This is a genomic window from Variovorax sp. 160MFSha2.1, from assembly GCF_048305075.1.
Taxonomy (GTDB): domain Bacteria; phylum Pseudomonadota; class Gammaproteobacteria; order Burkholderiales; family Burkholderiaceae_C; genus Variovorax; species Variovorax guangxiensis.
The window spans coordinates 2,725,398-2,780,280 of record NZ_CP157624.1; the positions used below are offsets into that span (position 1 = coordinate 2,725,398).

Here is a 54,883-nt window from a genome sequence, read left to right on the forward strand (position 1 = left end):
TCTATCCCGACGGCCCTGGCGGCCCGCGTGTACTCGCGCAGATTTCCGAGGAAACGCTGCACGACGAATTCGGCGTTCGCGTAATGGGCGAGCACCTGCTCGACGCGTGCCAGGAGCACTTCTACGCCATAGAGCCCGCGGCCATCGCGCGCTACAGGGCGACCCCGGGCAGCGCCATCACGCTCACCATCAGGGATTTCGGGCTCCACGCCTGAAATCGCCTCGCCGGCCTTCAGCCGGCGCACGGGCACCTTGGCGACAGGGCGAGGCGGCTCAGGCCGTACCCCGGGGCATCCGGCGCCCCGGCAGATGGGCGCCAGGCCAGAACAGAACTGAACAAAAGAGCGCCGCTCCGGCGTAAGCCGGACGCGGCTGCGCACTCAGGTTGCGCTTGCCCCGTGCGGTGCGCGGTGCCGGATTTCGCTTTGCAAGGCGCGCTGGCCCGAGGAAAGAGCCAGCTCGTAGCTCTCCGCGGGCTCGAAGGCCTTGCGCAGCACGCGCGGGCGCTTTCCCTGATCGTCGGTTTCGAGCAGCTGCCAGACAAATGCACCCGGCAGCGGCTCCTCGATGGTGAGTTCGATGGGATGTGTCATGGCGCCACCTTGGCGCGGCGCGGGTGTTCTGTCTGTAGGCCTGGAACGACGTTCGGGCTGCGCATGCACCGCGCCCTTTTTCTCCTGGAAAGACAAGCATCGAAAGAAGAAAGGACTCAGCCATGCAACAAGCCACACCGCCAGCCTTCGAGGAACGCCTCGTCACCTTCAGCTACCGCGGCCGGCTCTTCCTATGCCGCGCCGAGCGGCTCGACGACCAGACCTACCGGCCCGTCGTGATATGCCGTGCGCCCTCCGTGGGCGAGGACGACATCGAGCTGCCTGCCGATACCGACAACGCTTCCTACGGCACCGAGGCCGAGGCGCTGCGCCATGCGGAGCAGCAGGCCATGCGATGGGTGCACGACCGCACGGAAGGAGCGCAGGGGCAGGCTTGATCAGCCGTGCACCAGCCGCTCGAAAACGTCCAGCGTGCCCATCTGCCCGCCCTTGAGCATGACTTCCATGCCGTCGAGCGACGCGTCGTCGCTGTGCACCCGGCACAGCGATGCGCCGGCGCCCATGTCGGCGGCATAGGACAGCCCCCAGACGTCCAGCGCCTGTATGCCGTGGCTGGATGTGTCACCGCCGGCCACGCCGATGCGCCCGAGCGGCTGCTTCGCCAGCACGGCAGCCAGCAGGTCGCCGCCCGCGCGGGCGAGGGCTTGCGCGTCCAGGTCCGCGCCCGCAGGCATGCCGGAGGCGCCGTTCGAGTGCGGCGCGCGCGTGCAGGCCAGCACGTTGCGCCCCTGCGCGAGGCCGCGGGCGATCGCGTCCGCCTGGTCTTCCAGTGTTCCCGCGTTGCGCCGGGCCATCTGCTGCGCATCGAGCCACACGACGTCGAATGACTTCGCGGCCGCGACCTGCGACGCGGTCACGGGCGACAGGCTTCCCGCGAGGACCAGCACCGGGCCCCTCGCCGGCGCCAGCTTCGGCTGCCCGCCCGGCGCGCGGCCGGAAGAGGGCATGGCCGTGGCGAGCGCATCGACCACGCTGCTCGGGCCGACGGCGAGCATGGTCGCACCCCGCGCGCGTGTCCACAGCACCTCGCCGATGGCCGCGAGCTGTCCGGCATCCGCGACATCGAACAGCACTGCGTCCGCGGGCGGCGCGTTGAGCGCCTGCCGCAGCGCGGTGTCGAGTGCATCGCTGCCTCGGGAGGCTGCGGTGAAGGGCACGCAGTGCACCTCGGCCAGGCCCTGCCTTGCGAGGTGCAGCCGCAGGTCGGCCTCGTCCATGGGTGTCACGGGGTGCCGGCTCATCGTGGGATGGCGGTCGATGCGGAACACTTCGCCGCCACTTCCCGCCGCGGCGAAGAGGTTGCCGAAGAGACAGTAGCGGCCCAGGCCGGGCTGGCCGCCGACGATCGCGGTCCACGGCTGCTGCACCGCCGAGCGCAGCAGCCGCACGGCCGCGCCGATGGAGCCGATGTGCGGCGCGCTGTCGAAGGTCGAGCAGGTCTTGTAGTGCAGCACGCGCGCGCCCACCGAGCGGAACAGCGCCGCCACCGGGCGGAGCTCGGCCTGCATCTCCTCGGGCGTCATGGCCCGCGCCGCGCCGGCGATGCCCAGCACGTCGAGCGGCCCGGCGCGCTCGAGCTGCGCTGCGTCGGGCGTCTTCAGGAAGAGCAGCGTGCGCAGGCCCGCGCGCGCCGCGGTGCCCAGGGTGTCGGTCGCGCCGGTGAAGTCGTCGCCGTAATAGACGATGGCCGGCGCCGGTGCCTCGCCGGGCGTCATGGCTTGCCGAAGAAGGCGAGGGCGCTCGCCAGCTCGGGCTGCTCCCTGGCGGCGTCGGCCAGCGCGATGCCCGCGCGCGCGGCCGACCAGGCCTGGCGGATGCTCGCCACGCCAGCCGCCGCGCCGTCGGGGTGGGCGAGGATGCCGCCGCCGGCCATGAAGAGCAGGTCGTCGCTGCCGACGGCCGCCCAGGTGGCGGGCACCGTGCCGGCCCACTGGCCCGACGAGAAGGCCGGCATCACGCGGTCGTCCGCCGCTTCGGTCAGCGGGGTGAAGCAGTCGCGGGCCGATTCGACCACCTCGCTGTCGGGCTGCGAGAACTTGCCCTGCAGCCCGTGCACGTGCATGTGGTCCACGCCGGCCAGCCGCCATAGCGTCTGGTAGGCCTGGAAGGAGATGCCCAGCAGCGGATGCCGCGACAGCGCGCCGTAGCCGTTGCGGTGCCCGTGCAGCGCCAGGCCGGTGTGCCGGCGCAGCGTCTGGATGCCCGAGTGCCCGCACCAGTTCAGGCTGGCCATCACGCAGGAGCCGCCTTCGCGCTCGACCAGGTCGGCGTGGCGCTTCATCGCGTCGGTCTCGTCGGTGATGTTGAAGGCCACCATCACGTGCTTGCCGGTGCGCTCCCGGTGCGCGCGCACCACGGCCATCACGGCAGGAACGCGCTCGGCCAGCGGGGCATGCGCGGGATCGGCGCAGACCTCGTCGTCCTTGATGAAGTCGACGCCCGCGGCGCACAGCCGGCCCACCAGCTCGGCGGTTTCCGAGGCCCGCAGCCCGACGTTGGGCTTGATGATGGTGCCGACCAGCGCGCCGCTTTCCACGCCGGTGGCGCGCCGCGTTCCGGCGATGCCCGCGCGCGGCATCTCGAAGCGCGCGCGGTAGTCGGCCGGCAGCTGCAGCGATTCGAGCCGCAGCCCCGTCACCTCACCCAGGTCGTAGAGGTTGCCCGAGACCGTGGCCGCGAGCGTCGGCAGGTTGGCGCCGATGTTCGCCACCGGAAACGCGATGTCGACATGCGCGCGCCGCCACGGCCCCTTCGCGCCCTTGCGTTCGAGCAGCGCGTTGGGCAGCGAGGGCGCATCGGCCGCTTCGAGTTCGGTGATCGCCTCGACCGTGGCGCGAGCCCGCTCGCGCAGCGCGTCGGTCTCGCCCTCCACGCGCGTGAAGGTGCCGCAGGACTGCTCGCCCGCCATCACCTCGGCCACGGCGGCCGGCTCGAGCGGCGTCTCGATCAGGTAGCGCGCGCGGATGAATCCAGGTGCTGTTGCGCTCACAGCTTGTCCAGCTCGGGGAAGGGGCGCACCGGGTCGCTGCCGTCCCAGCCTTGCGATGCGCTGCGGATCAGGTCGAACATGCGGCCCTTGGGGCCGGCCACTTCCGACAGCTCGATGACGGTGCCGGGGTGGTATTCGGTGTCGAAGTAGATGAAGCGCCCGCGCTCGCCCACTTCGCCGCTCATCACCGGCTTGAAACCCTGCGCGGTGAGGCGCGCGAGGTCGGCGTCGTAGTCGGCGGTCCAGTAGGCCACGTGCTGCAGCCCGGTGCGCCCGGCGCGGAGGAAGTCGCGGTACATCGAGGGCACGTCGTTGCGCGTCTGGATGAGCTCGACCTGCACGTAGCCCGAATTGGCCAGCGCGACCGAGTTGTGGGGCTCGTGCGCCTCGCCGTTGTAGCGGTAGTTCCTGATGGGCACCCTGGGGTTGTAGAACCAGGGGCCCACGCCGAGCGTGGTGCTCCAGTAGTCCATGGCGGCTTCGATGTCGTGCACGACATAGCCAAGCTGGCGGATCTCGCCGAGGAATCGACTCATTGCGGGTGGCTCCGTGAATGTGAGTTTGTTGTGTGTTGTGTTTATTGGGGACTGCCCGTGGAGCGGCAGGGCCGCCTCAGGACTTCAGGAAGCCCGTCGAGAACCACGGGAAGGCGGCCACGATCAGCAGGCCGATCAGCATCGCGGCGATGTAGCCCCAGATGTGCCTGATGCCCTCGTCGGGATTGACCTTGCTCACCGCGCAGGCACCGTAGTAGCCCACGCCGAAGGGCGGCGCGAACAGGCCGATGCCCATCGCGAAGATCACCACCATGGCGTAGTGCACCTCGTGCACGCCGGCGGCCTTGGCGATCGGAAAGAGCAGCGGCCCGAACAGCACGATGGCCGGGATGCCCTCCAGCACGCTGCCCAGCACGATGAAGGCGACGATCGACACCGCCAGGAAGCCGTAGGCACCGCCGGGCAGCGCGCCCATGAGCCGCGCCAGGTCCTGCGAGAAGCCCGACTGCGTGAGCCCCCAGGCCATGGCGGTGGCGCAGCCGACGATGAAGATGATGGCGCCCGAGAGCGAGGCGGTGTCCACCAGCATCGGCTTGATGCGCTTCCAGTCGAACTGCCGGTACACCACCAGGCCCACGATGGCCGAGTAGACGATGCCGATGGTCGACACCTCGGTGGCCGTGGCCACGCCCTCGACCACCGCCGCGCGGATCACGAAGGGCAGCAGCACGGCCGGCAGCGCCACCAGCAGCAGCCGGCCGATCTCGCGCCTGCTGTGGCGCTGCACCGCGCTCAGGTCTTCGCGCCGATAGCGCCACCACACCACCACGCACAGCGCCGCGCCCAGCACCACGGCCGGAAGCAGCCCGCCCGTGAACAGCGCGGCAATCGAGATGCCGGTGACCGAGCCGATGGTGATGAGCACGATCGACGGCGGAATGGTCTCGGTCTGCGCGCCGGTGGCCGACAGCAGCGCCACCAGGTCGCCGGGCTTGGCGCCGCGCTTGGTCATCTCGGGGAAGAGCACCGGCGCGATGGCCGCCATGTCGGCGATCTTCGAGCCCGAGATGCCCGACACCAGGTACATGGCGCCGATCAGCACGTACGAGAGGCCGCCGCGCACGTGGCCGAGCAGGCTGGCCAGGAACTGGATCATGGCGCGCGCCATGCCCGTCATCTCGATCAGCGCGCCGAGGAAGATGAACAGCGGCACCGCCAGCAGGATCAGGTGCGACATGCCCTCGTCGAGCCGCCCGACCATCACCAGCAGCGGCGTGCGCGTGGTCAGCGCCAGGTAGCCGAAGGTGGCCAGCGCGAAGGAGAACGCGATGGGCACGCCCGAGAGCACCGTGGCCGCCACGAGCACCACGAAGAAGATCACCAGGTTGAACTTGCCCAGCGTGGCGAAGAGCGGCGCGGCCAGCCAGAAGGCGCCGACCAGCGCCGCCATGCCGAGCAGGGCCACGGCGATCTGCCGGCCCGAGCACACGCGCAGCAGCCGCAGCAGCGCCATCGCCAGCATGATGCCGATGCCCGCCGGAATGGCCGCGGCGCGCCACGCGTTGCTGACCTCCAGCGCAGGCGTGACGATGAACGACTCCTCGTGCGCGTAGTCGATCGACGGCCAGATGATGAGCGCGAGGAAGGCGACCGAGGCCGCGATGGCGAAGGCGTCGAGCATGGCGCGCGCCTGCGGGTGCACCTTCTGCACCAGCGCCGTCATGCGCATGTGCTCGCCGCGCCGCAGCGCCACCACGGCGCCAAGCATCGACAGCCACAGGAAGAGGATGGACGCGAGCTCGTCAGACCACACCAGCGGCGCGTGGAACACGTAGCGCGACACCACGCCCGCGAACAGCACGCAGATCTCGGCCAGCACCAGCAGCGCGGCCACCGCCTCGACAGCGCCGCCGAGCACGCGGTCGGCGCGCGCGGCGAAGCGGACGAGCGGGTTGGCCGGGGAGCCGGCGGCCGAGCCTGAAAGGGCTGCCGCCTCGAAGGTCGATTCGTGCACCATCGGTCCTCAGGCCAGCTTGCCGACCGCGCCTTCGAGCAGCGCCCAGGCCTCGGGGCCGAAGCGGCCCTTCCATTCGCCGTAGAAGCCGGAGTCGCGCAGCTTGGCGCGGAAGCTGTCGGCCGCGGGCCGGTTGATGGCGAGGCCCTTGGCCTGCAGGTCGCCGACGACCGATTCGTTGAGCTTTCTGATGTCTTCGCGCTGCTGCATGCCGGCGTCGTTGATGGCGCGCGCCACGATGGTCTTCAGGTCATCGGGCAGGGCGTCCCAGGCGCGGCCGTTGGCGATGAACCAGTAGCCGTCCCAGATGTGGTTGGTGAGCGAGCAGAACTTCTGCACCTCGAAGAGCTTCGCCACCTGGATGATGGGCAGCGGGTTCTCCTGCGCGTCGACGATCCTGGTCTGCAGCGCCGAATACACCTCGCTGAACTGCAGGCTGGCCGGCGCGGCGCCCAGGCCCTTGAACATGGAGATCGACAGCGGGCTCACCGGCACGCGGATCTTCAGGCCGTCCATGTCCTTCGCGGTGGCCACCGCCGCCTTGCTGCTGGTGGTCTGGCGAAAGCCGTTGTCCCACATCTTCTCGAAGGCATACAGGCGCGACTTGGCGATGGCGCCGCGCACGTGCGCGCCGAGCTTGCCGTCCATGGCGGCCCACACCTGGGCGTAGTCGTTGAAGGCGAAGCCCACCGCGTTGATGGCGGCCACGGGCACCAGCGTGGCGATGACGAGCGCCGAGGGCGTGAAGAACTCGATGCCGCCGGAGCGCACCTGCGCCAGCATGTCGGTGTCGCCGCCGAGCTGGTTGTTGGGAAATATCTTGATCTCGACGCGGCCCTTCGTTTCCTTGGCGATGCGGTCGGCGGCCTCCTGCGCGCGGATGTTCAGCGGGTGCGTCAGCGGCAGGTTGTTGCCGTACTTGTACGAGAACTCCGCGGCGCGCGCGATGCGCGGCACCGCCGCCACGATGCCGGCGGCGGGCAGGGCGGAGAAAGTGCGCAGGGCATCCCTGCGGGTCAGGCGGGTGGCTGAGGTCATGTCTCGTTGTCTCCGTGATCTTCTGAAGGGGCGCTGAACGGCAGGTGGGCCGGGCAGCCGATTGAGCGGGGCTCGCCGTTGATGCAATCTGATGCATCGCCGGATTCGAACCACAGCGAAGATAAAAGCCTGCATCATTCGGGTCAAACTTCAATCTGATGGTTTTTGATGTATGCGGGAAAACCCTTCACAAACATCGCGGCCCGACTCTCGACCCGACTCTCGACCCGATTCGCAGCGTGAGGCGCGCCGCGCCCGCGTGGTCGACATCGCGCGCTCGGCGCAGGTATCGACCGCCACCGTCGACCGCGTGCTGAACCGCCGCCCCGGCGTGCGCGACGCCACGGTGCAGCGGGTGCTCAAGGCGGCGGGCGAGCTCGACTACCTGCCGGGGCCGGCGCTCTATGCGGCGCTCACGCCGCCGCCGTTGCGGCTGGTGTTCCTGCTGCCGGCCGGCACCAACCGCTTCATCCGGATGCTGGGCGACATGGTGGGCTACTCGCAGGAGCACTGGGCGCCGTTCAACGTGCAGTGCCGCACGGTGTTCATCGAGAGCTTCAACCCCCACGAACTGGCCGACGCGCTGCGCAGCCACGGCCAGCGCTGCGACGGCATCGCGATGATGGCGCTGGAGCATCCGGCCGTGCGCGAGGCGGTGGCCGCGCTGGCGGCGCGCGGGCTGCCGGTGGTCACGCTGATCTCCGACCTGTCGAACTCGGAGCGCGCGGCCTTCGTCGGGCTGGACAACCGCGCGGCCGGGCGCACCGCGGGCTATCTCATCGGCCGCTTCATCGGCGCGCGGGCCGCCAAGGTCGCGCTCATCGCGGGCAGCCTGAGCTACAAGGCGCACGAGGAGCGCGAGGCCGGCTTCCTGCACGTCATCGACGAGATGTTCCCGCGGCTGGAGGTGGTGGGCCTGCGCGAAGGGCAGGACGACGCGGACAAGAACCACCGCCAGACGCGCGCGCTGCTGGAGCAGCATCCGGACATGGGCGGCATCTACAACATCGGCGGTGCCTCCGACGGCGTGGCGCGGGCGCTTAAGGAGGCGGGGCGCGAACAGAAGGTGGTCTTCATCGGCCACGGGCTCACGCCCGATACGCGCGCGCTGCTGATCGACGGCAGCATGGACGCGGTGATCACGCAGAGCCCGCACACCACGCTGATGAACTGCGTGCGCATCTTCACCAACCTGCGCGACCGGCGCGAGGCGCTCAGCGGCGTCGAGACGACGCGCAGCCAGGTGATCTTCAGGGAGAACCTGCCGTAGTCCTCTTCAGGCCTGCGCGCCGGCCGGCACGGCCATGCGCTGCAGCAGCGGCTGCCTCGCCAGCACCTCCTCGCATGGCCCGTGGTCGAGCACATGCCCGGCTTCCATCAGTACCACCGTGTCGAAGCGATCGAGCAGGCTCAGCCGGTGGACCGAGGCGATCAGGCAGGCGTCGGGGAACGCACCGGCGATGCGTTCCAGCACCCGGGCTTCGGTGCTCGCGTCGAGCGCGCTGGTCGGCTCGTCGAGCAGCAGCAGCGAGCTGCCCTGCGCAGCGAGCACGCCGCGCGCGAGGCACAGCCGCTGGCGCTGGCCGCCCGAGAGATTGAAGCCGCGTTCCGACACGGCCGTGCCGAGGTCGCCGTGGGTGGCCCGCAGCACTTCGTCGAAAGTGCTGACGTGCAGGGCGGCTTCGAGCAGCGCGTCGTCGCTCGGCTGGCCGAAGGCGAGGTTCTCGCGCACGCTGGCCTCGAAGAGCTCGGTTTCCTGCGGGATCAGCGTGGCGAAGCGGCGCAGCCGGGGCCAATCGGCGGGCTGGCCGTCGAGCAGCAGCGTGCCGCTGTCCGGCGGATAGAGCCCGGCCAGCACGCGCAGCAGCGTGCTCTTGCCGCCGCCGCTCGGGCCGACGAGGGCGATGCGCTCGCCGCGGCGCAGCGTGAGCGCCACGTCGTGCAGGCCGCTGCGTGGCGGGCCGGTGGCTTCGACTTCCGCCGGAGCATTGCGCGGCGCATAGCGCCATTGCAGCGCCTGTATTTCCAGCTGCCGCCATGGCGCATCGGCCTCGATGCGCTCCGTGCCGGGCACCTGCTCGGGCGGCGTGTCCAGCGCCTCCTTGCTCGAAGGCGCCCGCCAGATCGGCTCCGCGCTGCCGTAGTCGGTGTGCATGCGCGCGAAGAAACTGAAGTTGGCCGCGACCGAGCTGACGACGCCGGCCGCCTGCTGCGCGTATTGGTGGATCATGAACACCGCGCCCAGCATCACGGCCTGCCCGGGCGTGCGCGATTGCCACACGTAAAGCACCACCAGCCCCCATGTCAGCGCCAGCCCCATCAGGTCGACCGCGAACCACTTGCCTTCGTTCAGCACCACGGTGCGCTTCAGCGGCAGCGAAATGGCGGCCATGCGCCGGCGCAGCAGCAGCCGCGAGGCGCCCTGCAGGCGCAGGCCGATCACGGTCGAGGCGTTGCCCAGGAAGTCGAGCAGCGCGGCCACGTAGCGCCGGTCGGCGTCGTTCTCGGCGCGCGCCAGTTTCATGAGCGCGCGGTCGATGCGCACGATGACGAGACCGATCAGCACGTAGCCCGCGAGCGCCGTCATGCCGCTGGTGCGCGACAGCAGCGCCAGCGCCACGAGCGGCCCGACGAAGTTGACGGCGTTGGTCAGCCAGATGAACTGGTTCTGCGCGAAATCCGACAGCGCCCGGCTCGCCTGGTGCACGCGGTGCTGCAGTTCGCCGGAGTGGTGCCCGTCGTGCCACGCCAGCGGCGCGGCGGCGATGCGCGCATAGAGCTGGTCGGCCAGCGTCTCGCGCACCTTCAGGCCCACGTTGCGTTCCAGGATGCGGCCCGGCCCGTGCAGCATCCACGCGCCCAGGTACACGCCGGCCAGTCCGCCGATCCAGCGCCCGGCGGTGCCAAGCTCGCCGCGCTGCAGCGCGTTGATGGCCTGGCCCGCGAGGTAGGGCGCCGTGAGCCGTATCAGCTGCGAGCCCGCGAGCAGGGCGGTGGCCGCCAGCAGCTGCGTCCGCGCGCCGGCCGCGAAGTGCCACAGCGCGGCGTACAGCTCGCGCATCGCGCCCACGGGGCTGGTCTTGCGTGCCTTCCTTGTTTCTTCGCTCGCCTGCATGCGCTCAGCCCGCCTTGCGGAAGGTGAGGTTGATGCGGATGGCGCCGAGCAGCGGATGCGGCTCGTCCTTCAGCGGCAGCACGCCGTGGTAGCGCAGCCGGTCCTCGCCGCCCCAGACCACCACGTCGCCGTGCGCGAGCGGCACCCGCGCCGCCTTGTCGCCGCGCGCATGGCCGCCGAAGAGGAACACGGCCGGCATGCCCAGCGACACCGAGACGATGGGCGCGCCGTAGTCGCGCTCGTCCTTGTCCTGGTGCAGCGACAGGCGCGCGCCGGGCGCGTAGCGGTTGACGAGGCAGGCGTCGGGCGCGAAGCCGTCGAAACCGGCCGCCGATGCGGCCTCGCGCGCCAGCCGGGCGAGGGGCCCGGGCATGGCGGGCCAGGGCCTGCCGCTGTCGGGATCGGTCGCGCTGTAGCGGTAGCCGCGCCGGTCGCTGGTCCAGCCCAGCACGCCGCAGTTGGTCAGCGCCACCGACATGGTGAAGCCGCCGGGCGTGACGAGGTGGCGGAAGGGCGCGTCCGCCTCCACGGCGCGGATCGCGGGCAGCAGTTCGTCGACGAAGGGCAGGGCGAAGCCGGGCAGCACGAAGGCGCCGGTGCCCAGCGCCTCGCGCGCCGGCCGGGGCGGATCGTCGAAGAGGGCGAGGGTGGCCGCGCTGGCGGCCCTGGATTTCATCGTCGTCGTCATCGGATTCATGCTCCCCGATCTTTGCCCAAAAGCCGCCGGCGCCTCCCATGTTCAGGCGATGCCGTTTACAGCCGCAGCCGGTAGCCTCGGCTCCCCCGCACTCGGAGGTAGTGCTTAGGGTTTAAATTCATGGAAGTACGTTAATAAATGGGTTATGGTGAATCCATCATGGACGGCGCTCGGCTTGCTCTCAGCGTACCGGACGGCTGGACGGGCTGGCTCGAACTCATGCGTACGCCCAGCGGTACCTACGCGGGTATCGCCGAACTGAGCTTCAGCGGAGTTCCCCGCTGCGCGCTCGTCATCACACAGCAGCTCTCGTGGGACGCGGCGGTCGAAAGGGCCACGCTGCGGGCCGAGCATTTCGTCAGGCAGTGGGGGCCTGCGCGCAGCTCCTGAGCGGGACCCCTTGAAACTGCTGCGGCGGCGCGGCACATGAGTCGGGCTCGTGGTAGAAACCGCGAGCTTTTTCGGGCCTTGCCCCGATCCACGATTCACGCTCCAACCCACGCGCCGCCATCCATGCCGAAACTCCACCGCCGGACTGCCGATCAACCGCACGTCCGATGGCTGGCCTGGCTGCTGCTGGGCATCGCGGCGCTTTTCATGGCGGGCTGCGCCGGCCTGCCGTCGGAGGTGCAGCGCAAGCCCTCCACGGCCATCTCCGATGGGGCGGACACCAGGCTCGGCCGCCTCGTGAAGGCCTCGGCGCCGCCGGGCGAACCGCTCAGCGGCTTCCGCCTGCTGCCGATGCCGCAGTTCTCGCTGCATGCGCGCATCGAGCTCGCGCGCCGCGCGCAGCGCTCCATCGACGTGCAGTACTACCTCGTGCAGAACGACGAGACCGGCCGCTACCTGCTGCGCGCCCTGCGCGATGCGGCCGACCGGGGCGTGCGGGTGCGGCTGCTGGTGGACGACCTCTACACGGCCGGCGCCGATCCGCTCTTCTCGAGCTTCGCCTCGCATCCGAACGTGGAGGTGCGCTTCTTCAACCCCTTTCCCGCCGGGCGGGAGCGCTTCGGCACGCGCTGGGCATGGTCGATCCTCGACTTCGACCGCGTGCACCGCCGCATGCACAACAAGCTCTACGTGGTGGACAACACCATCGGCGTGATGGGCGGTCGCAACATGGCCAACGAGTACTTCCTGCGCGACGGGGGCTCGAACTTCATCGACATCGACACGCTGGTGGCCGGCGAGGTGGTGCCCAGGCTGTCGTCGCTGTTCGACATGTACTGGAACAGCCCCTACGTCTACCCCATCGAGTCGCTGGTGCCGCCCACCGGCGAGACGCGGCAGCAGCTGCGCGAGCGCTTCGACCGCCTCACGACCGGGCCCGAGGAGCTGCACCCCGAGGTGCCCGGCTCCACCGACCTGCTGGGCAACAACCCGCTGGCCAAGGACCTGGACGCGGGCGAGCTGAAGCTGGTCTGGGCCCGCGCCGAGGCTTATGCCGATCCGCCCGCCAAGGCGCTGGGCCAGACCGACGAGGCGCGCGGCCTGCCGGCCGACGAGTCGAAGGACAGCGTGCTCTACAACGTGCGGCGCTACCTGCGCGGCGCCGAGAACGAGATCATGCAGACCACGCCCTACCTGATCCCGGGGCGCGGCGGCATGGAGACGATCCGCCTCGTGCGCGGCAACGGCGTGAGCTACACCATCGTCACCAATTCGCTGGCGGCCACCGACGAGTCGCTGGTGCACATCGGCTACCGCCGCTACCGCGCCGAGATGCTGCGCCTGGGCGTGGAGCTCTACGAGCTGAGCCCCAAGCGGGTGGAGCAGACCAGGCGCTTCGGCATGTACGGCTCGGCCAGCGGCCGGCTGCACGGCAAGTCGGCGGTGGTCGACCGCAAGATCGTCTTCATCGGCTCGATGAACTTCGACCCGCGCTCGATGCTGCACAACACCGAGGTCGGCATCTTCATCTTCAGCCCGCAGATCGCCCAGCAGCTCACCAGCCTGATCGGCTTCATACGGCTGGACGGCGCATACCAGCTGCAACTGGGGCCGAAGGGTGCCATCGAGTGGGTGAGCCCGGCCTCTGGCGACGCGGCCGACACCATCCTGCACCAGGAGCCGGAGACGGACTTCTGGTCGCGCTGGAAGCTGGAACTGCTGGCGCCGCTGGTACCCGAGAGCCTGCTTTAGGCACGCCCGGCCCGCATCCTCAAAACAGAGGATGGTCTACGGAAGGGGCCTCCAGAAGAATCGCATCGCTCGTGTTACGAGTTGATTCTTTTGTTTGCCCTTCACCTGACAAGACCATCCATGAAAACAAACTTCGCGACCCCCGCGGCCTCCGGCCAGTCCTTCTTCAAGACGACGCGCTGCGCATGCGCAGTGGCGCTGCTGATCTCGCTCGGTGCCTGCGGCGGAGGCGGGGGTGGCGGAGGCGGCGGCTTCGCCGGCTTCCCGGCTGCGGGTGGCAGCAGCAATCCGCCGGCCAGCGAGCCGCCGGCAAGCTCTGCGCCTGTTACGTTCTCGGGCACGGCGGCCTCCGGCCTGCCGCTGGTGGGTACCGTCACCGTCAAGGATGCCAAGGGCGCGAGCAAGACCGTGCCGCTGGTCGATGGCAAGTACACCATCGACGTGAGCGGCATGACCGCGCCCTTCGTCTTCCGTGCGGAGGGCACGGTGGCTGGCGAGCGCACGGTGATCCACTCGGCCGCCACCGCGGCCGACGTCAACGGCAACATCAACATCACGCCGCTGACCGACCTGGTGGTGTCCAACATCGCCGGCCGCCTGGCTTCGCAGTACTTCGACGGCGGCGAGTTCGCCTCGCTCTCCGCCGACGAGCTCAAGGCCGAGAGCGATGCGCTGAAGGCCAAGCTGCTGCCGGTGCTGCAGGCCATGGGCGTGGACGCCAGCATCGACCTGCTGCGCACGGCCTTCACGCCGCTTTCGAGCGCGCTCGACAAGGCGCTGGACGTGCTGCGCGTGAGCGTCGATCCGGCCACCAACGTGGCGACCATCACCAACATCGTCACCCAGCAGCAGATCGCCGACGACCTGGCGGTGAAGGCGGCGGCCGAGCCCGCCACCACGCCGATGAGCGGCTCCGGCATGGACACCGCGGCCGACGACATCGTGGCGATCCGCAAGGTGCTCTCGGACTTCGTGGGCAAGTTCGCCACCGGGCTGCCCGCGCCCTCGCAGCTGCTGTCGCTGATGACCGATGGCACCAATCCCGTCACCGGCACCTACGGCTTCAGGTTCTCCGACCTCTCGGCCATGCAGTTCGCCAACGAGACGGCGACCGACACCAGCCTCATCGGCGCCAGCTTCACCGACGTGGTGATCCAGCGCATCAACTACACCATCGACGCGAACAACACGAGCCCGCGTGCCTTCGTCGAATTCACCCACAAGGACAAGGACGGCATCGCCTTCAGCAACACGCAGGGCATGCAGATCGTGAAGGGCACGGACGGCGCCTGGCGCCTGCGCGGCGACGGGCGCGTGCTGGACATCAATCCGCACATGCATGCCACCAAGGAGAAGTCGACCGGTTGCGTGAGCAGCTCGCTGCAGTTCGAGATCCAGGACACGAACACCAGCAACAGCGGCACCGTCGCCTCGGTGGTCGTCACCGGGCCGGGCCTGCCTCCCGGCGGCCTGCGCCACGTGCGTCCTTCGGGCGGCGGCGCATGGCCGATCGACGGCGGCTCGAGCTTCAACTACTACTACCTGACCTCGAACTGCAGCGGCCGGCCGACCGCCGGCCTGAGCGACAGCGCGATCGCGGCGCTTCCCGCCACGCCCGAGTACACCTTCACCGCCTACGAGAGCGACGGCACGACGGTGGCCAAGTTCAACGGCTTCGACATCATCTACAGGCACCGCTTCCACGGCCGTCCGCTGACGCTGGCCGAAACCGCCGCCGTGAGCTACCCGGCCTTCTCGACCACGCCGGCCCTGTCGTCCTACCTGGGCGGCAGCGACTTCGCCGTCAGCGCCACCGGCCTGAACCCGGCCTTCGCCGCGCAGTTCTTCCTGAACCTGATCGCGGGCCCCTCGGCCGGCGCGGAAGACCGGGCCGACGTCGCGCCCTCGGCCACCGGCACGGCATCGAAGACCTTCAACCTGCCGGCGCAGGGCTCGGTGTCCTTCCGCAACATGTTCGTCAGCACCTACGACAGCAGCTGGCGCGAGATCGTGCTGCGCGATACCACCACGTCCGAGTGACGCGACTGGACAGGGAGAGGGCGCCCGTTCTTTCGGGTGCCCGTAAAAACGAAAAAGCCCCCGAAAGGGGGCTTTTTCCTGGTGAGCGCCGCGGCGCTTACTGCATCAGCCGGCCGCTGAGATACGGCTCGGGATCGACCGGGTTGCCGTTCTTGCGGATCTCGAAGCGCAGCTTCACGCGGTCGGCGTTGCTGCGGCCCATCTCGGCGATCTTGTCGCCCTGGCGGACGACGGCGTTTTCCTTCACCAGGATGGTCTGCACGTGCGCATAGGCGGTGAGGAAGGTTTCGTTGTGCTTCACGATGACCATGTTGCCGTAGGCCGGCAGTTCGCCGCCCACGTACACCACGCGGCCGTCGGCCGAGGCGACGACCGGGTCGCCGAGGTTGCCGGCGATGTCGATGCCCTTGACGCGGTCGCCGTCGAAGCGGGCGATGGTCGGGCCGTTCGCCGGCCTGATGAACAGGGCCGCCGGGCGCTGCTGCACCGGTGGCTTGGCCGCCGGGGGCGCCGGCCAGGGCGTGTTGAGGTCGACCGTGGAGCAGGCTGCGAGGCCTGCGGCGAGCAGCGCCATGGCGCCGGCGCGTAAAACGAAAGTCTGAAGGTGCATGGGCTCTGTTCGAACGGGTTCGTTGCGGAGGGTTCCTGCAAACCGGCGCGCCGTGGGGGCGCGCCACGCGGGCGATGCTAGCAAACCGCCGCGCCGGCGCCGCGCGAAAGAGCAACCGGCTGTGAAGAGGACATAGTCCGCCGGCTATTTGAGCGGGATCGGCGTGCCCCGGTCGATGGGCACCGCCGTCACGCTGTTCTTGGGCGAGCCGTCGATCAGCAGGTCGGAGTAGGTCAGGTAGACCAGCGTGTTGCGCCTGGCGTCGACCATCCGAACCACGCGCAGGCGCTTGAAGAGCACCGACAGCCGCTCGCTATAGACCTCCTCGCGCTTGGGCAGCGGCTGCGTGATGCTCACCGGGCCGACCTGGCGGCAGGCGATGGAGGCTTCGGCCTTGTCCTCGGCCACGCCGAAGGCGCCGGCCAGCCCGCCGGTCTTGGCGCGCGAGACGTAGCAGGTCACGCCGTTGACCTTGGGGTCGTCGTAGGCCTCGATCACGATCTTGTGGTCGGGGCCGATGAGCTTGAAGGCGGTGTCGACGTCGCCCACGGTTTCCGCCCTGGCCGCCGCTGCCGCCAGCGCGAAGCCGAGGCTGGCGCCGCAGAAGAGGGTAGTGCGCAGTGTCTTGTTCATGGATCTGGTCAGACGATGCTGAGTTCGTGCACGCGGTCGAAGCTGCCGCGCTTGCGGTCCGCGAAGTAGTGCTCGAGCGTCTCGCGCACCGTACGGAAGGCGATCTCGTCCCAGGGAATCTCTTCCTCGGTGAACAGGCGCGCCTCGATGGTCTCGTGGCCCGGGTCGAACTTGTCGTCGAGCAGGCGGGCGCGGTAGAACAGGTGCACCTGGCCCACGCGCACCACGCTGATCACCGAGAACAGGCCCTCGAGTTCGAAGTTCGCGCCGGCCTCCTCGTCGGTCTCGCGCGCGGCGCCCTGGGCGGTGGTCTCTTCGAGTTCCATGAAGCCGGCCGGCAGCGTCCACTTGCCCCAGCGCGGTTCGATGTTGCGCTTGCACAGCAGCACCTTGTCGCCCAGCACGGGGATGGTGCCGACCACGTTCAGCGGGTTCTCGTAGTGGATGGTGTGGCAGGCCGGGCAGACGGCGCGCTGCTTGGTGTCGCCGTCGTCCGGCACGCGGTAGACCACCGCGGTGCCACAGTTCTTGCAATGCTTGATGGGTACGCGCAGAAGCATGAAACCGGCCGCCGTCTTCAGACGACCTTGACGGTCAGCTTCGGCAGGCCCGCGACCTCGCCCACGAGCGTGTCGCCGGCCACCACGGCGGCCACGCCTTCGGGCGTGCCGGTGTAGATCAGGTCGCCGGGCTGCAACTCCCAGGCCGCCGACAGGTGCTCGATGGTCTCGGCCACGTTCCAGATCAGCTTGCTCACGTTGCTGCGCTGGCGGTCGGTGCCATTGACCTGCAGCGAGATCTCGGCCTTCTCGGCGTCGCCGGCCTGCGCCACGGGAACGATGGGGCCGATGGGCGCGCTCTGCTCGAAGCCCTTGCCGATGTCCCAGGGGCGGCCCTGCTTCTTCATGTCGTTCTGCAGGTCGCGGCGCGTCATGTCGAGGCCGACCGCGTAGCCGTAGATGTGCTTGTGGGCGTCGGCCGCGGCGATGTTCCTGCCGCCGGTGCCGATGGCGACCACGAGCTCGATCTCGTGGTGCAGGTTCTTGGTGAGGGAGGGGTAGGCCATGGTGCCGGTCTGGCCCGCATCGACCACCACCAGCGCATCGGCGGGCTTCATGAAGAAGAAGGGCGGCTCGCGGCCGGTGAAGCCCATTTCCTTGGCGTGATCTTCGTAGTTGCGGCCCACGCAGTAGATGCGGTGCACCGGAAAGCGGGCTGACTGGCCGGCCACCGGCACCGAAACGGCGGCGGGCGGGGCGAAGACGAACTCGGAAGCCATTGCGACGTGTCCTTTTTTCAGGGAAGCCAAGCGGGAAACCGGCAGTGTGCCAGAGGCGGCAGGCTCACAATAGGCGGCCCGCCCGGCGTATTCCCTCTCCATTCCCCTCGAATCCCACCATGCCCATCCGAATCGGCAAGGCCGGCAAGGCCAACGCGCTCAACGAACTAGGCCGCCGGCTCGACGAGAAGGGCGACCAGGACGGCGCGCTGCAAGCCTATGCGCAGGCCGGCGCCGTGCTGCCGAACTGGTCGGCCCCCTGGTACAACATCGGCCTCATCCACAAGTACCGCGGCGATTGGGCCGCTTCGCTGCAGGCCAACGCCCGCGCGGTGCAGTGCGACCCGCGCAACGAGGGCGCGATCTGGAATCTCGGCATCGCGGCCACCGCCCTGGGCGACTGGACCACGGCCCGCAGTGCATGGCGGCAGTACGGCATCGAGGTGCCCGAGGGCGACGGGCCGGTCGATCTCTTCATCGGGCTCACGCCCATCCGCGTGCATGGCTTCGAGGCCAGCGAGGTGGTGTGGGCCGACCGCATCGACCCGGCGCGCGCCATCCTGCGCAACGTGCCCACGCCCGACTGCGGCCACCGCTACGGCGACCTCGTGCTGCACGACGGCGCGGCCAATGGCTACCGCCTGCATGGCGAGCGCGAGGTGCCGGTGTTCGATGCCCTGGAGCTGATCGCACCTTCGGACTATTCGACGTACGAAGTCACCATCGAGGAGGCGACCAGGCAAGACATCGACGCGCTGATCAAGCGCTTCGAGGCCGCCGACGCCAGCGCCGAGAACTGGACCGCCAGCATGCAGATGCTCTGCCGCGCCTGTTCCGAGGGCCGCCCCTACGGCGAGGGCCAGCACAACCACGGCGAGGGCGAGGAGCCTGGTGCGCTGGGGCCCTGGCGCATCGGAATCGCCGCGCGGGAGGAGGAGGCCGCGCGCCGCATCCTCGGCGAATGGCGCGAAGGGATCGCAGCCACCTCGCCGAAGGCGGCTCTGCAGGACTTCCGCTGCGTGCTGGCCGCCATGCCCCGTTCCTGAACTTGCTCCCTGGGGAGCGCTATCCTTGCGAAACCATGAAGCTGCATAACTACTTCCGCTCCTCCGCCTCGTTTCGCGTGCGCATCGCCCTCAACCTGAAGGGCCTCGACTTCGACTACGTTCCCGTGCATATCGCGCGCGGCGACCACCGCACCGGCCCCTTCGCATCCATCTCCGCCGACCGACTGGTGCCGCTGCTCGAAGACGAGGGCGAGCGCTTCTCGCAATCGATGGCCATCATCGAGTACCTCGACGAAACCCACCCCGAGCCCGCGCTGCTGCCGCGCGACCCGGCGGGCCGTGCCCATGTGCGCGCGCTGGCCCAGTCCATCGCCTGCGAGATCCATCCGCTGAACAACCTGCGTGTGCTGAAGTACCTCGTGAAGGACCTGAAGCTCGACGAGGAAGCCAAGAACGCCTGGTACCGCCACTGGGTGCGCGACGGCCTGCTGGCCTTCGAGCGCCAGCTCGCGCAGTACCCCGCCGGCACCTACTGCTGGGGCGACACGCCCACCCTGGCCGACTGCTGCCTGGTGCCGCAGATCTTCAACGGCCGCCGCTTCGACTGCGACTTCAGCGGCCTGCCGCGCACCATGGCCGCCTTCGAGGCCTGCATGGAGCTCGACGCCTTCCAGCGTGCCCAGCCTTCGCAGGCCCCCGACGCGGAAGCCTGAAGCCGATGGATGCGAGCTGGCTCGTGCCCGACTGGCCCGCGCCGCCGAACGTGCGGGCCGTGTGCACCACGCGCGAGGGTGGCGTCTCGCTGGGGCGCTACGAGAGCCTGAACCTCGGCGACCACGTGGGCGACGAGCCGGCGCACGTGGCACAGAACCGCAACCGTTTGCGCGCTGCCGTCGGGGCTCGTCCGGTCTTTCTCCAGCAGGTGCACGGCACGGGCGTCGTCGAGCTCGATGCCGCCGCTGGTGCGGTGAACGACGGCACGGCCGCTGACGGCTGTACCGCCACCGAGGCCGGCCTGGCCTGCACGATCATGGTGGCCGATTGCCTGCCGGTGCTCTTCACCGACGAAACCGGTCACCGCGTGGCCGCCGCACATGCCGGCTGGCGCGGTCTGGCGGGCGGCGTGCTGGAGCAGACGGCGAAGTCTTTCGATGGCGCTTCGAAGGTCATCGCCTGGCTGGGGCCGTGCATCGGCCCCAAGGCCTTCGAGGTGGGACCGGAGGTCAAGGCCGCGTTCGAGGCGCATGCGCCAGCGGCGGCGTCCTGCTTCCGGCCTGCGCCTGCTGCAGGCAAATGGCTTGCCGACCTGCCCGGGCTGGCGCGCCAGCGGTTGCGCGCGGCGGGCATCGAGTCGATCCATGGCAACGACGGCAGCGACCCGTGGTGCACCGTCGGCAACGCTTCAAGGTTCTTTTCGCACCGGCGCGACGGCATCAGCGGCCGTTTCGCCGCCCTGGTCTGGAAGGCCTGAGCCTGCAGCAGCCTCGGCAGCCGCCCGCCGGGCGGCTTCCTGCGCCTCGAGTTCGCGCTGCCTGATCGCGCGTCGCCTCGCGGGAGTGCCCATCAGGTAAACCACCAGTGCGACCGGCGCCAAACCGTACAAAAGAAATGTGAAGATGGCGCCCAGCACCGTTCCGGTGGTGTTGGTGGCTTCGGCCACGGCCATCATCAAGGCGACATACAACCAACCGATGACGATCAGATGGACAAACACGGAAAGTTTCAGTTGGTAAGTGGTGGAGGTAGCGTTGTGAGCGCTCTTTGAATGCAGCATACTCAAAAGACGCAAGCCATCCGTACCGTTTCAGGCGAGGACCAGGAGAGATGATGAAGCAACAAGCAACGGGTGCCGATGCGTTCGCGCCCTTCCAGCAGGCTCTTTCAGAGGGATGGAGCAAGGCGCTGGAATCGTTCCAGCAGTCCGCCGCGCAAGGGGCTTCGGCCTTCAACGTCGGCGGCACGCCGCTATGGGAGTTGCCGCAGGGCATGAAGATGCCCGAGCTGCCGCGTTTCTCCATCGATCCCGAAAAACTCCAGTCCATCCAGCAGCAATACCTCGCCGAGGCCACCGAACTCTGGCGCCAGGGCTTCGGTGCCAAGCCCGAGGGCGACAAGCGCTTCGCGGGCGACGCCTGGGGCCGCAATCCGCTGTCGGCTTTTTCGGCGGCCGTGTACCTGCTCAACGGCCGCACCATGCTGAGCATGGCCGAGGCCATCGATGCCGACCAGAAGACCAAGGCGCGGCTGCGCTTCGCGGTCGAGCAATGGATGGCCGCCTCGGCCCCCAGCAACTCGCTGGCCTTCAATGCCGAGGCGCAGAAGAAGGCCATCGATACCCAGGGCGAGAGCATCGCCAAGGGCATCCAGAACCTGCTGCATGACGTCAGGCAGGGCCACCTCAGCATGACCGACGAGAGCGCCTTCGAAGTGGGGCGCAACGTGGCCACCACCGAGGGTGCCGTGGTGTTCGAGAACGAGTTCTTCCAGCTGCTCGAATACAAGCCCCTCACGCCCAAGGTGTACGAGCGGCCCTTCCTGCTGGTGCCGCCTTGCATCAACAAGTTCTACATCCTCGACCTGCAGCCCGAGAACTCGCTGATCCGCTATGCGAACGAGCAGGGCCACCGCGTGTTCGTGGTGAGCTGGCGCAACCCCGACGAGTCGATGGGCAAGGCCACCTGGGACGACTACATCGAGAACGCCGCCATCAAGGCGATCCACACGGTGCAGGAGATCAGCGGGAGCAAGCAGATCAATGCGCTGGGGTTCTGCGTGGGCGGCACCATCCTGAGCACCGCGCTGGCCGTGCTCGCGGCGCGCGGCGAGAAGCCGGCCGCCTCGGTCACGCTTCTCACTACCTTCCTCGACTTCAGCGACACAGGCATCCTCGACATCTTCGTGGACGAGCAGATGGTGCAGTACCGCGAGATGCAGCTGGGCAACGGCGGCCTGCTGCCCGGTGGCGACCTGGCCTCGACCTTCAGCTTCCTGCGGCCCAACGACCTTGTGTGGAACTACGTGGTCGGCAACTACCTCAAGGGCGAGACCCCGCCGCCTTTCGACCTGCTGTACTGGAACAGCGACGCCACCAATCTGCCGGGCCCGTTCTACGCCTGGTACCTGCGCAACACGTACCACGAGAACAAGCTGGCCAAGCCCAACGCGCTCACGGTGTGCGGCGAGAAGATCGACCTGGGCCGCATCGACATCCCGGCCTACATCTACGGCTCGCGCGAGGACCACATCGTGCCGATCGGCGGTGCGTATGCATCCACGCAGCTGCTGCCCGGCAAGAAGCGCTTCGTGATGGGCGCCTCGGGCCACATCGCCGGGGTGATCAACCCGCCCGCCAAGAAGAAGCGCAGCCACTGGATCCGCGAGGACGGCAAGTTTCCCAAGACCCAGGCCGAATGGCTGGCCGGCGCGCAGGAGCACCCGGGCAGCTGGTGGACCGACTGGGCACAATGGCTCAAGGGGCATGCGGGCAAACAGGTTCCCGCGCCCAAGGCGTACGGCAACGGCAAGGCCTACAAGGCCATCGAGCCGGCACCCGGACGCTACGTCAAGGCCAAGGCCTGACGGAGTTCGGCACGGCAAGGCCGTAGCAGCAGAGTTTCAAATCACTTCAACGGAGAACCTCATGGAAGACATCGTCATCGTTTCGGCAGCCCGCACGGCAGTCGGCAAGTTCGGCGGCTCGCTCGCCGGCATTCCGGCCACCGAGCTCGGCGCAGCCGTCATCAAGGAAGTGATTGCGCGCGCCAACCTCACGGCCGACCAGATCGGCGAGGCCATCATGGGCCAGGTGCTGGCGGCCGGCGCGGGCCAGAACCCCGCGCGCCAGGCGTGGCTGAAGAGCGGCGGCGCCAAGGAAACGCCGGCGCTCACCATCAACGCCGTGTGCGGCTCGGGCCTGAAGGCCGTGATGCTGGCGGCCCAGGCCGTGGCCACGGGCGACAGCGAGATCGTCATTGCCGGCGGCCAGGAGAACATGAGCGCCGCGCCGCACGTGCTGCCCAACTCGCGCAACGGCCAGCGCATGGGCGACTGGAAGATGGTCGACACCATGATCGTCGACGGCCTGTGGGACGTCTACAACCAGTACCACATGGGCATCACCGCCGAGAACGTGGCCAAGAAGTACGGCATCGACCGCTCCGCTCAAGATGAGCTGGCGCTGGGCAGCCAGACCAAGGCCGCCGCCGCGCAGGACGCCGGCAAGTTCAAGGACGAGATCGTCGGCGTGAGCATTCCGCAGAAGAAGGGCGACCCGGTCGTCTTCGACACCGACGAGTTCATCAACCGCAAGACCAGCGCCGAAGGCTTGGCCGGCCTGCGTCCCGCCTTCGACAAGGCCGGCGGCGTGACGGCGGGCAACGCCTCGGGCCTGAACGACGGCGCGGCAGCCGTGATGGTCATGACGGCGAAGAAGGCCGCTGCCCTCGGCCTGAAGCCGCTGGGCCGCATCGCCAGCTACGCCACCGCCGGCCTCGACCCGGCCATCATGGGCATGGGCCCCGTGCCCGCGTCGACCAAGGCGCTGCAGCGCGCCGGCTGGAAGGCCGCCGACCTCGACCTGCTCGAGATCAACGAAGCCTTCGCTGCCCAGGCCTGTGCCGTGAACAAGGAAATGGGCTGGGACATCAACAAGGTGAACGTCAACGGCGGCGCCATCGCCATCGGCCACCCCATCGGCGCATCGGGCTGCCGCATCCTGGTGACGCTGCTGCACGAAATGCAGCGCCGCAACGCCAAGAAGGGCATCGCCTCGCTGTGCATCGGAGGGGGCATGGGCGTGGCGCTGACCATCGAACGCTGATCGGCGTGCAGGGGACGTGCTTGCCGAAAGGTGGGCGCGTCCCATTCGATCTTTCATCGTAACCACTCATGTGGGTCGGCCTTTCCAGGGAGCCAACGCGCGAGGTCATTGGGCAGGCGCTTGCACGTCATGCACCTGGTGCACGAGTGTGGTGGGGCGATCTTGCCGATCCCACGTTCGATGCCGAGATTGCACTCAGCATCGACCCGAATCCCAGCGAGTTCCCTTTTGTCATCAACGGATGGGTTGTTGGCGGTCAGGAGTCGCAGCAGTACGAGTTGGGGCTTCGGTTGGCAGGGGAGCTTTGCGTGAAGCTCGACTGTTCAACCATCTGCGATGGAAGTCATCACGGCCCGACCAAGAGCCCGTACTGGAGCATCATCTGGCAGCGCGGCGTCCCGTTCCTGGCCGATGATTGCGGCACGCTCTTTGCCGACTACTCGGAGGATCTATCGCTCGAGGAGCGGCGGCAGCCTGGTCCGGTCAAGATATTGCACCCCATCCAGATAGACCCTTGGCCCTTCGACTTCAGCGCGCCATCGCCATCGACGGCCGCTGTGCCATAGCCGCACGCCAGCGCAGCAGCTCGGGGTGCTGCTCCCCGGGTTTGACCCGCACCACGCGGGCGAAGTCCACCGCCACCACGGCGGTGATGTCGGCAATGCTGAAGCGGTCGGTGGCGATGAAATCGCGGCCGGCCAGCCGTTCGTTCAGCGTGTCGAAGAAATGCTGGACGCGTGCGAGCCCGCGTTGGGCGAGTTCGGGAATCTGCGCGTAGTTGACCGGGCCGGGCAGTGCGCGGTCGGCCATCGCGGGTGAGCTGTTGCGCAGCGTCTCGGCGATGGCGAGCAGGCCTTCGAATTCGATGCGCCAATTCCAGCTGGCGATCTCGGCTTTTTCCCGTGGGGTGATGCCCATCAGCGGCGGCTGCGGGTATCGGGCTTCCACCCAGGCCGCGATGGCGGCGTTGTCGGTCAGCAGCAGGCCGTCTTCGTCGTCGGTGCGCAGGGCAGGCACGGTGCACTGCGGATTGATCGCGCGGTAGGCCTCGCCCATCTGCTCACCACGGACCAGGTCGACCTGCACGGTCTCGTGCGCAATGCCCTTCTCGGCAAGCAGGATGCGCGCGCGCCGCGGGCTGGGGGCGGTGGCGCAGTCGTAGAGAATGATCATCGTCGGTTCAACTCCAGGAACTCATCGCATGAATGGCACGACAGCCTACACGCCGCCCACCGTCTGGTCATGGAACAAGGAAAGCGGCGGCCGCTTCGCGAACATCAATCGTCCCATCGCGGGCGCGACGCACGAGAAGGAGCTGCCCGTAGGCAAGCATCCGCTGCAACTCTATTCGCTCGCCACGCCCAACGGCGTGAAAGTGACGGTGATGCTCGAGGAACTGCTGGCGCTGGGCCATGCGGGCGCCGAGTACGACGCCTGGCTGATCCGCATCAACGACGGCGACCAGTTCGGCAGCGGCTTCGTGGCGGTGAACCCGAATTCGAAGATTCCCGCGCTCATGGACCGCAGCGGCGACAAGCCGATCCGCGTGTTCGAGTCGGGCGCGATCCTGCAGTACCTGGCCGAGAAGTTCGGCAACGCCTTCCTGCCGACCGAGCGGGCGGCGCGGGCCGAGTGCCTGTCGTGGCTCTTCTGGCAGATGGGCAGCGCGCCGTACCTGGGCGGTGGCTTCGGGCATTTCTTTGCCTACGCGCCCACGAAGATCGAATACGCCATCGACCGCTTCGCGATGGAGACCAAGCGCCAGCTCGACGTGCTCGACCGCCGCCTGGCTGAAAGCCGCTATCTCGCGGGCGACGAATACACCATTGCAGACATGGCCGTCTGGCCCTGGTACGGCACGCTGGCCAAGGGGCAGCTCTACGAGGCGGGCGAGTTCCTGCAGGTGAGCGGATACAAAAATGTGCTGCGCTGGACCGACGAGATCGCCCAGCGCCCGGCGGTGCAGCGCGGCCGCATAGTCAACCGCACCTGGGGCCAGCCGACGAGCCAGCTGCACGAGCGGCACGACGCGGCAGACTTCGACACCCGCACGCAGGACAAGCTGCAGGCTCCGACCTGAGCGAGCCACTGCACACCGACGCAAAGGAGCACAGACGATGAGCGACAAGATCCTGGTGTTCTACGGCTCCTACCGCTCCGACCGCATGGGCGTGCGCCTGGCCGACTTCATCGTCGCCGGCCTGCGCGAGCGCGGCGCCGACGCGGAGCTGATCGACGCGAAGGCGGTCGACCTGCCCATGCTCGACCGCATGTACAAGGAATATCCGAAGGGCAGCGCGCCCGCCGCGATGGAGGCGCTGGCCGAGAAGATCCGCACGGCTGACGCCTTCATCTTCGTCACCGGCGAATACAACTGGGGCCCGCAACCGGGCCTGAAGAACCTCACGGACCATTTCCTGGAAGAGTGGTTCTGGCGCCCCGCGGCCATCGCGAGCTATTCGGCGGGGCGCTTCTCCGGCGTGCGCTCGGGCACGGTGTGGCATTCGATCCTCTCGGAGATGGGCATGGTCGTGGTGTCGAGCACCCTCGCCGTCGGGCCGATCTCGCAGACGCTGGATGCCGCCGGCAAGCCGACGGGGCCCGCGGGCGAGTCGCTGCAGCGCTCATTCGGCCGGTTTGCGGACGACCTCGCGTGGTGGACCGAGGCGGCACGCGCGCAGCGGGCGCGCAAGGCGCCGCCTTACTGATCGCCGGCAGGGCTCGCGGCGAGTCCCGAAGGACATCTTGTTCACCGCCCAAATTTTGGGCAGATTAACTAATCCCTTTGCAAAACAACAACTTACGTTGCTTTTACAACGCTCCTCATCAGTTATCCCCAAAGTTGTGCACTGAAAGTGGGGAAGAAGCTGGCTTTTCCACATTCCGGCTGCAAGTGGCTGATCCGATAGCGTTTTTCGCTCACGGAAAACCGTGAAAAACAGGAGTCGGAGGCGCTTCGAGGGCTTGGCGACGCGGTTTTGGCGACCAAGGTTGTTCACCGCCCAAAATTTGAGCAAACTAAGGAATACCCTTGTAAAACAATGACTTGCATTCGTTTTACAAGGCTCCTCATGAGTTACCCCCAAAGTTGCCCACAGAAAATGGGGACGGGAGCGAGTTGCTCAGCAATCGCGCGCAAGTTGCTGTTTTTTCGATGCCGTCGTCAGCTTTCAGGCGCTGCCTGCTGTTCTGCGTAATGCCGGCATAGCGTGTCGACCAGCGCCTGCGCGTAGATCGGCAGCGCCGCGCGGTCGCGCACGAGCAGGTAGCGCTCCCGCACGCACCAGGCGTCGTCGAGGTCGATCAGCGCGAGCTGCATGCTTTCCTGGTTGCGCCGGGCGGCCGACTCGGGCACGACGCCGATGCCCACGCCGTTGCCGATCATCCGGCACATGGCGTCGAAGCTGCCGAGCTGGATGCGCAGCTTCTGCCGCTTGCCCAGGTTGTCGGTGATCTGCGAGAGGAAAGTCTGCAGCGTGCTGCCTTGCTGCATGCCGATGGCGTCTTCGTCGAGCGTCTCGGCGAAGGAGATCTTCTTGCGCCTGGCGAAGCGGTGCTTGCGCGAGGTGGCGAGCACCAGCCGGTCGGTGCTGAAGTGGATGGCTTCCAGCCCCAGCGTGTCGACGCGGCCCGCGACGATGCCGATGTCGGCGCGGCCGTCGAGCACGCCGCGAGGGATCTGAGCATTCGGTTTTTCCTGAAGGTCGACGTTGATGCGCGGGTTGCGCGCCAGAAAGCCCGGCAGGATCTCGGGCAGGAAGTCCGTCACCGCCGTGGTGTTGGCGAACACGCGCAGGTGGCCGCGCAGGCCGCCGCCGTATTCGAGCAGGTCGGCGCGCAGCTGCTCCGTCTGGTGCAGCACGAGTCGGGCGTGATGCAGAAAGGCTTCCCCTGGCGGCAGCAGCCGCACGCCCCGGGCCTCGCGCTGCAGCAGTTGCAGGCCGGCCTGGGTTTCCAGCGCCTTGATGCGAGCGCTGGCCGCCGCCAGCGACAGGTGCTGGCGCTCGGCCGCTCGCGTCAGGTTGCCGAGCTCGGCCGTGGCGACGAAGAGCCGGAGGTCGGTGAGGTCGAAAAGCATGCAGTGATGGTAGGCGCCGGCATGCCACCAGCCTTCGGCATTGCAGAAGGCTGGGTTCCGAAATCGCAGATTGCGCACGAGGGTGGGGCGGCCGACGATGCGGGCCATGGAGACGACAAGACACACGAAATTCCGCACATGGGCGCTGCTGTCGCTGGCAGCCGCGTTCGTGCTTCCGGCGGGCCCCGCGCTCGCGCAAAGCTATCCCTCGCGCCCCGTCACGCTGGTCGTGCCGCAGGCCGCCGGCGGCACCAACGACATCGTCGGCCGCCTCGTGGGCCAGAAGCTCGGCGAGGTGATGAACAACGCCAGCGTGGTGGTCGACAACCGTCCCGGTGCGGGCGGCAACATCGGCACGCAGTTGGTGGCCAAGGGTCCGAAGGACGGCTACACGCTGCTCATGACCATCAGCAGCAGCCAGGCCATCAACCCGGCGCTCTACAAGAACCCGGGCTTCGATCCCGAGAAGGATTTCAAGCCCGTGGGCCTCGTCGGCGCGGTGCCCAACGTGCTGCTGGTCAACCCCTCGTTTCCGGCGAAAAACCTCGCCGAGCTCCTGAAGCTCGCGCGGGCGAAGGGCGCGAACTACCAGTACGCCTCGGCCGGCAACGGCACGCTCAACCACCTGCTGGGCGAAATGCTCAACAGCATGGCCGGCATCTCGATGCAGCACGTGCCCTACAAGGGCGTGGCGCCGGCGCTCAACGACGTGCTGGGCGGCCAGTTGCCCATCGTGTTCGCGAGCCTGCCTTCGGCGCTGCCGCACATCAAGGCCGGCAAGCTGCGCGCGCTGGCCGTGAGCGGCGAAAAACGCTCGCCCGTGCTGCCCGACGTGCCCACCATCGCCGAGGCCGTGCCCGGCTACAACGGCACGCTGTGGATCGGCCTGTTCGCCCCCGCGGGCGTGCCGCCCGATGTGCTCGCCACGCTGCAGGACGCCACGCGCAAGGCGCTGGCCTCGAAGGACCTGCGCGACAAGCTCGACCAGCAGGGCGTGGAGATCGCCGCGCCGACCACCCCCGAACAGTTCTCGGCGCTGCTGCACGACGACCTTGCCAAGTGGGCGCGGATCGTCAAGGCCTCCGGTGCCGCGGTCGACTGAACGACGCAGGAATCGACGAAGGAATCCATGAGCAACGACGCGCAGACTCCATCTCCCACCATCGACAGCGAAGCGCTGGCGAAGCTGCAGGCCTGGCAAGGCCGCAGCGAAACGCTGGCCGACGACATCACCGCCGCGCCCGTGCGCGCGCTCTCCGCCACGCTCGACCGTGACGATCCGCTGCCGCAGGCCGGCACGCGCCTGCCCGAGCTGTGGCACTGGCTCTACTTCCTGCCGCACCACCGCCAGTCGGAGATCGGCGAGGACGGCCACGCGAAGCGCGGCGGCTTCCTGCCGCCCGTGCCGCTGCCGCGCCGCATGTGGGCGGGCGGGCGGCTTGCGTGGGAGCCGGGCAATCCGCTGCAGGTGGGCGACAGGGCGGAGCGCACCTCGCGCATCGTCTCGGTCACGCACAAGGCGGGTCGAACCGGCGAGCTGGTGTTCGTGCTGGTGCGCCACGAGGTGCGCAACGAACGCGGCCTCGCGCTTACCGAGGAGCACGACATCGTCTACCGCGCCGCTGCGCAACCTGGCGAGGCCGGCCCGCCGCCCACGCCCGCACCGAAGGACGCCGCCTTCAGCCGCGACATCGTGCCCGACGACGTGCTGCTCTTCCGCTATTCGGCGCTCACCTTCAACGGCCACCGCATCCACTACGACCGCCGCTACGTCACGCAGGTCGAGGGCTACCCGGGCCTGATCGTGCATGGCCCGCTGATCGCGACGCTGCTGGTCGACCTGCTGCGCCGCAACGTGCCGGGCGCGCAGCTGGCGCGCTTCGAGTTCCGCGCGGTGCGCCCGACCTTCGACATCGCGCCGTTCCGCGTGCACGGCAAACCCGAGGCCGACGCAAAGACATTCAGCCTGTGGGGCGAGGACGCCGACGGCTGGCTCACGATGCAGGCCACGGCCGTGCTGGCCTGAGCGGAGGAACGAACACATGACAAGACCCCTGGACGGCATCACCGTCATCTCGCTCGAGCACGCGATCGCCGCGCCGTTCTGCACCCGCCAGCTCGCCGACCTCGGCGCACGCGTCATCAAGGTGGAGCGCCCCGGGGCGGGCGACTTCGCCCGCGCCTACGACGCCCGCGTGGGCGGCGAGGCCTCGCATTTCGTGTGGGTCAACCGCTCGAAGGAGAGCCTCACGCTCGACCTCAAGCAGCCCGCCGCGCTCGCGGTGCTGCAGGAGCTGCTGGCCGACGCCGATGTGCTGGTGCAGAACCTCGCGCCCGGCGCGGCCGCGCGCATGGGGCTGGGCGCGCAGGCGCTGCAGGAAAAGCACCCGAGGCTCATCGTCTGCGACATCTCTGGCTACGGCGAGGACGGCCCGTACCGCGACAAGAAGGCCTACGACCTGCTGATCCAGAGCGAGGCGGGCTTTCTTTCGGTGACGGGCACGCCCGAGGAGCCCTGCAAGTCGGGCAATTCCATCGCCGACATCGCGGCCGGCATGTATGCCTACACCGGCATCCTCGCGGCGCTGCTCCAGCGCGGCAAGACGGGCAAGGGCTCGCACATCGACGTGTCGATGCTCGAGTCGCTGGCCGAGTGGATGGGCTACCCGATGTACTACGCCTACGACGGCGCACCGCCGCCGCCGCGCAGCGCCGCCTCGCACGCGACCATCTACCCCTACGGCCCGTTCCCCGCCGGCGACGGCGGCACCGTGATGCTGGGCCTGCAGAACGAGCGCGAGTGGCGAGTCTTCTGCGAGAAGGTGCTGCTGCAGGCCGGGCTGGCCGCCGACCCCCGTTTCGACAGCAACGCGCGCCGCAACGAGAACCGCGAGGCGCTGCGCTCGATCATCGTGGAGACCTTCGGCGCGCTGAGCACGGCGCAGGTGCTGGAGCGGCTCGACACCGCGCAGATCGCCAACGCCCGCATGAACGACATGGCCGGCCTCTGGGCTCATCCGCAACTGCAGGCGCGCGAGCGTTGGCGGCAGGTGGGCTCGCCGGCCGGAGACATTCCGGCCCTGCTGCCGGCGGGGCGCCAGAGCGCGTTCGACTACCGCATGGACCCGATCCCTGCGGTCGGCGAGCACACCGACGCCATCCTGCGCAGCCTCGGGCGCGGCGAGGCGGAGATCGTGGCGCTGCGCGAGGCGGGGGCGGTGTGAGCGCGCCGCCGCTTTCGCTGGCGCGCGCCTTTCTCTTCGTACCCGCTGACCGGCCCGAGCGCCATGCGCGCGCGCTGGCCACGGGGGCGGGCGGCGTGATCGTCGACCTGGAGGACGCCGTGGCGCCCGAGCGCAAGGTGCAGGCCCGCGAGCAGCTCGCGGCCTCGTTCGCCGCGCTGCCCACCGAAGACCGGCGACGGCTGCTGGTGCGCATCAACGCGGCCGGTACGCCGTGGCATGACGACGATTGCGCGCAGATCGGAGCGCTCGCCGCGCAGGGACTGATCGCCGGCATCGTGCTGCCCAAGGCGGAGCGCGCAGCCGATCTCTCGCGGCTGGCCGAGGCGGCTGGCCCGTCGGCCGCGCTGGTGCCGCTGATCGAATCGGCCGCCGGCCTCGCCGCCGTCGACGAACTCGCCGCCGGCCCGCAGGTGCTGCGCCTGGCCTTCGGCAACCTGGATTTCCAGGCCGACCTGGGCCTGGCCTGCGACGCCGACGAAGCCGAGCTGGTGCCGGTGCGCCTCGCGCTGCTGCTGGCCTCGCGCCGCGCCGGACTGCCAGCACCCATCGACGGCGTGACGCCCGACTGGCGCGACGCCGCGCGGCTGGCAGCCGACACCGCGCGCGCCCGGCGCGGCGGCTTCGGCGCCAAGCTGTGCATCTACCCCGACCAGGTCGCGCCTGTGCACGCCGCGCTCGGCCCCACGGCGCAGGAGCTGGCATGGGCCCGCCGCGTGGTCGAGGCCATACGCGCGGCCGGCGGCGGCGTGGTCAGCCTCGACGGGCGCATGGTCGACGCGCCGGTGGTGCGGCTGGCCGAACGCCTGCTCGCGCTCGAAGAACAGCAACCCTGAGACACCCCTGAGCAAACAACCCATAAAGGAGACAAGCAAGTGACGAGAGCAACGAAGAAAGACTGGAAATTCAGGACCCTGATCGCCGCCTCGGCGGGCGCATGCCTGCTGGCCTTCCAGGCGCCGGCATCGGCGCAGGCCGCATGGCCCGACAAGCCGGTGACGATGGTCGTGCCGTACTCGGCCGGCGGCCCCACAGACGTGGTGGCGCGCATGCTGGCCATTCCCATGGGCAAGTCGCTGGGCCAGCCGGTGATCGTCGAGAACACCGTGGGCGCGGGCGGCACCATCGCGCCCACGCGGGTGGCCAAGGCGGCGCCCAACGGCTACACCATCCTGATCCACCACATGGGCATGGCCACCGCGCCCGCGCTCTACAAGAAGCTCAACTACGACCCGCTGAAGGACTTCGAGTACGTCGGCCAGGTGCTGGACGTGCCGATGACGCTGCTGTCGCGCAAGGACTTTCCCGCCAACAACTACCAGGAGCTGCTGGCCTACGTGAAGGCCAACAAGGACAAGGTGACCCTGGCCAACGCGGGCGTGGGCGCGGTGTCGCAACTGTGCGGGCTGCTGTTCATGAACCAGATCGGTGTGCAGCTCACGACCGTGCCCTACAAGGGTGCGGGCCCGGCGCTCAACGACCTGATGGGCGGGCAGGTCGACCTGCTGTGCGACCAGACCACGCAGACCGCGCCGGTCATCAAGGACGGCAACCGCGTGAAGGTGTTCGGCGTGACCACGCCGCAGCGGCTGTCGAGCATGCCGAACATCCCGACGCTGGACGAGCAGGGGCTCAAGGGCTTCGACGTGCGGGTGTGGCACGGCATCTATGCGCCCAAGGGCACGCCGGCCGCGGTGATCGAGAAGCTCAACGTCGCGCTGCGCGCGGCGCTGCAGGACGACATGGTGAAGCACCGCCTGGCCGAACTCAGCTCCGAGATCGTGCCGGTGGAGAAGCAGACGCCAGAGAGCCTGCGCACGCACCTCGCGGCGGAGGTGGGCAAGTGGGGCAAGGTGATCCGCGCCGCGGGCGTGCAGGCGGACTGATCTTTTTCAGTCGGTGGCCTGTGCCCGCAGCGTCTCGTCGAACAGGGCGAGCAGGTGCCGGGCGAACAGATCCATGTTCGCTGGCCGGTCGGCATTGCCGGTTTCGATGGTGCGGCTCACGGTGACCGGGCCGGCGAGTGCGAGGCACACGCGCCCCGGCACGTCGCCGTAGGGGCTGGGCGAGGGACCGGCCGCGCCGCTCTCGGCGATGCCCCAGGTCGAGTGGTGGGTGTCGCGCACCCGGCCCGCGACGAGTCGGGCGTAGGGCTCGGTTTCGCCGCGCATGCCGGCCATGTCTTCGGCGGTCAGGTTCAGCAGCGCGCGGCCGGCGCGCCTCGAATAGACGACCGCGCCGCCCTTGAAGTAGGCCGAGGCGCCCGCGATGGCGAGCAGGGCGGCCGAGACCAGTCCGCCGGCCGAGGACTCGACCACCGCCACGGTCTGGCCCCGCGCGCGCAGCGCTTCGCCGACGCGTGCCGCAAGCACGGGCAAGGAATCGGGCAGGGATTCGGGCAGGGAGGGCGCGGTCATTTGGCCTGGAAGCGCGGACCGGGCCGCTTCACGTAGGCCGGCGCACGCTCGTGGCTCGCGGTGCTTCCGTAGACGGTGTCCGCGGGGTAGTACTCGGCCTGCAGTTGCACCTTGGCGGCGGCCTCCTCGCCCGCGGTGTGGGCGATGTAGGCCAGCATCAGGTCGGTACCGGCCGATACCCCGGCCGAGGTCCAGACGTTGCCGTCCTGCACGAAGCGCTGCTCCACCACGTTCACGTCGCCCAGCGCGCGCAGGCGGTCGAGCGACCCCCAGTGCGTGGTGGCGGTCTTGCCCGAGAGCAGCCCGGCCGCGTGGAGCACGAAGGCGCCGGTGCATACGGACATCAGCGTGGTGCATCCGGGTGCCTGGTCGGCGAGGAAGCGGGTCATGACGACGTTGTCGACCTCGCGGCGCGTGCCCATGCCGCCGGGCACGAGCAGGCAGTCGAGCTGGGGGCAGTCGGAGAAGGAAACGTGGGGGTTGATCGAAAGGCCCTTGGCGCAGGCCACCGGCTCGCGCTTCTCGGCCACGATCAGGCAGTGCTCCGGACCGCCGGCGAGCTTGCTCCACATGGTGAGCATTTCCCAGGGGCCGACGAAGTCGAGTTCCTCGACGTCGGGGAAGACGATGATCCCGAAATTCATACTTTGGAACTCCTTGGGTGATTGGCTCGTGCTGACACGCACGGATGAGAGGATAGAGGCTGAGCACGGAGGCCGCTTCGTGACAGCTGGTTGCAAGCCTGGCTCAGTGTTTTCCTGAGAGGGCCCATGGCTTGAAACTCGCTAGAGTGAAGGCGGCCGTTCAGGCTTTTGCCATTACACAAAGGAAATCTCATGAGCAAGAAAGTTGCATATGTCACCGGGGGCATGGGTGGCATCGGAACAGCCATCTGCCAGCGTCTCTACAAGGACGGGTTCACCGTGGTCGCAGGTTGCGGCCCCACGCGCGACTACGCCAAGTGGCTGGCCGAACAGAAAGCCGCAGGCTTCGAGTTCCATGCGTCGGTCGGCAATGTCGGCGACTGGCAATCCACCGTCGAAGCCTTCTCCGCCGCCAAGGCCGCGCACGGCCCGATCGACGTGCTGGTCAACAACGCCGGCATCACGCGGGACCGCATGTTCCTCAAGATGACGCCCGAGGACTGGAGCGCGGTGATCGAGACCAACCTCAACAGCATGTTCAACGTCACCAAGCAGGTGGTGGGCGACATGGTGGAAAAGGGCTGGGGCCGCATCATCAACATCAGTTCGGTCAACGGCGCCAAGGGCCAGGCGGGCCAGACCAACTACTCGGCGGCCAAGGCCGGCATGCACGGCTTCACCATGGCGCTGGCGCAGGAGTTGGCCAACAAGGGCGTGACGGTCAACACCGTGAGCCCGGGCTACATCGGCACCGACATGGTCAAGGCCATCCGCCAGGAAGTGCTCGACAAGATCGTGGCCACCATCCCGGTCAAGCGCCTGGGCGAGCCCAGCGAAATCGCCTCCATCATCTCGTGGCTGGCCACGGACGAAGGCGGCTACAGCACTGGCGCCGACTTCTCGGTCAACGGCGGTCTTCACATGCATTAAGCATGCTGACTTACACCTGATCGACAGACCCGCTTCGGCGGGTCTTTTCTTTTTCACCGATACGGATTCCACGGATAGAAAACCACGAATACGCGTCCTACATTCTTCAACCCTCCGGAGGCAAACATGGAAAGCACAACAAGCACTCCCGCCAGAAAGCTCCCGCTCTACCGCTCCCTGTACGTTCAGGTGATCACCGCCGTGATCATCGGCGTGCTGCTCGGCCACTTCTATCCCGCGGCCGGCGAGGCGATGAAGCCGCTGGGCGACGGCTTCATCAAGCTGATCAAGATGATCATCGCGCCGATCATCTTCTGCACGGTGGTGGTGGGCATCGCCGGCATGGAGGACATGAAGAAGGTCGGCAAGACCGGCGGCCTGGCGCTGCTGTACTTCGAGGTGGTGAGCACCATTGCGCTCATCGTGGGCCTGGTGCTGGTGAACGTGCTCAAGCCCGGCGGGGGCATGAACATCGACCCGAGCACGCTCGACACCAAGGGCATCGCGGCCTACACCGGCCCGGGCAAGATGACCGGCACGGTCGACTTCATCATGAACATCATCCCGAACACCATCGTGGATGCCTTCGCGAAGGGCGAGATCCTGCAGGTGCTGCTCATCGCTGTGCTGTTCGGCTTCGCGCTGCACCGTTTCGGGGGGCGCGGCACGCTGGTGTTCGACGTGATCGAGAAGGGCTCGCACGTGCTCTTCGGCATCGTCAACTACATCATGAAGCTGGCGCCCATCGGCGCCTTCGGCGCCATGGCCTTCACCATCGGCAAGTACGGGCTGGGCAGCCTGTTCTCGCTGGGCAAGTTGATGGGCACCTTCTACCTGACCTGCCTGCTGTTCATCTTCGTGGTATTGGGGCTCATTGCGCGATTCCACGGCTTCAGCATCTGGAAGTTCATCAAGTACATCAAGGAAGAGCTGCTGATCGTGCTGGGCACGTCGTCGAGCGAATCGGTGCTGCCGCGCATGATGGAGAAGATGGAGAACCTGGGCGCCAACAAGACCTGCGTGGGCCTCGTGATCCCGACCGGCTATTCGTTCAACCTCGACGGCACTTCCATCTACCTGACGATGGCGGCGGTGTTCATCGCGCAGGCGACCAACACGCCGATGACGCTCACGCAGGAGATCACGCTGCTCGCCGTGCTGCTGTTGACCTCGAAGGGGGCGGCGGGCGTCACGGGCAGCGGCTTCATCGTGCTGGCGGCCACGCTGTCGGCGGTGGGGCACGTGCCGGTGGCGGGGCTGGCGCTCATTCTGGGCATCGACCGCTTCATGTCGGAAGCCCGCGCGCTGACCAACCTGATCGGCAACGGCGTCGCGACCATCGTGGTCGCCAAGTGGACCAACGAGCTCGACGAGAACCGGCTGCAGGCCGGACTCAACAACGAGAGCTGGGTGGAAGCGCAGGAGCCCGAGGCGCTGGACGCGGCCCGGGCGAGCAAGATGGCTGGCTGAGATTGCCGGCCGGGATGGCCTCCTGAAACAAAAGGCCGGGCATCGTTCCTGCAAAATGCAGCGATGCCCCACAGCGTCTCCCTCATCAACACGATCGCCGCCGGCCTGGGGCTGGCGCTCATCCTCGGCTTCCTGGCGGCCAGGCTGCGTTTGCCGGCGCTGGTGGGCTACCTGCTGGCGGGCGTGATCATCGGGCCCTTCACACCGGGCTTCGTGGCCGATGCGGGCATCGCGGCCCAGCTCGCCGAGATCGGCGTGATGCTGCTGATGTTCGGCGTGGGCCTTCATTTCTCTCTCGACGACCTGCTGGCGGTGCGCAAGATCGCACTGCCAGGCGCGCTCGCGCAGATCGTGGTGGCCACGCTCCTTGGCGGCGGGCTGGCCATGTGGTGGGGCTGGAGCCCTGGCGCGGCGCTGGTGTTCGGGCTGGCGCTGTCGGTGGCGAGCACGGTCGTGCTGCTTCGCGCGCTCGAGAGCCTGGGCATCCTCGATTCATTCACCGGCCGCATCGCGGTCGGCTGGCTGGTGGTGGAAGACCTCGCCATGGTTCTGGTACTGGTGCTGCTTCCGCCGCTGGCGGGCACGCTCGGCGACCGGGGCGCGGCGGGTGGCGCAGGCACTGCCGACCCGCTGTGGCAGACCCTGGGCCTCACGCTGCTGCAGGTCGGCGGCTTCGTCGCGCTGATGCTGGTGGTGGGGCGGCGGGTGTTCCCGTGGATCCTCTGGCAGGTCACGCGCACCGGCTCGCGCGAGCTGTTCACGCTGTGCGTGGTGGCGGCGGCCGTGAGCATCGCCTACGCGTCCGCGGCGCTCTTCGGCGTGTCCTTCGCGCTGGGCGCCTTCTTCGCCGGCATGGTGATGCGCGAATCGCAGTTCGCGCACCGGGCGGCGCAGGAGTCGCTGCCGCTGCGCGACGCCTTCGCGGTGCTGTTCTTCGTGTCGGTCGGCATGCTGTTCGACCCCTCGGTGCTGCTCGACCGACCGCTGCAGGTGCTGGCGGTAGTGCTGGTGATCGTGCTGGGCAAGTCGCTGGCGGCCTGCGCGCTGGTGCTGGTGTTCCGCTACCCGCTGGGCACGGCGCTCACGGTGAGCGCGAGCCTGGCGCAGATCGGCGAGTTCTCGTTCATCCTGGCCGGGCTGGGCGTGTCGCTGGGGCTGCTGCCGGTGGAGGGGCAGAGCCTGGTGCTTGCCGGTGCGCTGATTTCCATCGCCACCAATCCGCTGTGGTTCAGCCTGATCGCGCCGATGCAGAAATGGCTGCATGCCCATTCCTCCTTCGCGCGCGGGCTGGAGATGCGTGAAGACCCGCTGGCCGAGCTGCCCATGACCACCGAGGCCAGGTACCTCTCGCGGCAGGTGGTGCTGGTGGGTTACGGGCGCGTCGGGCGCCGCATCGCGGCCGAACTCGACGCCAACGACATTCCCTACGTGGTGGCCGAGCAGAACCGCGAACTGGTCGAGAAGCTGCGCGAGGCCGGCACGCCGGCCGTGTGGGGCGATGCGGCCGACCCGGCGGTGCTGATCCAGGCGCACATCGCACGCGCCCGCGTGCTGGTGGTGGCCACGCCCGACGCCATGAACGTGCGGCAGATGATGGAAACCGCGCACACGCTCAATCCGGCGATCCAGACGGTGATTCGCAGCCACAACGAGCAGGAGGCCCGGCTGCTCACGCAGGAAACCTCCGCCACCGTGTTCCTCGGCGAGCACGAACTGGCCCAGGCCATGGCCCGCGACGTGGTCCAGCGCGCGGTGTCGATGGCGGTGCCGGCCTGAAGTCCGGTCAGGGCGGCCCGGTTCAGAGGTCTTCTATCACCAGCGTGCGGTAGCGCTGGGCGATGGAGTAGGGCACGGTGCGCACCAGCTCCATCATCTGCTCGGCCGCCGCGCCGTCCTTGGTCCTGACCAGCAGCCCGGTGTGGCCCTCGCGCGCCAGCTTGGCGTAGGCTCGCACGGTTGCCGCGTCGGTGCCGGCGGACGGCAGCGGATCGTCGGCGATCCTCACCGTGGGCACGATCTCGCTGAGCACGGTCTCGGCGGGGAGCAGGTAGACCTCGTCGCCGCTGACGCCCTTTTCGATCAGCCGGTGGCCGATGCGGTCGGCATCTTCCGCGCTCGGGAACATCACCATCGAGTAGCCGGTGGGGTAGAAGGCGCCGCCGATGCTCGAGCGCATGCGGGGTTCAAGGGTGAAGTGCTTCATGCTGCCTCCTGGTTCTTGTGGAAGTCCCTGGATACAACATTAGGTCGCACCCGCAGGGGCCTCTGTAGGAGAACCCCGAAAGCTCTGTCAACCGCCCGCCTTCCTGGCCTGTTCAATTCATTCAGCAGTCAGCAAGCAACGCCATCCTCGCTCCATGCCTTCTCCCAGAAACATCGCACTCACCGTCCACGAGCTGGAGGAGGGGGAGTTCTACTGGGTGCTGATGGAGGCCGTGGAGGGCTCTCCGGGCGACACCACCCATGTCTACGTGCCCCTGGAGGCTGCCCACGAGCCCTACGCCACCTATTCGAACGCGCTGGTGGCGGGCGTGGCCATGATGCGGCGGCTGTTCGGGCCCGACGGCAAGCCGGCCTCCTGAGCCTGGCGGCCGGCTTCGGGGCCGGCCCCCGAGGGGCGCTACCTATAATCCCGCCGTTCCGGTGCGGCAGTTTTCATTGGTTACTCGCCGTTCCGGACCACACGGTTCGAAGGTGCCCCGCACGCCATCCATCTGATCGACGGCGACGGGGTTAAACGGGAAGCAGGTGAGCCGCGCCGTCGTTCTCTCTGGAGATCGATGGACGCGCCGATTCCTGCGCTGCCCCCGCAACGGTCAGCGGATCTGGAACCCCTCGGGCTCGTGCCTCCTCGATTGGCACGGGCAGCCACTGCGCTTGGGCGTGGGAAGGCGAGGGCTTCCGCCACTGCGTGCATCCAACAGCACGCAGTGGCACTCCGCAAGCCCGGATACCGGCCTTCGCAACCGCCTTCGGACGCTGCGGGAGTGCGTGTCCGGGCCAGCCGCCTACCGCGCCCGCCGCGGGCCGCCGCAGCCCTTTCGCCTCTTCCGCCACGTCCTTCAACGGTCAGGAGCCTGCGGGGACGCAGGCTGGAGGAGAGGTTTCATGGGTCATGCGTCGCGAGGGAGCGATCGCAGAAGAGCGTCGCCACAACGGCTGCGACGCTGGGCGCGGTTTTCAGGTCTTTCGAGTCTTTCACTGGGTTGGGGGCTCGCCGTGGGCCCCTGTGCGGCGGTCTTCGCGCAGACGCCCGACGGCCAGACGCTCAAGCCCATCCAGGTGGACGCCGAGCGGCACACGCCGCTGGCCATCGACGAGCCCACGCAGACCGGCAGCCGCCTCGGCCTCACGCCGCTGGAGACGCCGGCCAGCGTCGAGGTGCTGACCGGCGACACCATCCGCGCGCGTGGCGACGTCTCGGTGATCGACGCCGTCACCCGCGCCACCGGCATCACCGGCTCGCCCGGTCCGGGCAATGGCGGTACCGCGCTGGTAGCTCGTGGCTTCCTCGGCCACGGCTCGGTGATGCAGCTCTTCGACGGGACGCGCCTCTACGCGGGCGCCGGCACCGTCACTTTTCCCTTCGACACCTGGTCGGCCGACCGCATCGAGGTGCTGCGCGGCGCGGCCTCGGTGATGTACGGCGAGGGCGCCATCGGCGGGGCGATCAACGTGGTGCCGAAGAAGCCCGCGCGCGGGCCGATCCGCAATGAAGCGCTGGTCACGCTCGGCTCCGACGCCACGCGGCAGGTGGCCTTCGGCAGCGGCGGGGCGATCAACGACCGGCTTTCGTACCGCTTCGACATCAGCCAGCGCAACACCGACGGCTTCATGCTGCGCGGCGAGGCCGAGAGCCTGGCCGTGAGCGCCGCAGTGCGGCTGGACGTGTCGCCGCAGCTGCAGTTCACGCTCTCGCACGACGAGGGCCGCCAGTCGCCGCAGCGCTACTACGGCGTGCCGCTGATCGATGGCCGCCTCGGCAGCCAGACCCTGCGCCAGAACTACAACGTGGACGACGCCGAGATCAAGTACCGCGACAAGTGGACCCGCCTCGACGCCCAGTGGACGCCCAGCGACGCCGTGACGGTGCGCAACCAGCTCTACCGCCTGGAGAGCAAGCGCCACTGGCGCAACAGCGAAACCTACACCTACAGCGCCACCACCCGGCGCCTGACGCGCGGCGACTACCTGGAGATCGGCCACGACCAGGAGCAGATCGGCAACCGCACCGACGCCACCTTCAGGCATGGCCTGTTCGGCCTCGCCAACCAGGTGCTGGTGGGCTTCGACGTGAACCGCATCGACTTCACGCACATCAACGACTCGCCCTACGGCGGCCGTTCGGTGGTCGATCCTTTCGTCTTCAGCCCCGGCTACTACGCCTCGCCGGTGGCCTACACGCCGCGCTACAAGACCAGGACCAGCACCTACGCCTTCTTCGCCGAGGACAAGCTGGCCTTCAACCAGCAGTGGTCGCTGGTGGGCAGCCTGCGTTGGGACCACGCGAAGATCGCGCGCACCGACCTGCAGAACGCCGCCAACAACTTCGGCAAGACCTTCGAGTACGCCACCGGCCGCCTCGGCGTGGTCTACGCGCCCGACGCCTCGCAGTCGTTCTACGCCCAGGTGGCGCGCGCGGCCGATCCGCTGGGCTCGCTGGTGACCACCTCGGCCTCGCAGGCGGCCTTCGACCTCAGCACCGGCAGGCAGGTCGAGGTCGGCTACAAGCGCCAGCTCGCGGACAACCGCGGTGCCTGGACGGTGGCGGCCTACCGCATCGAGAAGAACAAGCTGCTCTCGCGCGACGCCATCGACCCCACCGTCACCCAACAGGTCGGCAAGCAGTCTTCCGAAGGCATCGAGGCCACGCTGGACCTGGCTCTGACCTCCACGCTGCGGCTGGAGGCCAATGTCGCCAAGCTGCGCGCGCGCTACGACGACTTCAACGAAGTGGTCGGCGGCAAGCTGGTCTCGCGCGCGGGCAACACGCCCACCGGCGTGCCCGAGGAGGCCGCCAACCTCTGGCTCACCTGGCGCTTCCTGCCGCAGTGGGAAGCCGATGTCGGTGTGCGCTACGTGGGCCCGCGCCAGGTCGACTCGGCCAATTCGCGAAAGATCGGCTCCTACACCGTGGCCGACGCGGGCGTGAGCTGGCAGGCGAACCCATCGCTCAAGCTCGCGCTGCGTGCCTACAACCTGGCCGACCGGCGCTATCCGGTGTCGTTCTCGAACGGCGGCAACCAGTGGCTGCTGGGGCGCCCGCGCTCCTTCGAGCTGTCGGCGCTGGTCAACTTCTGACGAACGCGGGCAGGACGAACGCATGACCTCCGCATGGCGCCGCGCCTGGCCGCGCATCCGGCACGGGCTCTACTGGACGCACCGGTGGCTGGGCATCGGCGGCTGCCTGCTGTTCGTCATGTGGTTCGTCTCGGGCGTGGTGATGATGTACGTGGGGTATCCGAACCTCACGGACGAGGAGCGCCTCGCGGGCCTCTCGCCGCTGCGCTTCGGACAGGCGGCGGTGTCGCCCTCGGCCGCGCTCGAAGCGCTGCCGAAGGAGGCACGCGCCCAGCCGCCGCGCCGCATGCTGCTGGAGATGCAGGGCGGAACCGGCGCCGGTCCCGTCTGGCGCATCGTCGATGCGCGCGGCGGCCGGCATACAGTCTCGGCGCGCGACGGCCGCGTGCCCGGCCCGGTCGATGCCGCGCAGGCCGAGGCCATCGCGCGCGACTTCTCCGGCGATGCCGGCGCCCGCTGGGCCGAGACGCTGGAGCGTGACCAGTGGACCGTGCCGCAGGGCCTGAACCCGCTGCGTCCGCTGCACCGCATCGAAGTGGGCGACGCGGCGGGCACCGAGCTCTACGTGTCCCAGCGCAACGGCGAGGTGGTGCGCGACACCACGCGCTCCGAGCGCTTCTGGAACTGGCTGGGCTCGGTGCCGCACTGGATCTACTTCACGCCGCTGCGCGCCGATCCGCCGCTGTGGCACGACGTGGTGGTGTGGCTGTCGGCGGCCTGCATCGTCTCGGCCGTGACGGGCATCGTCATCGGCATCCTGCGGGTGCGCCTGCGGCGGCGCTTCCGCAACGGCTCGGTCACGCCCTACAAGGGTTGGATGGCCTGGCACCACGTCGCGGGGCTGGTCGGCGGCTTCTTCGTGCTGACCTGGATCATCAGCGGCTGGCTGTCGATGAACCCCAACGGCTGGTTCCAGCGCGGAGGCGCAGATGCTGCGGCGATGGCCCGCTACACGGGCGCCGGTACCTCGCCGTTCCCGTGGCCGCCAGCAACGCTGCCGGCGGGCGAGGGCGCCGACGCGCCGCGCGAGGCCGTGCTGCTGTGGTTCGACGGCAGGCCGCTGCTGCAGCTGCGCGACGCGAAGGCGCGCTCGCGCGTGGTCGATGCGGTTTCGGGCGAGCCGGCCGCCATCGCCAGGGAAGACATCCTGCGCGCCGCCGCCCGCCTGCGCCCCGGCTCGAACATCACCGAAGCCGTGCTCCAGACCCGAGAAGACTTCCACTGGTACGGCCACCACCGCGAGCGCATCGTGCCCGTGTGGCGCCTGCAGTTCGACGACCCGGCGCGCAGCTGGATCTACATCGACCCGGCCAGCGGCCAGGTGGCCGGCAGCAACGACGGCAACTCGCGCCTGCGCCGCTGGCTCTTCAACGCGGCGCACAGCCTCGACTTTCCCTGGCTCATCCAGTACCGGCCGGCCTGGGATCTCGTGGTGTGGCTGCTTTCCATCGTCGGCGCGGTGGCTTCGGCCAGCGGCGCCGTGATCGGCTGGCGCCGGCTGCGGCGAAAGCCGAAGCCGGCGGCCGTACCGGGCGCGCGGCATGCGCTGCGGCGTTCATGAGCGGGGCTTGCGTGAGCTTGCCCATCCACCAACAATCAACTTTCGCACCGCGGTGCATTTCAGGAGGTGCTCGATGCACATCGAACCAGGTCTAGTCGACGGATCCAAGATATTCCTCAGCTATGCGACGGCAGCCGCCGCGCTTGCCTACACCGGCAAGGTCGCGTTCCAGACGCTCATGAAGGACGGGCCCGCCGCACTGGTGCTGCGCTCTGCCATCGCCGTGGCGCTGGTGTTCTGCTTCTTCGAGGTGTTCCCGCACCACCCGGTGGGCGTGTCGGAGGTGCACCTGATCCTGGGCACCACGCTGCTGCTGGTGTTCGGGCTCGCGCCCGCCGCCATCGGGCTGGCTGGCGGCCTGCTGATCCAGGGGCTCTTCTTCGAGCCGCAGGACATTCCGCAGTACGGCATGAACGTCACCACACTGCTGGTGCCGCTGTTCGCCACTTCCGCGCTGGCGCGCCGCATCATTCCCGAGAACCTGGCCTATGTGGACATCGGCTACCGCGAGGCTTTCAAGCTCTCGGTGGCGTACCAGGGCGGCATCGTGGTGTGGGTTGGCTTCTGGGCGCTGTACGGACGCGGCACCGGCATCGAGAACATGAGCCAGATCGCCAGCTTCGGCGCTGCCTACATGACCGTCGTGCTGGTCGAGCCGCTGGTCGACCTGGGCGTGCTGGCTGCTGCCAAGGCATGGCGCCGGCTGCAGGGCACCGCCCTCGTCGAGCGTCGCCTGTACGGCGGCGCCTGATCCGCGCTTCTCGCGCGCTTCCTTTCCCCGCGGGCGCCGCGGTGCCTGCCCGGGCGCCTGTGTGCCGCCCACCCATCGCGCCGCCGCCATCGCCGGCGGCGCCTGAAAGACCTTCTCCCATGACACAAGCAAGCAACGCCAAGATTCCCGTCACCATCATCACGGGCTTCCTCGGCAGCGGCAAGACCACGCTGCTGCGCCACATCCTCGGCAACGCCGAGGGCCGCCGCATCGCGGTGATCGTCAACGAGTTCGGCGAGTTGGGCATCGACGGCGAGATCCTGCGCGGCTGCGGCATCGGCTGCGACGATGAAGGCAACGAGCGCGAAGGCGCGCTCTACGAACTGGCCAACGGCTGTGTCTGCTGCACCGTGCAGGAAGAGTTCCTGCCGGTGATGCTGCAGCTGGCCGAGCGGCGCGGCGAGCTCGACGCGGTGCTCATCGAAACCTCGGGCCTCGCGTTGCCCAAGCCGCTGGTGCAGGCCTTCCAGTGGCCGGACATCGCCAACATCTTCACCGTGGATTCGGTCGTCACCGTGGTCGACGGCCCCGCCGCCGCCTCGGGCCAGTTCGCCGAGAACCCGCAGGCCGTCGACGAAGCCCGCCGCGCCGATCCCAACCTCGACCACGAATCGCCGCTGCACGAACTGTTCGAAGACCAGCTCTCGGCCGCCGACCTCGTGGTGCTCAACAAGACCGACCTGATGGACGACGCGGCGCGCGCCAAGGTCGAAGCGATGGTGCGCGAAGAGCTTCCGCCCGAGGTGAAGATCGTCGCCGCCAGCGAAGGCCGGCTGCCGCTCGCGCTGCTGCTGGGCCAGGGCCGCGCGGCCGAGGCCACCATCCACCTGCGCGAAAGCCACCACGACCACGAGGAAGACCACGACCACGACGAGTTCGACTCGCTCGTGATCGAGCTGCCGCCCGTCGAGCGCGACAGCCTGCTGGCCGTGCTCGGCAGGCTGGTCGAGCAGCACACCATCTACCGCGTGAAGGGCTTCGTCGCCGTTCCGGGCAAGCCGATGCGCCTGCTGGTGCAGGGCGTGGGCCGCCGCTTCGACCACCACTTCGACCGCCGCTGGCGCGACGGCGAGGGGCAGCGCACGCGGCTGGTGTTCATCGGCGAAGACCTGGACGAAGGCGCACTGCGCAAGGCGCTCGAAGAGGCGGGCGCCGTCGCCGCCGCCTGACGCCCCGAGCGCATGCACCTGCTGAGCACCCAGCCCGGACGCTTCGTCGAGGACGACAGCGTCGTCACCCGTCTCGACCAGACACCGGGCGACATCGTGGTGCTCAGCTCGGCCGACACCACGCTCGCGCTGCTCGCCGCCGCGCGCACTGCGCTGGCGGCCACCGACCCAGGCTATCCGTCGCTGCGGCTGGCCAACCTCATGTACCTGCGCCAGCCGGCATCGCTCGACCTGTATGTCGACGAAGTGCTGCAGCATGCGCGCGTGGTGGTGGTCGACCACCTGGGCGCCGAATCGGCCTGGGCCTACGGGCTGCAGCAGCTCGAGAAGCTGGCCAGGCGCAAGGGCCAGCAGCTCGCGATGTTCTCCGGCGACCTGCAGGAAGACGAAGACCTGCTCGCGCGCGGCACCCTGTCGCGCGACGTGAGCCGCCAGCTCTGGCAGTACATGCGCAGCGGCGGGGCGGGCAACGCGATGCAGTTCCTGCGCGCGGTGGCCTTCCACGGCCTGGGCCATGGCGAGGCGCCGCTGCCGCCGCGCAGCCTGCCGCAGGTGGCGCTGCATGTGCCGGGCGGGGCGGGCGCTTCGCACACGGTGGCCGGCATCGACGACCTGCGCAACCGCTGGCACGCCGGCGCGCCGGTGGTGGCGCTGGTGTTCTACCGGTCGCATCTGCTGTCGGGCAATACGGCCGCCTTCGATGCGCTGGCGGCGGCGTTGACCGCGCAGGGGTTGAACCCGCTGCCCGTCGCGCTCGATTCGCTCAAAGACCCGCTGTGCCTGTCCACGCTGCGCGAGCTGTGCGCGGAGCACGACGTGCAACTCGTGCTCAACACGACCGCATTCGCGGCGCTGGGGCAGGGCGGCCAGGGCGAGGGCGAGGGCGTGGAGCTCGCCGGCGACGCGCCCGTGCTCCAGGTCATCGTGAGCGGCGGCAACCGAGAGGACTGGCTGGCCGACAGCCAGGGCCTGCGCCCGCGCGACATCGCGATGCAGATCGCGCTGCCCGAGATGGACGGCCGCATCGTCACGCGGGCCGTGAGCTTCAAGGGCCTGTCGCACCGCTGCGAGCTCACGCAGACCGAGGTGGTGAACTACCAGCCCGAGCCCGACCGCATCGCCTTCGTGGCAGAGCTGGCGCGGCGCTGGTGCCGGCTGCGCAGCCTGCGTGCCGAGGAGAAGCGCATAGCGCTGATCCTCGCCAACTATCCGGGCAGCGAAGGCCGCATCGGCAGCGGCGTGGGACTGGACACGCCGGCCTCCGTGATGGCGATCCTGCACACGATTGCGGCCGAAGGCTATGCGCTGGGCGACCCCGCCGCGATGCCCGCCGATGGCGACGCGTTGATGCGCAGGCTGCAGGAAGGCATCGCCAACGACCCGTCGCAGTGGGCTTCGCGGCCGGCGTGGCAGAGCTTCGCGCTGGCCGACTACCGGGCGTGCCTGGCCCGGCTGCCCGATGGCATGGCGGCCGCCATCGACGAACGCTGGGGCACGCCCGAGCAGGACCCGATGCTGCGCAACGGCCGCTTCATGATCGCGGGCCTGCGGCTGGGCCGCGTGTTCGTCGGCATCCAGCCCGCGCGGGCGCTCGGCAGCCTGGGCGCCGCCGACTACGCGAGCTACCACGACGCCGAGCTGGTGCCGCCGCACAGCTACCTGGCCTTCTATTTCTGGCTGCGCGAGGCCTTCGCCATCGACGCGGTGGTGCACGTGGGCAAGCACGGCAACCTCGAATGGCTGCCGGGCAAGAGCATCGCGCTGTCGCAGGCCTGCTGGCCCGACGCGATCCTCGGGCCGCTGCCTAACGTGTACCCGTTCATCGTCAACGACCCGGGCGAGGGCGCGCAGGCCAAGCGGCGCACGCAGGCGGTCATCGTCGACCACCTGATGCCGCCGCTCACGCGCGCCGAGAACCACGGCCCGATGCAGGACCTGGAGCGGCAGGTCGACGAGTACTACGACGCGCTGCTGGTCGACGCGCGCCGCGCGAAGGTGCTGCGCGCGCAGATCCTCGCGGCCGTGCGCGCCCAGCATCTGGTCGAGGAACTGGGCATGCCGGGCGCGGAGGAAGACGACGCCGTGCTCGCGCGCGTGGACGCCTATCTCTGCGAGCTGAAGGAAACGCAGATCCGCGACGGACTGCACGTGTTCGGCGCTTCGCCGAGCGGTCGGCTGCGGCGCGACACGCTGCTGGCGCTGGCGCGCTATCCGGCCGCCGACGGCGCCGGCGCGAATGCCGGGCTGCTCGGCGCGCTCTCGCAAGACCTTCTGCCGGACGACGCCTTCGACCCGCTCGACATCGACGCGGCCCGGCCTTGGCAGGGCGCGCGCCCCGCGCTGCTGCAATCGGTGAGCACCGGGGCATGGCGGCACCAGGGCGACACGCGCGAGCGGCTGGAGCTGCTGGCGCAGCGGCTGCTCGAAGCCGGCGAGTACCCGCCCGGGTTGCCGAAGACAACAGCCGTGATGAGCCGCATCGCACAAAGCCTGGCCCCCGCGCTCGACGCCTGCGGCGCGCAGGAGTTGCGCCAGTTGTCCCGCGCCCTGCAGGGCCGCTTCGTGCCGCCGGGGCCGAGCGGTTCTCCTTCGCGGGGCCGCCCCGACGTGCTGCCCACCGGCCGCAACTTCTACGCTGTCGACACCCGCGCCATTCCAACGCCCACGGCCTGGATGCTGGGCCTCAAGTCGGCCGCGCAACTTGTCGAGCGACACATGCAGGAGCACGGCGACTACCCGGTGGCGATGGGCCTGTCGGTCTGGGGAACGGCCACCATGCGTACCGGCGGCGACGACCTGGCGCAGGCCTTCGCGCTGATCGGCGTGCGGCCGAAGTGGGCGCCGGGCAGCCAGCGCGTGGTCGATTTCGAGGTGCTGCCGACGGTCGGGCTCGGGCGTCCGCGCATCGACGTCACGCTGCGCATCTCGGGCTTCTTCCGCGACGCCTTTCCCAATGCCGTGCAGATGTTCGATGCAGCGGTGCAGGCCGTGGCCGCGCAGGAAGACGAGGACGAGGAGCGCAACCCGATCCGCGCGCGCATCCTGCGCGAGACCGCCGCGCTGCAGGCGCAGGGCATGGCGCCCGAAGCGGCCCGCACGCAGGCCGGCTGGCGCGTGTTCGGCTCGGCGCCGGGCAGCTATGGCAGCGGCCTGCAGCCGCTCTTCGACCATGGCAGCTGGCAGACCGACGACGACCTGTCGAAGGCCTACGTCGGCGGCAGCGCCCATGCCTACGGACAGGGCAGCGACGGCGTGCCGGCGGCCGACGCGCTCAGGCGCCGGCTGCGCGCGATGACCGTTGTCATGCAGAACCAGGACAGCCGCGAGCACGATCTGCTCGACTCCAACGACTACTACCAGTTCCAGGGCGGCATGGCCGCCGCCGTGCGCCACCTGAGCGGCCGCCAGCCCGCGACGTACCACGGCGACCACGGCAATCCGCAGGCGCCGCGCGTGCGCACGCTGAAAGAAGAAATCGGCCGCGTCGTGCGCTCGCGCGTCGTCAACCCCAAGTGGATAGACGGCGTGAAGCGCCATGGCTACAAGGGCGCCTTCGAGATGGCCGCGACGGTCGACTATCTGTTCGGCTTCGATGCCACCGCGCGCGTGGTCGGCGACCACCAGTACGCCATGGTGGCCGACGCCTACGTGCTCGACGACGCCACCCGCGACTTCGTGAATGAACACAACCCGCGCGCGCTGCACGACATGCTCAGCCGCCTGCTCGAAGCCATGCAGCGCGGCCTCTGGCAATCGCCCGGCGACTACCGCGCCCGGCTCGAAAACCTGCTGCTCGACCACGAGCAGCGGATGGAAGGAAGCCTCCGATGACGATCACCGCCGCCGCCATGCCGGCGCCTTTTCCTTTTTCCGCGATAGCGGGGCAGCCACACCTGCGGCAGGCGCTGCTGCTGGCCGCCGTCGATCCCGGCCTGGGCGGCGTGCTGATCGAAGGACCGCGCGGCACCGCCAAGACCACCGCGGCGCGCGCGCTTGCCGAATTGCTGCCCGACGCGCCCTTCGTCACGCTGCCGCTGGGCGCGAGCCTCGAGAGCCTGGTCGGCACGCTGGACCTCGGCCGCGCGATGGCGGGCCACGAACTCCAGTTCGCGCCCGGCCTGCTCGCGCGCGCGCACGGCGGCGTGCTCTACGTGGACGAGATCAACCTGCTGCCCGACGCGCTCATCGATTCGCTGCTCGACGCCGCTGCCAGCGGCGTCAACGTGGTGGAGCGCGACGGCATCTCGCATCGCCACGCAGCGCGCTTCGTGCTCGTGGGCACCATGAACCCGGAGGAGGGCACGCTGCGCCCGCAGCTGCTCGACCGCTTCGGCCTGTGCGTCCAGCTGCGCAACATCGACGACCCGTCCGAGCGGCAGGCCATCGTGCGTGCGCGGCTGGCCTTCGATGCCGATCCGCAGGGCTTTCGCGACAGGCATGCGCAGGCGCAGGGCGAGCTGTCGGCGGCGCTGGTGCGTGCACGCGCGCTCGTGGCCGACGCGGCGGCGCTGCCGTACACCGACGCGGTGCACGAGGCGGTGAGCGAGATGTGCATCGCCGCGGCCGTCGATGGGCTGCGTGCCGACCTCGTGATGCTGCGCTCGGCCCGTGCTCTTGCGGCGTGGGAAGGTGCAGCGGCCGTCACGTCGGACCATGTGCAACGAGTGGCCGAGGCCGTGCTGCTGCACCGGCGCAAGCCGGAGGCCGAAGCTCCCGCTCCTCGGACTGCGCCGCCCGAAGCGGGCGGCAAGGCCAGCAGCGATGCTGACGGAAAGAACAGCACAGGCAGCGCGGACGACGGTGACTGGGGCGCCATGCCCCCCGAGCCCGTCGGCATCGAGCGCGTGAAGCCGCTGCGCCCGCTGATCGACTCGCGCCAGCGGCAGCCAACCCCAAAAAAAGCCTGAGCCTCCGGCACGCCGCACCGCCCGCTGGCGCACGCCAGGGCGACCGGAGGCAGGGCCCGCAAAGGGACGCATGGCACGGGCCCGCGAAGCAGGGCCCGGCCTTCGACTGGCCGCGCACTTTCGCGGCACGCGGCGCCGACCGGCTGCGCGCCGGGCATCTGCGCCATCGCCCACAAGAAGCGCGCAGTGGCGTGCTCCATTGCTTCCTGCTCGACTGCTCGGCCTCGATGCGCAACGACGGCAACCTGGCCCGCGCCAAGGGCCTGCTGCTGGCGCTGATGCAGGAGGCCTACCAGCGCCGCGACCATGTCGCGCTGCTGTGCTTCGCCGGCGAGATCGTCGAGCTGCGCCTGCCGCCACGCCGTGCCAGCGTCTGGAACGACGACTGGATCGCGCCGATCGCGGCCGGCGGCGGCACGCCGCTGGCATTGGGCGTGCGGCGCGCCGATCAGCTGCTCGCCAAAAGCGGAACCCGGCAGAACTGGCTGTGGTTGCTGACCGATGGCCGCAGCAGCGAAAGCCCCGAGCGGCCCGAGTCGGCCGATGTGGTGTGCGTGGTCGACTTCGAGGCGGCGCGCTTGCCGCTGCACCGCGCGAGGCAACTGGCCGAAAACTGGGACGCGCGCTATCTGGCGGCGGATGGCGCCTAGGCGGGCTGCACGTCAGCCGATGCCGCTTCGGACGGCGTTTCGTCTGGCGGCGCCAGCATCGTCCCCCTGCAGTTCGGCGAGCCGCAATGGCAGGGGTACTTCGATGGCGGCGAGCCGTCGTCCGCGGTGAGCGAGTAGTCGATGAAGAGCTCGTCGCCCGCGTCCACCGCCACCAGCGTCTGGAACTTGAGCACCAGCTCGCCGCCCTCGTCGTATTCCTCCACTGCCTCGCAGTTTGGCTCGCAGGAGTGGTTCAGGTGGCGGGTGGCGTTGCCGCCCTTGGCTCCGTCGATGGTTTCGTTGTTCGACAGGGTGAACAGGTAGGTGAGCTGGTCGTCCCAGACCTTGGTGGCGATCTCTGCCTTGGTGTAGCGGCGGCCTTCGTAGAGGCCGAGAAAAGCTTCGGCCGGCAGGTCGCGGGTGGCGAAGGCGCCGAGGCCGTGCACGCCGCTGGGGCCGACCCGGACGAAGGGAGTGGACGAGGTTCGCTTGTGGTGCTTCATGGGGGAGAAGGAGCCGTCTGGCGCGTTGTTGTTGGCGTTGTCTTGCCGCTGGAGTGTCGACGCTGTTTCGATCGGGCGGATGACAGTCATCTGCTCAGGGCCTGGGCTCGCCCAGAGATGCCAGGCAGCCCACGATCGCGTCGGCCGCCTCGTCGAGACGGGGGCCGGGGCGCATCATGAGGTCGAAGTGCGCCGAGGCGAAGCTGCACACCCGCCCGCGCTGGATGGCCGACATGGCCGACCAGCCGGGCCGCGAGGCCATGGCGGAGATCTCGCCGAGGGCCGAGACCATCAGCACGTCGGGGTTGGCGCGCACCACGAACTCGGGGCTCATCTTCGGGAAGGGGCCGAGCGTGCCCGGCACGGCATTGCCGAGGCCGAGGCGGGCCAGCGTCTCGCCGATGAAGGAGCTCTCGCTGGCCGCGGCCATGCCGCCATGCACCTCGAAATACACGCGCCGGCCCTGCCAGCCGGCCGGCACGCGGGCCCTGGCTGCGTCCAGCCCGGCGTCGAGCTTGCGCCAGTAGGCCTCGCCCGCGCCGGGGCGGCCGGTGGCACGGGCCACGGTTTCCATCACCCGGCGCATGTCGGCGTGGGTCTTGGCGTCCAGCGCCAGCACCTTCAGGCCCAGCCGCTCCAGCGGCTCGGCGGCGCGGCTGCGAGGGCGCAGCAGCACCAGGTCGGGCTTGAGCGCGAGGATGCGTTCGACGTTCGCGTCGTCGATGCCGCCCACCTGCGGCAGTCCCTTCACCGAGACCGGCCAGTTGGCATGGCGGTCGATGCCCACCAGCCGGTCGCAGGCGTCGAGGGCGCAGACGGTCTCGGTCAGCGAGGGCATCAGCGACACGATGCGCTTCGCCGGCGCCTGCAGTTCGACCGTGGTGCCCCGGTCGTCCTCCAGGCGGATGCCGGCGCCGTGGGATGCCGCGGCGCCGAGGCCCAGGGCCACGAAGGCGGCGGCCTTCGCGACCTGCCGGGCGGCAATGGAGGTTGAGAACGGAAAAGGCAAGGGGTAGGAGTACATCGGAACGGGCATCGTCGGCGCGCCGGCCACCAGGCTATTGTCGTCGCGGGAAGCTGTGCTGGTCCTCAGCGCAAGCTGCGAGGGCGCTCGATGCGATGGACGAAATGCGCGGTGCCGTCGATCGGGTTGTCGGGCGTGAGCGGCCCCTCGGCCACGCGACGGAAACCGGCGCGCTCCAGCACGCGAGAAGAGGCCGCGTTGGCGGCCGACACCGGCACCACGATGCATGGTGCAGCTGGGTAGTCGCGCCATGTGGCATCGACCAGCGTGCGGATCATCGCCGCGCCAAGGCCACGCCGCAGCGCATCGGGTTCGCCGACGAAGTAGTCGATGCTCAGCGCCGCGGGCGGCACCTCGACGAGAGGCGCGAGTTCTTCGAGATAGCCGGGGTTGTCCTCGAAGGTGTAGCGTTGCACGAGGCCGAAGTCTCGGCCTTCGGCGGAGGCGATGTAGATCTCGGCCGGGTCGGTTCCATCCACCGAAGGGCCGAAGTCGCGCTCGATGGCTTCCTGCGATGTCTCGTGGTTCCACCAGCGCACCACATGCGGCTCACTGAGCCAGCGCGAAAGCATCGCGAAGTCGGCACGCGAGAGCCGGCGCAGCGTGATCGGTGCGTCGGCCCTGAACATGCCTTCAGTTCTTCATGCTGTGGACCAGGGACGCCAGCGCCGACGATATGAAGATCGCCACGATGAAGCGCAGCCAGCCCGACTTGCGCTGCACGAAGTTGCCGATGGCGACGCCGCCCGTCATCAGCCAGATCAGCGGGCTGGTTCCCGAGAGGAAGACGCTGACGACGTACAGGGCCTGCAGCATCATGCTGGCGACCCAGCCGATCTGGGAGAGGGCGCCCGGTGCTTGCTTTGCAGCCGGCGCGGCAGCGGGCTGTGCCGTGGCGGGCGCGCGCGCCGGCGCCGGGCTGGCCGCGACCGGTTGCGGGCGTGCTGCTTCCCGCTGCGCCTTCTTTTCTTCAGCGATCTGCTCGGCCGTCTTCTCCAGCACCGGGACGGCCGCTTCCGCCGGCTGCCACCACGCCGGCCATGGCGCCTTGCCCGCGGCGGACTGCTTGCGGAACTCGCCTGCGCCGAGCCTGCGCTGCGATGCCTGCGTCTTCGGTGCCGCGCCGCCTTCATGCTTCGCCGCCAGCGCGCGCACGCGCTGCAGATAAGGCTCGGCGCGGGTCGCATCGGTCATCGCGATGAAGTTGGCATAGCCGCGCAGCGCGCCGATCACGTCGCTGTTGCCGTTCCACTGCAGGCCCTGCGGACCGTGGCGCTCGGCCTGGTGCAGGACCGCGCGGAAGCGCCGCAGGGTGTCGCGATCGACCGAGAGCTTGTCGTTGACGACGATGCCCGTCACATGCTGCTGGCGGTGCTTTCGCATCACCTGCTGCTTGTCGGGGTGCAGCGTGAGGCCCTCGCTGGCCACGATCTGCTTTGCGCGCCACAGCAGCTTGGCGGTGTCGCGGCTGTGCTCGGGGCCTGCCGAGAACGTCAGGTCGTCGGCGTAGCGCGTGTAGCGAAAGCCCAGCTTCGCCGCACTTGCCGACAGACGGGCGTCGAGCCGGCGGCACAGCAGGTTGGTGATCATCGGGCTGGTGGGCGCGCCCTGCGGCAGCACGCGGTCACCGCGCGCGACGAAATAGCGGTTGCCGTCGAGCTGCACTTCGTCGGTCGGCGCCTCGGTGCACACCAGTGCCAGCAGGCTCGCCACCTGCGACGAGTAGCCGAGCTGGCGGAACACGCCGCGCACGCGGCGCATGCCGATGGAGGGGAAGAAGTCCTTCAGGTCGAGGTTGATGACCACGTCGCGACCCACGTGCGGCGCGGCGTTGGTGATGATCGAGCGGCCCGGCACGAAGCCGTGCGCGGCCTCGTGCACCCGCATCTTCGCGAGGATGTTGTCGAGTACCCAGTACTGCGCGCGCTTCAGCCGCGGCATGGGCGCGGAGATGTGGCGCTCGCCGCCGCTCTTCTTGGGCATGGTGAAGCGCTGGTAGTGGCTCACGCTCGACACCTCCCGATGCCATGCGAGAAAACGCAGCTCGCCCAGGCCGATGCCCATGGCCTGCGCGAGATCGCTCGCGTGGTCCAGCGCGGGCAGGGCGTTGCGGGCCAGCGCCTGGCTGTCGCTGTGCGCGTCGTTGAGGCCGCCGGAGACGCCGTCGCCCACGTAGAGCAGCTCGCGCTGGCGCCGCTCGTGCCATGCAACGGCGCGCGCGTGGCGGCGCTGTGCTGCGCGCTGGCGGGTTTCCTCGCGGCGCTCGCGGGCGCGGGCCATGCGCTCCTTGCGCATGATCTTCAGGGCCCGGTCGCGGTCCTCGATGCCGCGCAGTTCGCTGCCGAGCTTCGAGAGCGCCGTCTGCAGCTCGCCCTCTCGGCGGATCAACTGCTCCTCGACCGTCGGCTGCGCTGCGTCGCGCGGCCAGAAGCCCAGGCGCTGCATTTCCTCGAGGACGACTTCCTGCTTGGAGCTCTTGCGGATGCGCTCGTACAGCTCCTCGCGGGTGAGCGCGGAGTCGGGAACGGAAGATGAAGAAGAGGCGGGAGACTGCATGGTCATGGCGCTGCGCCACCGGCCGATGCACTGCTGGAAGAGAAAGGTTGCGAACGAAGCGGGAATCTCGTCGAAGAGCCTCGGGACTGGAGGGCTCCACTCGACGCCGGATGGCCATGGTGACGCCGATGAGCTTCGAGGAAGCCGCACTGTTGTCGCGTCACC

52 protein-coding genes and 1 riboswitch (1 of these 53 running past the window's edge) are annotated in these 54,883 nt (G+C 69.0%); of the genes, 30 read left to right on the forward strand and 22 right to left on the reverse strand.

From position 1 onward, the window contains the following. Positions 1 to 215, forward strand: the 3' portion of a protein-coding gene (locus ABL838_RS12185; protein ID WP_126018501.1) for a hypothetical protein. It extends 55 nt beyond the left edge of the window; only the last 215 of its 270 coding nucleotides appear in the window; the start codon falls outside the window, past its left edge; it ends in the stop codon at positions 213 to 215. 165 nt (positions 216 to 380) lie between these two features. Here the strand turns inward: ABL838_RS12185 and ABL838_RS12190 are convergent, their stop codons facing one another. Continuing rightward, positions 381 to 593, reverse strand: coding sequence for a hypothetical protein (locus ABL838_RS12190; protein ID WP_184641919.1), 213 nt, complete (start codon positions 591 to 593; stop codon positions 381 to 383). 122 nt (positions 594 to 715) lie between these two features. Here ABL838_RS12190 and ABL838_RS12195 point away from each other — a divergent pair, with 122 nt between their 5' ends. After that, positions 716 to 991 carry a hypothetical protein gene (locus ABL838_RS12195; RefSeq protein WP_126018505.1) on the forward strand — a complete coding sequence of 92 codons (276 nt, stop codon included), beginning with the start codon at positions 716 to 718 and terminating at the stop codon, positions 989 to 991. Here ABL838_RS12195 and ABL838_RS12200 read toward each other — a convergent pair whose 3' ends face one another. The 5 genes from ABL838_RS12200 to ABL838_RS12220 form a co-directional block, all read right to left on the reverse strand. Further along, the gene (locus ABL838_RS12200) at positions 992 to 2,329 is read right to left on the reverse strand and encodes a four-carbon acid sugar kinase family protein (RefSeq protein WP_184641920.1); all 1,338 of its coding nucleotides are present in this window, start codon (positions 2,327 to 2,329) and stop codon (positions 992 to 994) included. Continuing rightward, a complete protein-coding gene (locus tag ABL838_RS12205) occupies positions 2,326 to 3,603 on the reverse strand; it encodes a ribulose-bisphosphate carboxylase large subunit family protein (RefSeq protein WP_184641921.1) in 1,278 nt (425 codons plus the stop codon). The genes ABL838_RS12200 and ABL838_RS12205 overlap by 4 nt, the downstream gene beginning before the upstream one ends. After that, positions 3,600 to 4,139 (reverse strand): VOC family protein, encoded by a 540-nt coding sequence (locus ABL838_RS12210; RefSeq protein ID WP_126018511.1) that lies wholly within the window; start codon positions 4,137 to 4,139, stop codon positions 3,600 to 3,602. Before ABL838_RS12210 ends, ABL838_RS12205 begins: the two co-directional genes overlap by 4 nt. A gap of 76 nt (positions 4,140 to 4,215) precedes the next feature. Next, positions 4,216 to 6,117 carry a TRAP transporter large permease subunit gene (locus ABL838_RS12215; RefSeq protein WP_184641922.1) on the reverse strand — a complete coding sequence of 634 codons (1,902 nt, stop codon included), beginning with the start codon at positions 6,115 to 6,117 and terminating at the stop codon, positions 4,216 to 4,218. A 6-nt stretch (positions 6,118 to 6,123) separates the two neighbouring features. Continuing rightward, positions 6,124 to 7,152, reverse strand: coding sequence for a TRAP transporter substrate-binding protein (locus tag ABL838_RS12220; protein ID WP_369658563.1), 1,029 nt, complete (start codon positions 7,150 to 7,152; stop codon positions 6,124 to 6,126). A gap of 172 nt (positions 7,153 to 7,324) precedes the next feature. On the opposite strand from ABL838_RS12220, the gene ABL838_RS12225 reads away from it, so the two are divergent. Continuing rightward, positions 7,325 to 8,422: a LacI family DNA-binding transcriptional regulator gene (locus ABL838_RS12225; RefSeq protein WP_418125478.1), complete on the forward strand. Its 1,098-nt coding sequence runs from the start codon at positions 7,325 to 7,327 to the stop codon at positions 8,420 to 8,422. 6 nt (positions 8,423 to 8,428) lie between these two features. Here ABL838_RS12225 and ABL838_RS12230 read toward each other — a convergent pair whose 3' ends face one another. Together ABL838_RS12230 and alkB are read right to left on the reverse strand one after the other, a co-directional pair. Next, complete coding sequence (locus tag ABL838_RS12230) at positions 8,429 to 10,267, reverse strand: ABC transporter ATP-binding protein (RefSeq protein WP_418125479.1); 1,839 nt, start codon at positions 10,265 to 10,267, stop codon at positions 8,429 to 8,431. 4 nt (positions 10,268 to 10,271) lie between these two features. After that, on the reverse strand, positions 10,272 to 10,955 hold the full coding sequence (gene alkB, locus ABL838_RS12235; RefSeq protein ID WP_418125480.1) for a DNA oxidative demethylase AlkB: 684 nt from the start codon (positions 10,953 to 10,955) through the stop codon (positions 10,272 to 10,274). 168 nt (positions 10,956 to 11,123) lie between these two features. Here alkB and ABL838_RS12240 point away from each other — a divergent pair, with 168 nt between their 5' ends. From ABL838_RS12240 to ABL838_RS12250, 3 genes are all read left to right on the forward strand, one after another. Then, positions 11,124 to 11,354 carry a hypothetical protein gene (locus ABL838_RS12240; protein ID WP_260319492.1) on the forward strand — a complete coding sequence of 77 codons (231 nt, stop codon included), beginning with the start codon at positions 11,124 to 11,126 and terminating at the stop codon, positions 11,352 to 11,354. Positions 11,355 to 11,477: 123 nt separating this feature from the next. Further along, complete coding sequence (locus ABL838_RS12245; protein ID WP_418125481.1) at positions 11,478 to 13,106, forward strand: phospholipase D family protein; 1,629 nt, start codon at positions 11,478 to 11,480, stop codon at positions 13,104 to 13,106. A gap of 120 nt (positions 13,107 to 13,226) precedes the next feature. Then, positions 13,227 to 15,146 (forward strand): hypothetical protein, encoded by a 1,920-nt coding sequence (locus tag ABL838_RS12250; RefSeq protein ID WP_418125482.1) that lies wholly within the window; start codon positions 13,227 to 13,229, stop codon positions 15,144 to 15,146. A gap of 97 nt (positions 15,147 to 15,243) precedes the next feature. On the opposite strand, the gene ABL838_RS12255 is transcribed toward ABL838_RS12250, so the two are convergent. From ABL838_RS12255 to ABL838_RS12270, 4 genes are all read right to left on the reverse strand, one after another. Then, entirely contained in the window at positions 15,244 to 15,756 is a 513-nt protein-coding gene (locus tag ABL838_RS12255) for a murein hydrolase activator EnvC family protein (RefSeq protein WP_126018527.1), read from the reverse strand. Between the two features lie 144 nt (positions 15,757 to 15,900). Further along, positions 15,901 to 16,389 (reverse strand): CreA family protein, encoded by a 489-nt coding sequence (locus tag ABL838_RS12260; RefSeq protein ID WP_126018529.1) that lies wholly within the window; start codon positions 16,387 to 16,389, stop codon positions 15,901 to 15,903. 8 nt (positions 16,390 to 16,397) lie between these two features. Next, positions 16,398 to 16,949, reverse strand: coding sequence for an NUDIX hydrolase (locus tag ABL838_RS12265; RefSeq protein ID WP_126018531.1), 552 nt, complete (start codon positions 16,947 to 16,949; stop codon positions 16,398 to 16,400). Between the two features lie 17 nt (positions 16,950 to 16,966). Next, positions 16,967 to 17,668 (reverse strand): fumarylacetoacetate hydrolase family protein, encoded by a 702-nt coding sequence (locus ABL838_RS12270; RefSeq protein ID WP_126018533.1) that lies wholly within the window; start codon positions 17,666 to 17,668, stop codon positions 16,967 to 16,969. A gap of 119 nt (positions 17,669 to 17,787) precedes the next feature. Between ABL838_RS12270 and ABL838_RS12275 the strand changes: the two genes are divergently transcribed. Genes ABL838_RS12275 through pgeF form a run of 3 tightly spaced genes read left to right on the forward strand, consistent with a single transcriptional unit; the run spans position 17,788 to position 20,146 of the window. Further along, positions 17,788 to 18,714 carry a tetratricopeptide repeat protein gene (locus ABL838_RS12275; RefSeq protein ID WP_418125483.1) on the forward strand — a complete coding sequence of 309 codons (927 nt, stop codon included), beginning with the start codon at positions 17,788 to 17,790 and terminating at the stop codon, positions 18,712 to 18,714. A 35-nt stretch (positions 18,715 to 18,749) separates the two neighbouring features. Beyond that, entirely contained in the window at positions 18,750 to 19,388 is a 639-nt protein-coding gene (maiA, locus tag ABL838_RS12280; protein ID WP_418125484.1) for a maleylacetoacetate isomerase, read from the forward strand. Positions 19,389 to 19,393: 5 nt separating this feature from the next. Next, positions 19,394 to 20,146, forward strand: coding sequence for a peptidoglycan editing factor PgeF (pgeF, locus tag ABL838_RS12285; RefSeq protein ID WP_418125485.1), 753 nt, complete (start codon positions 19,394 to 19,396; stop codon positions 20,144 to 20,146). On the opposite strand, the gene ABL838_RS12290 is transcribed toward pgeF, so the two are convergent. Further along, positions 20,078 to 20,449 carry a hypothetical protein gene (locus ABL838_RS12290; RefSeq protein ID WP_206169434.1) on the reverse strand — a complete coding sequence of 124 codons (372 nt, stop codon included), beginning with the start codon at positions 20,447 to 20,449 and terminating at the stop codon, positions 20,078 to 20,080. The genes pgeF and ABL838_RS12290 overlap by 69 nt on opposite strands. Positions 20,450 to 20,502: 53 nt before the next feature. On the opposite strand from ABL838_RS12290, the gene phaC reads away from it, so the two are divergent. The 3 genes from phaC to ABL838_RS12305 all read left to right on the forward strand — a co-directional run bounded on the left by phaC (position 20,503) and on the right by ABL838_RS12305 (position 24,060). Continuing rightward, entirely contained in the window at positions 20,503 to 22,254 is a 1,752-nt protein-coding gene (gene phaC, locus ABL838_RS12295; RefSeq protein WP_418125486.1) for a class I poly(R)-hydroxyalkanoic acid synthase, read from the forward strand. Positions 22,255 to 22,315: 61 nt separating this feature from the next. Then, positions 22,316 to 23,494 carry an acetyl-CoA C-acetyltransferase gene (locus ABL838_RS12300; protein WP_126018543.1) on the forward strand — a complete coding sequence of 393 codons (1,179 nt, stop codon included), beginning with the start codon at positions 22,316 to 22,318 and terminating at the stop codon, positions 23,492 to 23,494. Positions 23,495 to 23,562: 68 nt separating this feature from the next. Further along, positions 23,563 to 24,060 carry a hypothetical protein gene (locus ABL838_RS12305; RefSeq protein WP_418125488.1) on the forward strand — a complete coding sequence of 166 codons (498 nt, stop codon included), beginning with the start codon at positions 23,563 to 23,565 and terminating at the stop codon, positions 24,058 to 24,060. Here the strand turns inward: ABL838_RS12305 and ABL838_RS12310 are convergent. Further along, positions 24,023 to 24,667, reverse strand: coding sequence for a glutathione S-transferase family protein (locus tag ABL838_RS12310; RefSeq protein ID WP_418125490.1), 645 nt, complete (start codon positions 24,665 to 24,667; stop codon positions 24,023 to 24,025). The two genes, ABL838_RS12305 and ABL838_RS12310, sit on opposite strands and share 38 nt — an antisense overlap. Positions 24,668 to 24,695: 28 nt before the next feature. Between ABL838_RS12310 and yghU the strand changes: the two genes are divergently transcribed. Both yghU and ABL838_RS12320 read left to right on the forward strand, forming a co-directional pair. Next, positions 24,696 to 25,574, forward strand: a complete 879-nt coding sequence (yghU, locus tag ABL838_RS12315) for a glutathione-dependent disulfide-bond oxidoreductase (protein WP_418125491.1) — start codon at positions 24,696 to 24,698, stop codon at positions 25,572 to 25,574. A 37-nt stretch (positions 25,575 to 25,611) separates the two neighbouring features. Further along, the gene (locus ABL838_RS12320) at positions 25,612 to 26,202 is read left to right on the forward strand and encodes an NADPH-dependent FMN reductase (RefSeq protein ID WP_418125492.1); all 591 of its coding nucleotides are present in this window, start codon (positions 25,612 to 25,614) and stop codon (positions 26,200 to 26,202) included. 455 nt (positions 26,203 to 26,657) lie between these two features. On the opposite strand, the gene ABL838_RS12325 is transcribed toward ABL838_RS12320, so the two are convergent. Beyond that, positions 26,658 to 27,572: a LysR family transcriptional regulator gene (locus tag ABL838_RS12325; RefSeq protein ID WP_126018551.1), complete on the reverse strand. Its 915-nt coding sequence runs from the start codon at positions 27,570 to 27,572 to the stop codon at positions 26,658 to 26,660. 106 nt (positions 27,573 to 27,678) lie between these two features. Between ABL838_RS12325 and ABL838_RS12330 the strand changes: the two genes are divergently transcribed. Genes ABL838_RS12330 through ABL838_RS12350 form a run of 5 tightly spaced genes read left to right on the forward strand, consistent with a single transcriptional unit; the run spans position 27,679 to position 32,700 of the window. Beyond that, the gene (locus ABL838_RS12330) at positions 27,679 to 28,674 is read left to right on the forward strand and encodes a Bug family tripartite tricarboxylate transporter substrate binding protein (RefSeq protein WP_418125493.1); all 996 of its coding nucleotides are present in this window, start codon (positions 27,679 to 27,681) and stop codon (positions 28,672 to 28,674) included. 27 nt (positions 28,675 to 28,701) lie between these two features. After that, positions 28,702 to 29,598 carry an FAS1-like dehydratase domain-containing protein gene (locus ABL838_RS12335; RefSeq protein ID WP_418125494.1) on the forward strand — a complete coding sequence of 299 codons (897 nt, stop codon included), beginning with the start codon at positions 28,702 to 28,704 and terminating at the stop codon, positions 29,596 to 29,598. 16 nt (positions 29,599 to 29,614) lie between these two features. Beyond that, entirely contained in the window at positions 29,615 to 30,796 is a 1,182-nt protein-coding gene (locus ABL838_RS12340; protein WP_418125495.1) for a CaiB/BaiF CoA transferase family protein, read from the forward strand. After that, complete coding sequence (locus tag ABL838_RS12345) at positions 30,793 to 31,650, forward strand: HpcH/HpaI aldolase/citrate lyase family protein (RefSeq protein ID WP_418125496.1); 858 nt, start codon at positions 30,793 to 30,795, stop codon at positions 31,648 to 31,650. Before ABL838_RS12340 ends, ABL838_RS12345 begins: the two co-directional genes overlap by 4 nt. Before the next feature lie 39 nt (positions 31,651 to 31,689). Beyond that, complete coding sequence (locus ABL838_RS12350) at positions 31,690 to 32,700, forward strand: tripartite tricarboxylate transporter substrate-binding protein (RefSeq protein WP_184641944.1); 1,011 nt, start codon at positions 31,690 to 31,692, stop codon at positions 32,698 to 32,700. 6 nt (positions 32,701 to 32,706) lie between these two features. Here ABL838_RS12350 and ABL838_RS12355 read toward each other — a convergent pair whose 3' ends face one another. Together ABL838_RS12355 and ABL838_RS12360 are read right to left on the reverse strand one after the other, a co-directional pair. Beyond that, positions 32,707 to 33,231 carry a CinA family protein gene (locus ABL838_RS12355; protein WP_184641945.1) on the reverse strand — a complete coding sequence of 175 codons (525 nt, stop codon included), beginning with the start codon at positions 33,229 to 33,231 and terminating at the stop codon, positions 32,707 to 32,709. After that, entirely contained in the window at positions 33,228 to 33,875 is a 648-nt protein-coding gene (locus tag ABL838_RS12360) for a DJ-1/PfpI family protein (protein ID WP_184641946.1), read from the reverse strand. The genes ABL838_RS12355 and ABL838_RS12360 overlap by 4 nt, the downstream gene beginning before the upstream one ends. A gap of 192 nt (positions 33,876 to 34,067) precedes the next feature. On the opposite strand from ABL838_RS12360, the gene phbB reads away from it, so the two are divergent. The 3 genes from phbB (at position 34,068) to ybaL (ending at position 38,051) form a co-directional block, all read left to right on the forward strand. Then, a complete protein-coding gene (gene phbB / locus ABL838_RS12365; protein WP_093201910.1) occupies positions 34,068 to 34,805 on the forward strand; it encodes an acetoacetyl-CoA reductase in 738 nt (245 codons plus the stop codon). Positions 34,806 to 34,931: 126 nt separating this feature from the next. Next, a complete protein-coding gene (locus ABL838_RS12370) occupies positions 34,932 to 36,275 on the forward strand; it encodes a dicarboxylate/amino acid:cation symporter (RefSeq protein ID WP_369658542.1) in 1,344 nt (447 codons plus the stop codon). 63 nt (positions 36,276 to 36,338) lie between these two features. Beyond that, positions 36,339 to 38,051 carry a YbaL family putative K(+) efflux transporter gene (gene ybaL, locus ABL838_RS12375; protein ID WP_126018570.1) on the forward strand — a complete coding sequence of 571 codons (1,713 nt, stop codon included), beginning with the start codon at positions 36,339 to 36,341 and terminating at the stop codon, positions 38,049 to 38,051. A gap of 22 nt (positions 38,052 to 38,073) precedes the next feature. Here the strand turns inward: ybaL and ABL838_RS12380 are convergent, their stop codons facing one another. Further along, the gene (locus ABL838_RS12380; RefSeq protein ID WP_126018572.1) at positions 38,074 to 38,478 is read right to left on the reverse strand and encodes a hypothetical protein; all 405 of its coding nucleotides are present in this window, start codon (positions 38,476 to 38,478) and stop codon (positions 38,074 to 38,076) included. Between the two features lie 154 nt (positions 38,479 to 38,632). On the opposite strand from ABL838_RS12380, the gene ABL838_RS12385 reads away from it, so the two are divergent. The 8 genes from ABL838_RS12385 to ABL838_RS12420 all read left to right on the forward strand — a co-directional run bounded on the left by ABL838_RS12385 (position 38,633) and on the right by ABL838_RS12420 (position 50,635). Beyond that, complete coding sequence (locus tag ABL838_RS12385) at positions 38,633 to 38,857, forward strand: hypothetical protein (protein ID WP_126018574.1); 225 nt, start codon at positions 38,633 to 38,635, stop codon at positions 38,855 to 38,857. A 93-nt stretch (positions 38,858 to 38,950) separates the two neighbouring features. Continuing rightward, positions 38,951 to 39,252, forward strand: a riboswitch (cobalamin riboswitch). A 242-nt stretch (positions 39,253 to 39,494) separates the two neighbouring features. After that, the gene (locus ABL838_RS12390; protein ID WP_418125497.1) at positions 39,495 to 41,576 is read left to right on the forward strand and encodes a TonB-dependent receptor; all 2,082 of its coding nucleotides are present in this window, start codon (positions 39,495 to 39,497) and stop codon (positions 41,574 to 41,576) included. Positions 41,577 to 41,598: 22 nt separating this feature from the next. Beyond that, on the forward strand, positions 41,599 to 43,137 hold the full coding sequence (locus ABL838_RS12395; RefSeq protein WP_418125498.1) for a PepSY domain-containing protein: 1,539 nt from the start codon (positions 41,599 to 41,601) through the stop codon (positions 43,135 to 43,137). A 73-nt stretch (positions 43,138 to 43,210) separates the two neighbouring features. After that, positions 43,211 to 43,888 carry an energy-coupling factor ABC transporter permease gene (locus ABL838_RS12400; RefSeq protein ID WP_369658539.1) on the forward strand — a complete coding sequence of 226 codons (678 nt, stop codon included), beginning with the start codon at positions 43,211 to 43,213 and terminating at the stop codon, positions 43,886 to 43,888. A gap of 119 nt (positions 43,889 to 44,007) precedes the next feature. Beyond that, the gene (cobW, locus tag ABL838_RS12405) at positions 44,008 to 45,078 is read left to right on the forward strand and encodes a cobalamin biosynthesis protein CobW (protein ID WP_418125499.1); all 1,071 of its coding nucleotides are present in this window, start codon (positions 44,008 to 44,010) and stop codon (positions 45,076 to 45,078) included. 12 nt (positions 45,079 to 45,090) lie between these two features. Next, positions 45,091 to 48,909, forward strand: coding sequence for a cobaltochelatase subunit CobN (gene cobN, locus ABL838_RS12410; protein WP_418125501.1), 3,819 nt, complete (start codon positions 45,091 to 45,093; stop codon positions 48,907 to 48,909). Continuing rightward, positions 48,906 to 49,985, forward strand: a complete 1,080-nt coding sequence (locus ABL838_RS12415) for an ATP-binding protein (protein WP_418125502.1) — start codon at positions 48,906 to 48,908, stop codon at positions 49,983 to 49,985. The genes cobN and ABL838_RS12415 overlap by 4 nt, the downstream gene beginning before the upstream one ends. A gap of 191 nt (positions 49,986 to 50,176) precedes the next feature. Beyond that, complete coding sequence (locus tag ABL838_RS12420) at positions 50,177 to 50,635, forward strand: vWA domain-containing protein (RefSeq protein ID WP_369658535.1); 459 nt, start codon at positions 50,177 to 50,179, stop codon at positions 50,633 to 50,635. Here the strand turns inward: ABL838_RS12420 and ABL838_RS12425 are convergent. The 4 genes from ABL838_RS12425 to ABL838_RS12440 all read right to left on the reverse strand — a co-directional run bounded on the left by ABL838_RS12425 (position 50,632) and on the right by ABL838_RS12440 (position 54,724). Beyond that, positions 50,632 to 51,138, reverse strand: coding sequence for an SET domain-containing protein (locus ABL838_RS12425; protein ID WP_418120462.1), 507 nt, complete (start codon positions 51,136 to 51,138; stop codon positions 50,632 to 50,634). The two genes, ABL838_RS12420 and ABL838_RS12425, sit on opposite strands and share 4 nt — an antisense overlap. 94 nt (positions 51,139 to 51,232) lie before the next feature. Further along, complete coding sequence (locus ABL838_RS12430; RefSeq protein ID WP_418125503.1) at positions 51,233 to 52,162, reverse strand: ABC transporter substrate-binding protein; 930 nt, start codon at positions 52,160 to 52,162, stop codon at positions 51,233 to 51,235. A 65-nt stretch (positions 52,163 to 52,227) separates the two neighbouring features. Beyond that, a complete protein-coding gene (locus ABL838_RS12435; RefSeq protein ID WP_418125504.1) occupies positions 52,228 to 52,791 on the reverse strand; it encodes a GNAT family N-acetyltransferase in 564 nt (187 codons plus the stop codon). A gap of 4 nt (positions 52,792 to 52,795) precedes the next feature. Next, a complete protein-coding gene (locus ABL838_RS12440; RefSeq protein ID WP_418125505.1) occupies positions 52,796 to 54,724 on the reverse strand; it encodes a reverse transcriptase family protein in 1,929 nt (642 codons plus the stop codon). Positions 54,725 to 54,883: the final 159 nt, after the last annotated feature.

Excerpts from the sequence above, each read along its gene's own strand:
- ABL838_RS12245 (WP_418125481.1), top strand. The coding sequence starts at position 11,478 with ATGCCGAAACTCCACCGCCGGACTGCCGATCAACCGCACGTCCGATGG.
- phaC (WP_418125486.1), top strand. The coding sequence starts at position 20,503 with ATGAAGCAACAAGCAACGGGTGCCGATGCGTTCGCGCCCTTCCAGCAG.
- ABL838_RS12360 (WP_184641946.1), bottom strand. The coding sequence starts at position 33,875 with ATGAATTTCGGGATCATCGTCTTCCCCGACGTCGAGGAACTCGACTTC.
- ABL838_RS12305 (WP_418125488.1), top strand. The coding sequence starts at position 23,563 with ATGTGGGTCGGCCTTTCCAGGGAGCCAACGCGCGAGGTCATTGGGCAG.
- ABL838_RS12250 (WP_418125482.1), top strand. The coding sequence starts at position 13,227 with ATGAAAACAAACTTCGCGACCCCCGCGGCCTCCGGCCAGTCCTTCTTC.
- ABL838_RS12240 (WP_260319492.1), top strand. The coding sequence starts at position 11,124 with ATGGACGGCGCTCGGCTTGCTCTCAGCGTACCGGACGGCTGGACGGGC.
- ABL838_RS12355 (WP_184641945.1), bottom strand. The coding sequence starts at position 33,231 with ATGACCGCGCCCTCCCTGCCCGAATCCCTGCCCGATTCCTTGCCCGTG.
- yghU (WP_418125491.1), top strand. The coding sequence starts at position 24,696 with ATGAATGGCACGACAGCCTACACGCCGCCCACCGTCTGGTCATGGAAC.
- ABL838_RS12425 (WP_418120462.1), bottom strand. The coding sequence starts at position 51,138 with ATGAAGCACCACAAGCGAACCTCGTCCACTCCCTTCGTCCGGGTCGGC.
- ABL838_RS12220 (WP_369658563.1), bottom strand. The coding sequence starts at position 7,152 with ATGACCTCAGCCACCCGCCTGACCCGCAGGGATGCCCTGCGCACTTTC.
- ABL838_RS12270 (WP_126018533.1), bottom strand. The coding sequence starts at position 17,668 with ATGGCTTCCGAGTTCGTCTTCGCCCCGCCCGCCGCCGTTTCGGTGCCG.
- ABL838_RS12330 (WP_418125493.1), top strand. The coding sequence starts at position 27,679 with ATGGAGACGACAAGACACACGAAATTCCGCACATGGGCGCTGCTGTCG.
- ABL838_RS12290 (WP_206169434.1), bottom strand. The coding sequence starts at position 20,449 with ATGCTGCATTCAAAGAGCGCTCACAACGCTACCTCCACCACTTACCAA.
- ABL838_RS12210 (WP_126018511.1), bottom strand. The coding sequence starts at position 4,139 with ATGAGTCGATTCCTCGGCGAGATCCGCCAGCTTGGCTATGTCGTGCAC.
- ABL838_RS12340 (WP_418125495.1), top strand. The coding sequence starts at position 29,615 with ATGACAAGACCCCTGGACGGCATCACCGTCATCTCGCTCGAGCACGCG.
- ABL838_RS12400 (WP_369658539.1), top strand. The coding sequence starts at position 43,211 with ATGCACATCGAACCAGGTCTAGTCGACGGATCCAAGATATTCCTCAGC.
- ABL838_RS12260 (WP_126018529.1), bottom strand. The coding sequence starts at position 16,389 with ATGAACAAGACACTGCGCACTACCCTCTTCTGCGGCGCCAGCCTCGGC.
- ABL838_RS12225 (WP_418125478.1), top strand. The coding sequence starts at position 7,325 with ATGCGGGAAAACCCTTCACAAACATCGCGGCCCGACTCTCGACCCGAC.
- ABL838_RS12275 (WP_418125483.1), top strand. The coding sequence starts at position 17,788 with ATGCCCATCCGAATCGGCAAGGCCGGCAAGGCCAACGCGCTCAACGAA.
- ABL838_RS12385 (WP_126018574.1), top strand. The coding sequence starts at position 38,633 with ATGCCTTCTCCCAGAAACATCGCACTCACCGTCCACGAGCTGGAGGAG.
- pgeF (WP_418125485.1), top strand. The coding sequence starts at position 19,394 with ATGGATGCGAGCTGGCTCGTGCCCGACTGGCCCGCGCCGCCGAACGTG.
- ABL838_RS12440 (WP_418125505.1), bottom strand. The coding sequence starts at position 54,724 with ATGACCATGCAGTCTCCCGCCTCTTCTTCATCTTCCGTTCCCGACTCC.
- ABL838_RS12190 (WP_184641919.1), bottom strand. The coding sequence starts at position 593 with ATGACACATCCCATCGAACTCACCATCGAGGAGCCGCTGCCGGGTGCA.
- ABL838_RS12300 (WP_126018543.1), top strand. The coding sequence starts at position 22,316 with ATGGAAGACATCGTCATCGTTTCGGCAGCCCGCACGGCAGTCGGCAAG.
- ABL838_RS12335 (WP_418125494.1), top strand. The coding sequence starts at position 28,702 with ATGAGCAACGACGCGCAGACTCCATCTCCCACCATCGACAGCGAAGCG.
- maiA (WP_418125484.1), top strand. The coding sequence starts at position 18,750 with ATGAAGCTGCATAACTACTTCCGCTCCTCCGCCTCGTTTCGCGTGCGC.
- ABL838_RS12370 (WP_369658542.1), top strand. The coding sequence starts at position 34,932 with ATGGAAAGCACAACAAGCACTCCCGCCAGAAAGCTCCCGCTCTACCGC.
- cobW (WP_418125499.1), top strand. The coding sequence starts at position 44,008 with ATGACACAAGCAAGCAACGCCAAGATTCCCGTCACCATCATCACGGGC.
- ABL838_RS12310 (WP_418125490.1), bottom strand. The coding sequence starts at position 24,667 with ATGATCATTCTCTACGACTGCGCCACCGCCCCCAGCCCGCGGCGCGCG.
- ABL838_RS12230 (WP_418125479.1), bottom strand. The coding sequence starts at position 10,267 with ATGCAGGCGAGCGAAGAAACAAGGAAGGCACGCAAGACCAGCCCCGTG.
- ABL838_RS12415 (WP_418125502.1), top strand. The coding sequence starts at position 48,906 with ATGACGATCACCGCCGCCGCCATGCCGGCGCCTTTTCCTTTTTCCGCG.
- alkB (WP_418125480.1), bottom strand. The coding sequence starts at position 10,955 with ATGACGACGACGATGAAATCCAGGGCCGCCAGCGCGGCCACCCTCGCC.
- ABL838_RS12195 (WP_126018505.1), top strand. The coding sequence starts at position 716 with ATGCAACAAGCCACACCGCCAGCCTTCGAGGAACGCCTCGTCACCTTC.
- ABL838_RS12325 (WP_126018551.1), bottom strand. The coding sequence starts at position 27,572 with ATGCTTTTCGACCTCACCGACCTCCGGCTCTTCGTCGCCACGGCCGAG.
- ABL838_RS12380 (WP_126018572.1), bottom strand. The coding sequence starts at position 38,478 with ATGAAGCACTTCACCCTTGAACCCCGCATGCGCTCGAGCATCGGCGGC.
- ABL838_RS12265 (WP_126018531.1), bottom strand. The coding sequence starts at position 16,949 with ATGCTTCTGCGCGTACCCATCAAGCATTGCAAGAACTGTGGCACCGCG.
- ABL838_RS12215 (WP_184641922.1), bottom strand. The coding sequence starts at position 6,117 with ATGGTGCACGAATCGACCTTCGAGGCGGCAGCCCTTTCAGGCTCGGCC.
- phbB (WP_093201910.1), top strand. The coding sequence starts at position 34,068 with ATGAGCAAGAAAGTTGCATATGTCACCGGGGGCATGGGTGGCATCGGA.
- ABL838_RS12435 (WP_418125504.1), bottom strand. The coding sequence starts at position 52,791 with ATGTTCAGGGCCGACGCACCGATCACGCTGCGCCGGCTCTCGCGTGCC.
- cobN (WP_418125501.1), top strand. The coding sequence starts at position 45,091 with ATGCACCTGCTGAGCACCCAGCCCGGACGCTTCGTCGAGGACGACAGC.
- ABL838_RS12255 (WP_126018527.1), bottom strand. The coding sequence starts at position 15,756 with ATGCACCTTCAGACTTTCGTTTTACGCGCCGGCGCCATGGCGCTGCTC.
- ABL838_RS12430 (WP_418125503.1), bottom strand. The coding sequence starts at position 52,162 with ATGTACTCCTACCCCTTGCCTTTTCCGTTCTCAACCTCCATTGCCGCC.
- ybaL (WP_126018570.1), top strand. The coding sequence starts at position 36,339 with ATGCCCCACAGCGTCTCCCTCATCAACACGATCGCCGCCGGCCTGGGG.
- ABL838_RS12200 (WP_184641920.1), bottom strand. The coding sequence starts at position 2,329 with ATGACGCCCGGCGAGGCACCGGCGCCGGCCATCGTCTATTACGGCGAC.
- ABL838_RS12395 (WP_418125498.1), top strand. The coding sequence starts at position 41,599 with ATGACCTCCGCATGGCGCCGCGCCTGGCCGCGCATCCGGCACGGGCTC.
- ABL838_RS12320 (WP_418125492.1), top strand. The coding sequence starts at position 25,612 with ATGAGCGACAAGATCCTGGTGTTCTACGGCTCCTACCGCTCCGACCGC.